Origin of the sequence: Streptomyces sp. E11-3 (assembly GCF_046540415.1) — a bacterium.
In the GTDB taxonomy this organism is placed as follows: Bacteria; Actinomycetota; Actinomycetes; order Streptomycetales; family Streptomycetaceae; genus Streptomyces.
This window is the reverse complement of record NZ_JAZGRL010000001.1, coordinates 3,548,074-3,589,684: the sequence shown is the minus strand read 5'-3', so window position 1 is coordinate 3,589,684 and position 41,611 is coordinate 3,548,074. Positions and strand designations below refer to the sequence as shown.

Here is a 41,611-nt window from a genome sequence, read left to right as displayed (position 1 = left end):
CCCCGGCCCCGCCTCCCGTCGTGCCGTCCCCCTGCGTCCCGTCTCCCTTCGCCCCGTCCCGCAGCCGTGCGATCCGGCGCAACACCTGCCGCATCCCCAGGGCCTCCGCGTCGCGCTCCACTTCGGCGAGGAGCGCGGCGGAGTCCTCGCCGAGCGCGGTCAGGGCCTGGGCGAGGCGGGTGCGGGACTCGATGGACCAGGCCTGGGCGCCGAGCAGGTCGGCCGAGCGGTAGGCCGCGGTGAAGCCTTCGGCCGCCTGGGCCCAGCGGCCGAGTGCGGCGTCGCACAGGGCCGCCCAGTGGGCCATCGGGCCGCTGATGTCCCAGCCGAACATGGACACCGCCCACTGCCCAGCCCCCGCGTACGGCTCCAGCGCCGCGCGGGCCCGCGCGCACAGCTCCGGGTCGCCGGAGGCCGCCGCGGCCTGTGCCTGGAACCGCAGCCGCAGGGGCAGGAAGCCGCGGTCGGACGACGCCCCGCCCGCCAGGAGGGTCCGGGCGTACTCGACGGCCGCCTCGACGTCGCCGCCCGCACGCGCCGCGCGATCCGCACCGCCCGCACGCGCCACGCGGTCCGCGCCGCCCCAGTCCGCGTCGGCCCGCTCGATCGCCGTGATCCCGGCGAGCAGCCGTGGGCACGGATGGTCCCGGCCCAGCGTGCTGACCAGGTCGTCCAGGCCCTCGTACCGGCCCTGGAGCAGGGCGAGCGTCCAGCGGTGGTGTTCGAGCAGCGCGACCATGGGGTCGTGCGGCAGGGACCGCTCCGCGTAGCCGAACGCCTCCGTGAGGAAGCTCTCGGCCTGGGCGAAGCGCCCGGCGAGCGCGATGACGATGGACTGGTCGATCGCGGCGCTGACGCCCATCCGCGGCAGCCCGTACCGCTCCGCCATCGCCACATACGCGTGGTACTCGTCCAGATAGCGCGGGTCGCCGAGCTCGATCAGCGCCACCCAGTGCAGGGCCCGCGCGAAGCACTCGCCCTCGATGTCGCTGGTGCGGCGGGCGATCGTCGCCAACTCCTCGACCAGCGCGACCCGTTCCGGCGCGGTGCCCGGACCCCAGATGGCGTGGTGCCTGGCCCAGAGGCTGAACCCCAGTGCCTCGTCGTCCTCCTGATGCCGGGCCAGGACGGTGGTTCTGATGCTGAGTTCCTGGGCGAGTTCCTCCGCCGTACGGTCGGCGGCGGCTCCCTCGGGCCCGACCATCCGGTCGTAGGCCTCGCGCAGCAGGTCGTCGCTGGGCCGCTGCCCGTGCGTCGACCCATAGGTGGTGTACGAGGCGAGGGCGACCCGTGCCAGCAGGCCGGGGTCGTCCAGGCTGCGGGCCAGCCGGAGCGTGTCGTCGATGATGCCGTTCGCCTCGGTCTGGTCCCCGTGGTACTGCAGGCCGTGCGCGAGGCCCAGCATCGCGATGACGCGGCGGCCCTGGTCCTTCAGGCCCACGGCGCGCTCCACCGCCCGCCGCTGGTGCGCCAGTTCCTCCTCCACGGCGAGCCGTGACCCGGCGTCCTGCGCGGCCTCCTGCAGCAGCCGCACCGCCGTCTCGGGCTCGATCGCGTCACCCGCGGCGTACGCGTGCCGGGCGCGGTCGGCGGGGAAGACCTTCTCGGCGAGCGCCGGCACGGCCTCCAGGGTGCGCACCACCTCCGCGTGCCGCTCCCCGGCGCCGTCGGCCAGCTCCTCGTACAGCGTCTCCCGTACGAGGTCGTGCACGAAGGCGTACCGGCCGCCTCCCAGGGGCTTGACGAGGCGGGCCACGGCCGCCTGGCCGAGCAGCCGGTCGACATGGGCCACCGGCTCGCCCTCGACCGCGGCGAGCACCTGCCGGTGGAACTCCCTGCCGAGCACCGCGCCCGTGGTCAGCAGTTGCGCCACCGGGTCCGGCAGCAGGGCGAGCCGCCGCCGCACGGCCTCGCGCACGCCGGGCGCGATCGCGTCCACGGAGGCGCCGGACGCCCACAGCCGGGCTGTCTGTTCCACGAAGAAGGGGTTGCCGCCGGTCCATCGGTGTACTTCCGCGGTGAGCTCGGGGGCGGGCGCGCGCCCCGCCGTCCGCGTGATCAGCGCCCCGGTCTCCGCGCGGCCGAGACCGGACAGGGTCAGTGTGGTCGCCTTCGTGGCCAGGGGCAGTATCTGCTCGCGCAGCGGATGGCCCTCGGACTCCACCTCGGCGTCCCGATACGCCCCCACCAGCAGCAGCCGCTCGAACCAAGCGTGCCCGGCGGCGAACTCCAGCAGCTTCAGCGAGGCGCCGTCGGCCCAGTGCAGGTCGTCCAGGACTACCACGACGGGCCGCTTCTGGGAGACCGTGACCAGCGCGGTCGTCACGGCGTCGTACAGCCGGAAGGCCTCCGCCGAGTCCTCGCCCGGCCCCGCGTTCGCCCGCGCCTCGCCGAGTAGCACGCCGAGCGCGCCGCCCGCCGCCTCCTCGGCCGCCGCCAGCTCTGCCTCGTCGACCGCCCGCCGCAGGCCCCGTACGACCTGCACCCACGGCCAGTACCCCGGCGCGCTGTCCGACGCCCAGCAGGCGCCGGTCAGCACCAGCGCGCCCAGCCGCCGCGCCTCGTCGGCGGCCTCGCTCATCAGCGTCGTCTTGCCGATGCCCGCCTCGCCCGTGACGAGCAGCAGACCGCCGTGGCTCTCGGCGGCCCGGGCGATCTCGGTGCGCAGCACGGTGACGGGATGGTCGCGCCCGATGAGTTCGGGGGTCATGCTTCGAACGATAGGCCCACCCACTGACAGGGGGCCTATCGTTTTCCACAGGCCGTCTCCACAGGCCGTCTCCACAGGCCGTCTCCGCAGGCCGTCTCCGCAGGCCGTCTCCGCAGGCTGTCTCCGCAGGCTGTCTCTGTAGGCCGTTTCCACAGGTCGTCTCCGCAGGCCGTCTCCACAGACCGTCTCCTCGGGCGCTCGGCCCTGTCCGGCCAACTCGGTCTCAGGGCCGCCTCAGGGATAGCCTGGCTGGTCATGGGAGCAGGACAGCCCCGAGTGACAGACGGGACCGCGGGCGGAACGAGCGGCGGCGGACTCGCCCCCGCACCCCGCCGACGCGCGTCCCCCTTGCGCGGCCAGGCCCCCGTCATCGCCGCCGTCGCCCTCGGCGGTGCGCTCGGCGCGGCCGCCCGCTATGGCGCGGCCCAACTCTGGCCGACCACGCCCGGCACCTTCCCCTGGACGACCCTGACGGTGAACGCTGTCGGGTGTGCGGTCATGGGCGTCTTCATGGTGGTGATCACCGAGGGTCGTCAGGTGCACCGTCTGGTGCGGCCTTTCTTCGGCACCGGGGTACTCGGCGGCTTCACCACCTTCTCGGCGTACGCGGCCGACATCGAGCACCTGATGGACGTACGCGAGGCGCGCACCGCCCTCGCGTATCTGGCCCTGACCCTGCTGACCGCCCTCGCGGCGGTCTGGCTCGCGGCGGCGGCGACCCGCCGCGTCGTGGGGCGGGCGCGATGAGTCGTCACGCGGGCGAGATGGGCCGTGACGCGGGCGAGATGGGCCGTGACGCGGGCGCGACGACTAGTGACGCGGGCACGACGAAGGGACGACGCATGACGCGGCTGACCGGCACCGCACTGCGGGTGACCATCCTGATCGGCGAGAGCGACACCTGGCACCACCGCCCGCTGTACGCGGAGATCGTGCACCGCGCCCGTGCGGCGGGCCTCGCGGGGGCCAGCGTCTTCAAGGGCATCGAGGGCTTCGGCGCCTCGTCCCTGGTGCACACCCAGCGGCTGCTCTCGATGAGTGAGGACCTGCCGGTGGCGATCCTGATCGTCGACAAGGAGGAGCGGGTACGCGCCTTCCTGCCGCAGCTCGACGAGCTGGTCTCCGAGGGCCTGGTGATCCTCGACGACTGCGAGGTCATCCGGTACGTGGGGCGGGAAGGCCGGGACGGGTGAACTGGCTCCTGGTCATGGTCGGCGGCGCGGTCGGCGCCCCGCTGCGCTACCTCACCGACCGCGCCGTGCAGTCCCGGCACGACACCGTCTTCCCCTGGGGCACCTTCGCCGCCAATGTCACCGGGTGCCTGGCGCTTGGCCTGATCACCGGCGCGGTGGCCGCGGGCGCCGCGTCCTCGCAGGTACTTCTGTTGCTCGGCACGGGCCTGTGCGGGGCTTTGACCACGTACTCCACGTTCTCGTACGAGACCCTCCGGCTCGCCGAGTCGGGCGCCCGGCTGTTCGCCGTACTGAACGTGGCCGCGAGCGTGGTGGCCGGACTCGGTGCGGCGTTCGTCGGGATCGCGGTCGCCGAGGCGCTCTGGCCGTAAGAGCCAGGTTAAGGCGGCACTGAGTGCCGCGCCCCAGGGTCGCAAAACCCCTGGTCAGGGCCGTACATCGACCCTTACGACCAAAAGAGCGACACCCCTGGTGGGCCATGTCACATTCACCGAACACACCGGTTTCCGACAGATGGCCGGGAAGTTTCGAAGGGATTCCTCATGGCAACCACGGAGACGCGGGCAGCCGAGAGCCAGGTGCGGCAATCCGCGGGGCCACGACCCGGCGCCGACGACCAGCACCTGCCGGTCAAGCGCATCTGGATCGGACGGCTGCTCGGCCCGGCCCTCGGCCTGCTGGTCTACTTCCTGATCCCGGCCGACCCCGGTCTGTCGACCCCGGCCCGCACCTCGCTCGCCGTGGCGATCCTGGTCGCCGTCTGGTGGATGACCGAGGCGCTGCCGCTGGCGGCGACCTCGCTGGTGCCGCTGGTCGCGCTGCCGCTGCTCGGCATCTTCCCGATCGGTGACGCCACGGCCGCGTACGGCCATCCGATCGTCTTCCTCTTCCTGGGCGGCTTCGTCATCGCGCTGGCCATGCAGAAGTGGAACCTGCACAAGCGCATCGCGCTGCTGACCATGCGGGCCATCGGCACCAAGCCGCGGCAGCTGCTGCTCGGCGTGATGACCGCGACCTGGTTCCTGTCGATGTGGGTGAGCAACACCGCCACCACCATGATGATGCTGCCCATCGGCGTCAGCGTGCTGGCGATGGTCGCCGCGGCCCGGCGCGCACACGCCGCTCCGCAAGGAGGCGCATCCGATGCGGACCCCGAGGAGGACCCGGTGGCGGCGCTGGCCGCCGACAAGGACACCAAGAACTTCTCCGTCAGCATGATGCTGGGCATCGCCTTCGCCGCCACCATCGGCGGTCTGGCCACCCTGATCGGCAGCCCGCCGAACCTGATCATGACCGGCATCATGGAGGAGACCTACAACGTCCAGATCAGCTTCGCCGACTGGATGAAGCTCGGCGTGCCGCTGTCCGCCGTCTTCCTGCTCATCACCTGGCTGTTCCTGACCCGCGTCGCCTACCCGACCCGGATCGGCGACGTGATGGGCGGCAAGCAGGTCATCCAGGACGAGCTGGACAAGCTCGGCCCGATGTCCCGCGGCGAGTGGACCGTCCTCACCGTCTTCGTCTCCACCGCGCTGCTGTGGGTCTTCAAGGACCAGCTCAGCGGCTGGGACGCGCTGACCTCGGTGCTGCCGTTCATGGCGCAGCTCAACGACACCACCATCGCCCTCGGCGCCGCGCTCGCCCTCTTCCTCATCCCCGTGTCGGCGAAGAAGGGCGTGTCGGCCATGGACTGGCGGACCGCGCAGAACGGCGTCCCCTGGGGTGTGCTGCTGCTCTTCGGCGGCGGTCTCTGCCTGGCCAAGGCGGTACAGGACACCGGGCTCTCCACCTGGATCGGCGGCACCATGGACGGTCTGGGCTCGCTGCCCGTACTGCTGCTGGTCGCCACCGTCTGCCTGATCATCCTGATGCTCACCGAACTCACCAGCAACACCGCGACGGCCACCACCTTCCTGCCGGTGCTCGCCGCTGTGGCCGTCGGCATCGGCGTCGACCCGATGCTGCTGATGGTGCCCGCCGCGATGGCCGCCACCTGCAGCTTCATGCTCCCGGTCGGCACTCCGCCGAACGCGATCGTGTTCGGCTCCGGCTATGTGACGATGCCGCAGATGATGCGGGCCGGGCTCTGGCTGAACCTGATCGGCGTCGTCCTGATCACCGGGATGACGATGCTGCTCGGCGGCTGGGCGCTGGGCCTGTCGTTCTGACGCATCCCGCCGCTTCCCCCTGCGCCTCCGTCCTGACCTGCGAGAATGACCCCATGCGCAAGCGAATGAGCCTGGCCCGTCAGCTCTTCGCACTGCAGCTTGCGGTGATCCTCGCGCTGGTCGGGACGGCGGCGCTGCTGGTGTTCCTGGAAGTACGCCGGGACACCCGCGCGCACGCCGAGCTGGAGGTACGCACCCTCGCCTCCGCGCTGGCCGAGCTGCCCGAGGTCCGCACCGCCCTGGAGAGCCCCGACCCGGCGGCCGTACTGCAGCCGCTCGCCACCTCCGTACGCGAGGCGACCGGCACCGACTTCATCGTGTTCATGGCTCCCGACCGGACCCGCTACACCCACCCCAACCCGGAGCGCGTCGGCGAACCGTTCGTCGGCACCATCGGGCCCGCGCTCGAAGGCCGCGCCTTCACCGAGAGCTACGAGGGGACACTCGGCCCCTCGGTCCGCGCCGTGGTGCCCATCCGCGATGCCGACGGCGAGGTGGACGCCCTGCTCTCGATCGGGATTCTCCAGGAGCAGATCGGCAGCGAGCTCCAGCGCCGCCTGTACCCGGTCGTCTACCTCTCCGCGGCCGCGCTGCTGGTCGCCGCCGCCGGCTCGTACGCGATCAGCCGCCGCCTGGACCGGCAGACCCTCGGCCTCGGCGCCGAGGAGATCACTCGGCTGTACGAGCACCACGACGCCGTACTGCGCACGGTTCGCGAAGGTCTGCTGATCGTCAGCCCGCGCGGCGAACTGGTGCTCGCCAACGACCAGGCGCGCGCCCTGCTCGGGCTCACCGGCCACCCCGAAGGCCGCCAGGTCCGCGACCTGGGCCTGCGGCCCCCGCTGGACGGACTGCTCGCCTCCGGGGAGCCCGCCGACGACCGGTTGTGCGTCTACGGTGACCGGGTGCTCGTCGCCCACCAGGAACGCATCGAGAAGGACGGCCGCCCGCTGGGTACCGTCACCACCCTGCGCGACCACACGGAACTGGAGGCGCTGGCGGGCGAGTTGGACTCGGTCCGTGGTTTCACCGACGCGCTGCGCGCGCAGGCGCACGAGTCCGCGAACCGGCTGCACACCGTGATCACCATGGTCGAACTCGGCCAGCCGGAGCGCGCCGTGGAGTTCGCCACCGTGGAACTGGCCTCGGCGCAGCAGCTCGCGGACCGGCTGACCGAGTCGGTGGAGGAGCCCGCGCTGGCCGCCCTGCTGCTCGGCAAGGCGGCCCAGGCCGCCGAGAAGGGCGTGGAGTTGGTGGTGACGGAGGACACCGCCGTGGCCGAGTCCGCCGTCACGGCCCGCGATCTGGTCACCCTGGTCGGCAACCTGGTGGACAACGCGATCGACGCGGCACTGACCGCCGAACCACCCCGCAAGGTCACGGTGACCGCGCGCAGCGAGCCCGACGGCGGGCTGCTGGTCCGCGTGTCCGACAGCGGCCGCGGCGTGGACGGCGCGCACCTGGACTCCATCTTCACGCGGGGCTGGACCACCAAGTCCGCGGCCGGGGGGCGGGGGCAGGGCCTGGGCCTCGCCCTGGTCAAGCAGGTGATCAGCAGGTACGGGGGTGAGGCGGAGGTGGGTACGGGCAACGGCGGGGTGTTCACCGTACGACTGCACCCGCGCGAAGGCTCAGAAGAGCCGGACGAGCGAGGAGATCAGCCAACGCGAGATCAGCCGGACGAGCCAGGAGAGGAAGCATGACCAGCGGTAGAACCATGATCAGAACACTGGTCGTCGAGGACGATCCACGCATCGCCGACGCGCACGCGCAGTACGTCGAGCGGGTGCCCGGCTTCACCGCCACCGGCGTGGTGCACCGGGGCGCCGAGGCGCTGGACTTCCTGGACCGGCACCCCGTCGACCTCGTCCTGCTGGACTTCTACCTCCCCGACATGACCGGCCTGGACGTCTGCCGCACCCTGCGGGCCCGCGGCCACCTCACCGACATCATCGCGATCACCTCCGCGCGCGATGTGGGCACCGTCCGCTCGGTGTTGGTGTACGGCGTGGTGCAGTACCTACTGAAGCCGTTCAGCTTCGCCGCCTTCCGCGACAAGCTGGAGCGCTACGCCGAGTACCGGGGCCATCTGCTCGACCACGGCCCGGCCACCGCCCAGCAGGACCTGGACCGGGCGTTCGGGGCGCTGCGCGGCAGCGTCGGCGGCCCGCTCCCGAAGGGGATGAGCAACCCGACGCTGTCGGCCGTGGTGGACCTGCTCCGCGAACTCGACCCGCGCGGCATCACGGCCACCGAGGCGGGCCGCCGCCTGGGCATGGCCCGCGTCACCACTCGCCGCTACCTGGAACACCTCGCCGACCAGGACCTCGTGGAACGCCGCCCGCGCTACGGCAGTCAGGGCCGCCCGGAGAACGTCTACCACTGGAACGGCCCGTCGGCCTCGCCCAGTAGCGGGTCCTGAAGGTCGTCTCGGAGGCCGTCCTGGAGACCCTCTGAGAGGTCTCAGAGGTCCTTCGCGGGCCAGTCCAGCAGACGTGCTCCGATCACCGACGTCTGCAGCGTGTACCGGTGCAGCGGGTCGGCGGGGTTGGAGCCGGTGAGCTGGTGGATGCGTTCCAGGCGGTAGGTCAAGGCGCGTACACTCAGGGCCAGTTGGCGGGCCGCCGCGGCCGAAACGCAGCCGGCGTCGAAGTAGGCGACCAGCGTGTCCAGGAGCGGCTCCGCGCCGCCGCGTGCCTGCTGGAGCGGGCCGAGCACGGTCCGTACGAGATCGGCCATCGCCTCGCGGTCCCGGGTCAGTACGGGGTAGACCAGCAGGTCGGCGGCGAGCAGTACCGGCTCGTCGAGGCCGAGGCGCTCGGCCAGGTCCAGTGAGCCGAGCGCCTCCTCGTAGCTGCGGACGACGCCGCCCGCCCCCTGGTGCGCGCGGCCGATCGCCACCTGGCCGCCGTCCGTGGCCGCGTGGGCCTGCTTGGCGAAGTAGTTGAGGACGTTGCCCTGGTCGCCGGGGGCGATGCAGATCAGCCGGCCGTCCTTCGTGGTGAGCAGGATGGCGCGGTCCCCGAAACGGGCGATCAGCGCGGCCTCCACGCCGCGGGCCACCGGGTCGGTCTCGGTGTACGCGTCCGGGCCCGTGGCGACCGCGACCGCGTGCGCGTGCGAGAGCCGCAGACCGAACCGCTCCGCGCGCTCGGCGAGGCGGCCCAGGTCGCTGCGGCCGTGCAGCAGGTCGTCGATGAACTCGCGGCGGGCCGCTTCCTCGCGCCGTACGGCGATCCGCTGGGCCCGCTCGTACCCCTCGGCGAAGGCGTCAACGGCCTGCTCCACGGCGGCCAGCACGCTGTCGGCCGAGCCGGGGGCGCCGGGCCAGGTGGTGCGGGTCGCGGACAGGTGTTTGAGCAGCAGGGTGCGCAGCCCGTGGCCGTCCTCGGCGGCCTGTTCGCCGAGCTGCCGCCGGGAGTCGAGCTCGTCGCGGGTCAGCCGTCTGCCGGTGGCGGAGGCCTCGGCGAGTATCTGGGCGTACCCGTCGAGATAGCCGTCAAGAGAACCGTCGCGAGAGGGGCCGCGGGAGCCGTCGCGGGAGCCGTCACGCGCGTGGTCGCGGGAGCCGTCGCGGGAGCCGTCACGCGCGTGGTCGCGGGAGCCGTCGCGGGAGCCGTCACGCGCGTGGTCGCGGTCGCTCTCGGGCATCTGGTGTCTTGTCACGCACTCCCCCTAGGCACACCGGTGGCCTTGACTCCCGGCGTCAGTAACGCGTCAAGACTGCCGGGCTTCGGCAGTGCGGGCAAGTGGCGGGCCGCGGTGGCCGCGATCGGGGTGGTGGCGGACCGGTGCCGGGAAACGGCAGCCGAGTCTGCCCAACGGGAGTCCCGGTGCCGACACCGTTGCCGGTAGTCGACACCGGGACCCTCCCCCGTGTTCCCCCGCTTCCCCCGTTTCCCCCCNGACCGCATTGCCGGAACCCGGCAATGTTTAACGCCTTCCTAATGCCGGATCTTCAGCATCTGTGACACGAGGGCCTGTTGGGAGTGCGGGCAGGCGTCGGGGGTGTCGGGGGTGTCGGGGGTGGCCCTCAGGGACAAGTCGGGGGTTTCCCCCATGTCAGGGTGCGGCGGCCGTCCCTAGGCTCGTAACCCTCGGAGGTAACCACTGCCATACGTGGAGGAATTCATGCGTCAGCGCCGTGTGCTCTCAGCTCTAGCGCTCGCCGGGGCGGGCGTGATCGGTCTCGGCGCCTGCGGTGCGATCACGGGCAAGAGCTTCGATGACGAGGCCACCGTGTCCAGGAAGGACACCGCGAAGATCACCTCTGTGCTCCTGGACAACGGCGACGGCAGCGTCGAACTGCGCGGCGGGGACGACACCGACGAGGTGTCCATCCGTCGGGATGTCGACTACCGCGGCGACAAGCCGAAGGGTGCGTCCCACAAGATCGAGGACGGGGTGCTGGTGCTCGGCGGCTGCGGCGACAAGTGCACGGTGCGCTACACCGTGGACCTGCCGGACGGGCTTCCGGTGCGGGGCAAGACGGCGAACGGCAAGGTCAGCCTGTCCCGTATGGGCGCGGTGGGCGTCTCCACCACCAACGGCGCCATCGACCTGAAGTCGATCACCGGCGCGGTCGATGTGAAGACCAGCAACGGCAGGGTCACCGGACGCGGCCTCGCGGGCGAGTACACCCGCGTGCACACCAGCAACGGCAAGGTCGACCTCACCGCGACCAAGACGCAGGACGTCCGCGTCAAGACGTCCAACGGCGCCATCTCGCTCAGGGTCCCGAACGAGACCTACCGGGTGACCACCAAGACCAGCAACGGCAGCAAGGAAGTCGGCGTCGCGACCGCCCCGGACGCCACCCACGCGCTGGACCTGTCCACCAGCAACGGCGCCATATCCGTCAAGCCCTCGGGCTCCTGAGCCGCTACGCGGTACGAGGCGAGACCTCGCCCATCTGTCCCCAGCCGTCCATCTCCGGGATCTCGGTGCTGACGATCCGCGGAGTCTCGGCGACGGCGTACGACATGGCCTCCGTACCCGCCTTGAAGTGGTCGGCCTCGACGTGCGCCTTGCCCGCATCGCCGTCGCGGAACGCCTCTACGAGGACGAACTCATGCGGGTTGTCGACACTCTTGGACCACTCGAAGAAGAGGTTGCCCGGCTCGGCGCGGGTGGCGCGGGTGAAGTCGTCGACCAGGTCGAGCCACTTGTCCGCGTACTCGGGGCGGACGGTGAATTTCACGGTGATGAAGATCATGAGAGGTCCTGTTCCTGGCTTTCCTGCCTGATGTCCTGCGTTTTGTCCGTCATGGAATCGTAAGGCCGTTCGCGGTGCCGCCCGCGCCCGGCTCGTCCTACGGTGCCAACGTGACGACGACACGATCCCGAGCAACCGCCGCCTGCGCCCTGTTGGCCTCCGCTGTGCTGGTCCTGACCGCGTGCGGTACGGAGAGCGACAGCGGTACGGAGGACGACAGCGGTACGTCCTCGAAGGCGTCCTCGAATGCGTCCCCGAAGGCGTCCGCGGAGAAGTCCGCCTCCTCGCCCGCCGTGACCGAGGGCGGGGCGACACAGAACGTCTCGGAGACACTGCGCTTCACCGGAACGACCGTCGACGGCAAGCCCTTCGACGCCGCGACCCTGGCCGGCCGGCCCACCGTGCTCTGGTTCTGGGCGCCTTGGTGCCCCACATGCAAGGGCCAGGCGGCGGAGACCGCCAAGGTCGCCGAGGACTTCGACGGCAAGGCGCATGTCGTGGGCGTGGCGGGCCTCGACAAGCAGAAGGCGATGGCGGACTTCGTCTCCGACACCAAGGTCGACGGCTTCCCGCAGCTGAACGACGAGCGTGGCGACATCTGGAGGAAGTTCAAGATCACCGAGCAGAGTGTCTATGTGATCCTCGACGAGGACGGCAAGGAGACCTTCACCGGCGTGCTCCCGGCCGGAAAGGGCCTCGCCGACAAGCTCGACCAACTCGTGGGCTGACGCCCCGGTGTCCGATCTGCCTCTCGCCCTGGCCCTCACCGCCGGGATGCTCGCCGCGGTGAACCCGTGCGGCTTCGCCCTCCTCCCCGCCTACCTCTCGCTGCTCGTACTCGGCGACGACTCGCCCACCAGGGCGGTGGCCGTCGGCCGCGCGCTGGCCGCGACCGCCGCGATGACCGCGGGATTCACCGCCGTCTTCGCCCTGTTCGGCCTCGCCATCGCCCCGGTCACGAGCCAGGTGCAGCAGCATCTGCCCTGGTTCACCGTGGTGTTCGGGCTGCTGCTCGCGCTGATTGGCGGCTGGCTGCTGGCCGGGCGCGCCCTGCCCGCGCTGCTGCCCAAGCTGCGCCGCGCGCCCGCCGTCACCCGCTCGGTGTGGTCGATGGGGCTGTTCGGCGCGGCGTATGCGATCGCCTCGCTGGGCTGCACCATCGCCCCGTTCCTGGCCATCGTGGTCACCGCGTTCCGCAGCGGCTCGCTCGGCGAGGGCGTGGTGCTCTTCGGCGCGTACGCGGGCGGGATGGGCGCGGTCGTCGGCGCGGCCGCGCTCACCGTGGCCCTCACCCGTACCGCCAGGGTCTCCGGCATCCGACGGCTCGGCGCGAGTGCGTCGCGCGTTGGCGGGGCGCTGTTGCTGCTGGTCGGCGCCTATGTGGCGTACTACGGCTGGTACGAGATCCGGGTGCAGCGCGGCGGCTTGGTCGAGGATCCGGTGATCGAGGGCGCGGCGGTGGTGCAACGCTGGCTCGCGGACGGGCTGGACACGGTCGGCGTCGGGGCGGTGGCGGGCGTGCTCGCCGTACTGGTGGCGATTGGGCTTGTACGGGTACGGGGGCGGAGGCGTCGCCGTACTGGCCACCAGGCTGGGCTCAAGTGACCAGGCGGGGCTCATAGGGGCCAGGCTGGGCTCAAGTGACCAGGAACGCGCCCGCGGTGGCCGCACCGGCCGTCGCGCCCGCGACCGTCTGCGCGACCGTGTGGTACCGCAGCGCGACCCGCGACCAGCACACGGCGACGGCCAGGGTGTAGGCCGGCAGCCACCAGGGCGAGTGAACCGCGGCGAGCAGCGCGACCACGGCCGAGGCGACCGCCGAGTCCACCGAGATCTTCCAGACGGTGTTGACGGCAAGGAGGACGACGGTCATCGCCCAGAGCGCGAGCATCGCCAGCAGGATGCCGCTCGGGGCGTTCCCGATGACCATGACGAGTGAACCGGCGCCCAGCGAACCGAGGATGACGAAGAAGATCGGCGCCCGTTTGGTGCGGTCGACGACATGCCGGTCGCCCCAGGTGCCGCGGCCCCGCTCCCACTCGATATAGCCCGCGGGTATCAGCCCGGCGCAGAGCGCGCCGAGCAGACCCCAGGGCAGGCCGGTCCAGTCGCCCGCGGCGGCCAGGCCGATGCCGAGCATGCCGATGATGAGGACGTTGCGGGGTTGCAGGATGTCGGTGACGCGGCGGGCTGTTTTCGTGGTCGCTGTCGTCGGTGGTGTTGGTGACGTTGGTGTTGTCGGCGTCAGGACACTGTCCCGTCGTTGTCCCGCGTGTCTCGCTCGGCCTTGGCCTCCGCCAACAGCGAGAGGGCGAACTGCAGCAGTTCCGGTGGGAGTTTGTCGTCGCCCAGGCCACGCGCGGCCAGGCCGCTGATCTCCCCCGTACGACGCTTCGCGAGGAATCGCAGCCCGGCGACCACGTCGTCGACGACCTCGGACTCCTCCTTGAAGAAGCGCCAGTCCACGTCGAAGCCGAGCCCGAGCGCCTTGAGGATCTCCTCGGACGGGTCGGTGACCTTCCCGGCGAGGATGTTGGAGAAGTAGCTGTGCGACAGGGAGCCCCCGCGTTCCCTGACGAGCTCCGCGAACTGGCGCCCCGAGACGCGCTGGCCGGGGAAGGTCTTCTCGACCATGTACTCGACCTTCTGCCGCAGCGTCCTCAGCTCGGGTGTGCGCTCGCCGCCCTTGTCCTCGTAGTCGTCCATCCCCGGTCCCCATGTTCATAAAACGGGCTTGCGTAGGCACTCTACGTCACTGTTAACTCGAAAAAACACGGGCAAGGGGCCACGAGGGGAGTCCCTTGCCCGCCTTACTTATAGGTGTAGCCCTTCGCGACGGGGGATGCACGAAGGGCTACACCTCGCATTATGACAGCTCGTCAAGAGCCTCGCTCGATGCCTGACGACTGAGTTACTCGGTGATTACTCGACGCTGAGCACCTCGCTCACCTGGCGGCGTGGCGTGCCGGGTCCGGTGGGCCCGTAGCCGAGTCGTAGCACCAACTGGACCTGGCCCATCGCCGTCCGCGGATCGCGGACGGCCCACCGCAGGTCATCCCATTCGAGTGCCTGCGAGGTGAGGGACGTGGCCAGGCCGCGGGCGGTGGCCAGGAGCAGTACGCGCTGCAGGGCCTGGCCCGCGCGCAGCCAGTCGGGGCGGTGGTCTTCGGTCGTGCCCAGCAGGGCGAGCTGGGGTATGGCCTCGAACGGCACGGCACCCCGTTCGGAGGCGGAGCGGCGGCGGCCCGCGAAATCCCGCACCGGGGCGCCACCGCTGCGCTTGCGCGGCCCGAAGGCGTACTCGGGGACACCGTCGTCGGCCGCGTCGGCGTCGGCGCCCATCCGGGTCCAGTGGGCCAGGTCCGCGAGGCGCTCCTCGTCTTCGGAGTCGCGCCACTCCGCGTCCTGGACGAGGTTCATCAGGTGCTGCACATGCCAGGGGGAGGGGAAGAGGAGTGCGGCCCCTTCCTGCGTGGCGGCGTCGCACAGCGCGTCCCGGATGTCCGGGGGGATGGGTTTGTCGTCGAAGGGGACGCGGCTGGTGTGGCGGCGCCCGATGGCTGGGTAGAGCGCGCTGATCGTGTCAGGTGCGTCTGCTGTGCTGGGGGCCAGCCGTACGTTCGCGAGCAGGGACTCGTCCTTGCCGGTGTCGGGCAGCAGCTCGACCTCGGTCGTCAGGCCCGCGTGCGCGGCGGCCACCCGCAGGGTGAACAGGGCCGCACCACAGCCGAGGTGGAGGGCGCGGCCCGCCGGGTCGACATGCGGGACCGCCCGCCGCTCGTCCGCGTACAGCTGGAGCGTCGCGGTCGCGCTCAGGTAGCGGAAGCGCCAGGGCTGGGCGTTGTGCAGGGACGGTGACCTCGTCGCGTCCTCTACGAGGGATGTCACGGTCGTCGTGTCGATACCGTCTGCGCTGGCTGGGCTGGCTGGGCTGGCTGCGCTGGCTGGGCTGGCTGCGCTGGCTGCGCTGGCTGGGCTGGCTGCGCTGGCTGGGCTGGCTGGGCTGGTTGGGCTGCCCGGGCTGGCTGGGCTGTCTGGCCCGTCTGGGCTGGCTGGCCTGTCCGGGCTTTCTGGCACTTCTGGTGTCTGCGGCATGGACGTCCCCTCTCGGGGCCCAGGGTCCTGCGTGCGCGGCGTCCGCGACAGCGGCCGACCGGCCTCTCGGGCGGGCCGGGTGTCCCGATCTGTCCCGCCCCCGGATTCCACGGTAGGCGCTCGCCAGGGCCGGGACCACTCGGTGATCTCGGGTCTGCGGGCTGCTAAACCTACCCTTACGTCAAGGTAAGTTTGGGTGGGTGGGGAGACCCCGGCGGATGATCAGCCATCATGAGGAGTCGGCGTGGTCGCGCGCCGGTGGTGCGGGTTGGACGGACAGGTCGACGAGGGACGGGTGGCGAAGGTGCGGGAGTACAGGGTGCGGGCCGAGCTGTTGGCGGTCCGGTGAACGCGGCGAGCGCGGCGGCGGCCACGGAGGCGGCGCGGCGGCGCACGTTCGCGGTGATCAGTCACCCTGACGCGGGTAAGTCGACGCTGACCGAGGCGCTCGCCCTGCACGCGCGGGCGATCACCGAGGCGGGCGCGGTGCACGGGAAGTCCGGTCGGCGCGGGGTCGCGTCGGACTGGATGGAGATGGAGAAGGCGCGCGGGATCTCGGTCACGTCCGCGGTGCTGCAGTTCGAGCACCAGGAGTGTGTACTGAACCTGCTGGACACCCCCGGTCACGCGGACTTCTCCGAGGACACGTATCGCGTGCTGGCCGCCGTGGACTGCGCGGTGATGCTGATCGACGCGGCCAAGGGTCTTGAGGAGCAGACCCGGAAGCTCTTCGATGTGTGCCGACACCGGGGCATCCCGGTCATCACGTTCATCAACAAGTGGGACCGGCCGGGGCGTGAGGCCCTGGAGCTGCTCGACGAGATCGAGAGCGAGTTCCGGCTCAAGCCGACGCCGGTCACCTGGCCGGTGGGTGAGGCGGGGTATCTGAGCGGGCTGATCGACGCGCGTCGGCCGGAGCGGATGCTGCGCTACACCCGTACGCCCGGTGGCGCCCAGGCCGCGACCGAGGAAGTGCTCTCGGCCGAGCAGGCGGCGCTCGACCAGGGTGTCGACTGGGAGCGGGCCACCGAGGAGCTGGAGCTGCTCCAGGCGGACGGCGCCGAGTACGACGAGGAGTCGTTCCTGGCGGGCAAGTCCACGCCGGTCTTCTTCGGCGCGGCCGTCTCCAACATCGGCGTACGGCTGCTGCTTGACGCGGTGGTCGAGCTGGCTCCGGCGCCTGGTGCGCGGGAGTTGGAGGGTGGGGGTGAGCGGGCGGTCGACGCGCCGTTCTCCGGCCTGGTCTTCAAGGTCCAGGCGAACATGGACCCCTCGCACCGTGACCGGACCGCGTTCCTGCGGGTCTGCTCGGGTGTCTTCGAGCGGGGCTCGACCGTCACCCGTGCCGTGAACGGCAAGCCGTTCGCCACCAAGTACGCCAACAGTGTCTTCGGCCAGGACCGTTCGTCGGTCGATATCGCTTACCCGGGTGATGTGGTGGGCTTGGGCAACGCGGGTGCGCTGCGGGTCGGCGACACGTTGTACGCCGGTACTCCGGCTGTCTTCCCGCCCATGCCGACCTTCGCGCCCGAGCACTTCGCGGTGGTGCGGCCGGCCGACATCGGCCGGTCCAAGCAGTTCCGGCGCGGTATCGCGCAGCTGGATGAGGAGGGCGTGGTCCAGGTTCTGGTCTCGGATCTGCGGGGTGACCAGGCGCCGGTGCTGGCGGCTGTCGGGCCGATGCAGTTCGACGTGGTCAGCCACCGGATGGAGAACGAGTTCTCGGCGCCGGTGCGGTTGGAGATGCTGCCCTATCACCTGGCCCGCGCCACCGACGCGGCCGGGGCGGAGGGGCTTGGCCGCTCCAGGATCATCCGTGGCGAGGTTCTGACCCGGGTCCGTGACAAGGAGCTGCTCGCGGTGTTCCCGGACCGCTGGCAAGCGGCATCCTTCGAACGAGCCTTCCCGGACGCCCGCCTCGACCCGCTGCTGGCCGCGCACGAGTAGGAGCGGGGCGCGGCGGGGGTGCGCGCTCCGTGCCGTGCGGGGTGCGTCGCGGGGTGGCGGGTGCGCTCTGTTTCGTTGTGGGGCGGGNTGGCCGCACCCGGGCCGAGTACGGGAGGGGCTCGCCTCAGCCGGTGAACTCCCCGCCCTTGACGGCGGTCACGAAGGACGACCAGGCGGTCGACTCGAAGACGAGCGCGGGGTGGTGGGGGTTCTTGCTGTCGCGGACGGGGACGAGGGCGGGGTGGTCGTCGGAGACCTCGACGCACTGGCCGCCGTCCGAGTTGCTGTAGCTGGACTTGCGCCAGGTGGCGGAGCTCAGGAAGTCGTCGGAGACCTCGACGCACGCCCCGCCGTCCGGGTTGCTGTAGGAGCTCTTGCGCCAGGTGACGGAAGTCAGGTCGATGGTGCGCACGGTGCTTCCTCCAGGATCTGCCCGATGAACTTCCGCGACTCGGCAGGAGACAACGCCAGGTCGCGCACCGCATCGTAGACACGTTGCAGTCGCTCAACCGAGCTGTTTTCCTCGACCAGTTCGCCACGGTGGGTGTTCTCGGTGTAGGCCACGGTCCGCCCGTCTAGAAGCCGCAAGAACATCACGTCGGTGCTTACCAGGCCGTACAGACCAGCGGCCTGGGGGAGCACATGGAGTGTCACCTCCGGACGTTCGGCCGCCTCGACGAGGTGCTCTAGCTGGTTCCGCCACGCCTGCGCATGCCGCAGTGGGGTGCGCAGCACGGCCTCGGACAGGATCGTACGGAAGTGCGGTGCATCCGCCCCGGTGAGCAGCACCTGACGTCCGATCCGAGCTTCAACCTGCCGGTTCAGCTCATCGCCCTTGGTTCCACCCACCGTGAGCAGTTCACGCGCGTACTCCCTCGTCTGGAGCAGCCCGTGAACGGTGCTCACTCCGTAGTGCCAGAGACTGACCGCCTCCGCCTCCAGCGTCATGTACCGCCGGTATTGCTCCCGGAACTGCGTCGGGTCGCCGACCGCTAACTCCCACAGAGTGAGGAGGAGTCCGGACGTCCCGTAGTGCTGGTCAAGCGCCTCGACGACCTCCGGGCCGCCCAGCGTCTCCCCGCTCTCCATCTTGCCGAAGAGCGACCAGTCCCAGCCCAGCACCTCGCCGAGCTTGCGCAGGCTGTCGCCGCTCTGCGAGCGGAGTAACCGCAACTCCTCGGCGAACCGTTGGCGTGGTTCCTGGCTTCGACCCGTGACCACCCGTCTCGGCGGCATGGCGTGCTCCTCCGTGGAAGGTGTGGAACTACCGCCAAGTGGCCAGGAAGTACAGCCCGCTGACGTGGTCCGTTCCCTGTTCCGGGTCCATGCTCGTAGTGCCCGGAATACACAGAGTAGTCACGGAAGGGGGCTGATGACGAGGATTCAGGAAGCCGAGGAGGCCCGCGACGCACTGGCCGTCGCCCTGCGGCGGGCGGGCATCCAGTTCCCGGCGATGGACGTACGTACGCCTCTCGCGCTCGGCGAGAACGGGTACGCGCTGGTGAACCTCGGTGAGTGCTCCGCGCCGGTGATCCGCGAGTTGGCGGAGGTCATTGAGAAGGGGGCGTGCGAGCACCGCCAGACGGAGATGCGCGACGGCAAGACCCATTGCCGTACCTGCAAGAGACAGTTGTACCTGTGACCGAACGAAGGGAGAGCCCCGCCTGGCTCCTGGGAGTGACGGGGCTGGTTGGTTCCGCGAGTCGGCTAGTGCTCTGACCGCATAGGTTCGCCGGGTTGGCGGTCGTAGCGGTTGGATGTGCGGTGACATCCGATCCGACCGCTGGAGGCGCGGTGGCCGAGCCCGTCCGTGTGCGCAGACTGACCGACCAGGAGGGTCAGAAGCTGCAGCAGATCGTGCGCCGGGGCAGCGCCAGTTCGGTTCGCTACCGGCGGGCGATGATGCTGCTGGCCTCGGCCGGTGGGAACCGAGTGCCGGTGATCGCCCAGCTGGTGCAGGCCGACGAGGACACCGTCAGGGATGTGATCCACGCGTTCAATGAGAAGGGCCTGGCCTGCCTGGACCCTCAGTGGGCGGGAGGCCGTCCCCGCCGACTCAGCGATGACGACGAGGACTTCGTCATCGCGACGGCCACTACCCGCCCGGTCAAGCTCGGCCAGCCGTTCACCCGCTGGTCGCTGCGCAAGCTGGTCGCCTACCTGCGCAAAGTGCACGGCCGGGTGATCCGCATCGGCCGTGAGGCGTTACGGTGCCTGCTCGCCCGCCGCGGCGTCACCTTCCAGCGCACCAAGACCTGGAAGGAGTCCCCGGACCCCGAACGGGAGGCGAAGCTGGACCGTATCGAGCACGTCCTGGACCGCTTCCCGGACCGGATCTTCGCCTTCGACGAGTACGGCCCACTCGGGATCCGGCCCACCGCGGGCTCGGGCTGGGCCGAACAACGGCGTCCCGACCGGCTGCCGGCCACCTACCACCGCACCCACGGAGTCCGGTACTTCCACGGCTGCTACTCGGTGGGCGACGACCGGCTGTGGGGCGTGAACCGGCGAAAGAAGGGAGCCGTGAACACGCTGGCCGCGCTGAGATCGATCCGTGCCGCCCGGCCCGACGGCGCACCGATCTACGTGATCCTGGACAACCTGTCCGCCCACAAGGGCGCCGACATCCGTCGCTGGGCGAAGAAGCACAAGGTCGAGCTGTGCTTCACCCCGACCTACGCCTCGTGGGCGAACCCGATCGAAGCACACTTCGGACCGCTGCGGCAGTTCACCATCGCCAACTCGAACCACCCCAACCACACCGTGCAGACCCGGGCCCTGCACGGCTACCTCCGCTGGCGCAATGCCAATGCCCGCCACCATGACGTCCTGGTCGCCGAACGCAAGGAACGCGCCCGTATCCGCAGCGAGAAAGGCATCCGCTGGGGCGGCCGACCCGCTCTCGCCGCATGATCAGGCGACCTGGCGAACGTTCCAGGTCACAGCACCCCCTCCGCCGCGAATCTGTCTGGGCTACTTGACCAGCCGGAAGGCGGGGTGCCCAACCCAGGCCCGCAGGAACTCCGCCGATCCCAGCGCCATCCAGTCGTCGCCCGCGATCCCCAACACCCCCGGAAGGCCAGCGACGACCGACGCATGTCCATCCAGCAGCTCGACATTGGCCACGCCCCCGATGACGTCCATGACAGCGGCGGTCAGCAGGGCCGTGGTCACGTGATCGATCTCGCGATTGCAGCAGGCGCTGACATTGACGGCATGGGTCGGTCTGAAGCCGAGGATGGCCTCCACCTCGGGCTCGTCCGCGTGCTCAGCCTCGAAGGTGCTCTCGTCGCCGACGCCCGGCCCCATCAAGTAGACCAGGAAGGGCCGACACCAGTCCTCGCGCTGCGGATTGAATCCCACCAGGGCCGTGAGCTCCTCGTCCGCGGAGGTGTTGCCGAGGAGTGGCAGCGGGAAGGGCTGATCGGCTCCGCGACCGCTCGCATTGTTCCCACACCGAGTCCAGCCGATCCGAGCACCGACGCCGCCAACCCGGCGAACCTATGCGGTCAGAGCACTAGACGGAAATCGGAACGGCGTGGATCTCGTTCGCCGGGTGACCGGCGCGCTCGTGAACGCGCTTCACGGCGTCTGCGGAGGGGGCTTCGGACAGGCAGTACACGACTCCCGCGTCGGGGTCGGCCCAGGCCCGTTCGAAGTGCACGCCCTCTTCCGACTCGATCGCCAGATCCGCCTTGTGTGCCGCCGAGAGCTGCTCGGCCGTGATGCCCTGCATGTCGTGGTGGACGTCCATGAACATGGTCATAGCCCCGCCACCTCCGGTCTGGTTTATCGAGGTCGTGGGAGTCTTGCTCTCACCATCGTCCGCCTGGCATCGTCCCGGTGCAACCGGTCGACGGATGGGCGGACTTCGTCAATCTTGCCACCCGGACAGCGGTACAGTAACCGCGTCATCACGCTTCGTATGCAACTACGGAGCGGCCCCCAGCGGTGTGCAACCACCGACTGAGGGCCTTCACCAACGAGTGGCAAGGACCCCACCCGCGATGCTCAAGCATGCTATCTCGCCCACCCGTTTCTTCTCCCAGACGCCGAACGACATCATTCGGCATCCCCGCCTGAACGGTACCGCCGTACGCCTCCTTCAGTGGGCGCTGTCCCTCCCCGATGGGTCGAGGGACACCATCCAGTCCATCGGCGAGAAGATGCCCGAAGGGAGGATGGCGGTCAGGAAGGCGCGGCAGCAGCTGGAGCAGGAGGGGTACCTGCACACCCGTCGCGCCCAGGCTCCGGAGACCGGGCGCTGGACCACCCAAGTGCTGGTCTCCAACGTGGCGTTGACGACCGAGGATGAGATCGCCGCAGCCTTCAGGGACGGGCGCCGGGGCGGGCAGCTGCCCCCGAGTGACCACACCCCGTCCGCCGGGCGGCAGGGCGGCCAGGCCGTCGGCGCATCCCCCAAGGGGGAGAACATGGAGGAGAACACCACCAACCCGCCCGCCTCGGAAGGCGCGTTGGTCCGCGCGACCGCGTTCCTCGGCCGCATGGGCGACCGCGCGCCCGCTCTGCGGCTCGGGGCGCCCGAGATCGTACGGCTCGCGCCGCTGGCCGCCCGGTGGTTGGAGTCGGGGGCGACGGAGGCGGACCTGTGTCAGGCGCTCACCACCGATCTGCCCCAGCCCGTGCGCTCCCCGGCAGCCCTGCTCTCGTACCGCCTGACCAGCCGGACTCCCGTGCCCCGAGAGCCAGTTCAGCCGCTGGCCGAGTGCGCGGACTGCTGCGGTCCGCTCCCGCGCGGCCAGCTCACCGGTCTCTGCGCCACCTGCGCGGGCGTGCCCCCGCAGGCGCCGCCTCCGGCGCACGCCACGACCGCCGCCGTGGGAGCTGCCCGCGTACGGGAGGTCCTGGCGGTAAGGCCACGGGGCGGTGCGGGGTGGTGGCTGCCGGGACGGGCGTGACCGGCGCGGCTCAGGAGGAGGGGCTGCGGCTGCATATGATCGGCCGGTGGATACATCCGTCGTACTGCATGCGGCCGCGACGCCGACCGCGCCCGCTCTCGTGCTTCGGCCATGGCGCGTGGCGGACATCGGCGCACTCGTCGAGGTGTGCCGGGATCCCGTACTGCGTCGCTGGACGAGTCATCGTGTGGACAGCGAGGCGGACGGGGTGCGCTGGGTCGAGGAGCAGGAGCGGGCCTGGGCTGCGGGGGGCCGGTTCTCCTTCGCGGTTCTTGAGGTGCGATCCAGGGCAGGGCAAGAGGAACTGGCGGGGCAGGTGGTCCTCAAGGACGTCGCCCCCGGTGAACCCGGCGCCGAGGTGGGCTACTGGACCGCGGCACACGCTCGCGGGCGGGGAGTGGCACCCCGAGCTCTGGAGGCGCTGACCGGCTGGGCCTTCGACACCTTCGAGGGCGCGGGCCTCAAGCGTCTCGACCTCCTGCACCAGGTGGACAACGAGGCGTCGTGCCGGGTCGCGCGGAAGAGCCGGTACGCGTTCGACCACGTGCTGCCCGCATCGCCGCCCGACTATCCCCTCGATGGCCATGTGCACGTCCGGCGCCTGGGCGGCTCCTGAGTCACCCGGATGGCCCGCCTCCGGTCGCCCGGGCCTGCGTACGGCCGCAGGCTCGGTGCTCTCTGACCGAGAGATGGAGAAGGGCGGCGCGGCCATGAGTGACAAGGCGAGCGACGGCGGCGACGGTGGGGCGGCCTGGGCGTCCGGTGGGACCTTGTTCGCTGGTGTGCTGATGCTGGTGAACGGGGTGCTTGGGGTGCTCCATGGCATCGCGGGCATTGCCAAGGACGACGTGTACGCACGGCTGGGTGACTACGTCTACAAGTTCAACCTGACTGCCTGGGGGTGGATTCACCTCGTTTTCGGCGTCTTGGTCGCTGTTGCCGGGTGGGGCATCCTGAAGGGAGCGGACTGGGCGAAGGGCGTCGGCGTCGCCGTCGCGAGTGCCGTGGTGATCGTCAACTTCGTCTGGCTGCCGTACCAGCCGGTCTGGGCGTTCATCTCGGTGGCCATCGGTGTCTTCGTCATCTGGGCGTTGTGCACTGACACTTCGGACCCGGCGGATCGTTCGGACCGCGCCGACGCCGGATCGTCGCCCTCTCGCTGAGCTGAGAGGGCGAACAGGCATGCGGAGGTGTGCGATGCGGGACGTACGGCGTGAGGTGGCGGCGGTCGCGTTGGCGGCGGTCGTCGTCGTAGGGGCGGTCGGTTGCTCGGAGGAGGACGGGAGCAGCCCGTCGGACCTGGCGAGCAGGGTGGCGTCGGCCGCTTCGGACGCCGCGTCCACCGCCCAGCGGAAGCTGGACGACATCAAGGGCGGCGTCAACGCCAAGGACGCGGTACGGCTGGGCAGTACGGGCACCGACGGCGACGGGCGTACGACGGTGCCGGTGACGGCCGAGAACACCGAGGGGTCCCAGAAGTCCTTCGCGGTGCAGGTCAACTTCCGTGACGAGGGCGGAAATCTGCTCGACGCGGTCGTCGTGACCGTCTCCGACGTGCCCGCGGGGCAGTCCGGCGAGGCCACGGCGCGCAGCTCGCGGAAGCTGTCCGGCGAGGTGAAGGCCGAGGTGGGGGCGGCTCTGCGGCACTGACCCCGTGCTGGTGGGGGCCGGGGGATAGCCCCACCACTGGACACCGGCTCGCCGGATGGGAAGCAGGCGGCCGCTCAACCACCCTTGTCTCATGCGTACTTACACCTCAAAGGCCCTCCTTGTCGCTCTGTCCACCTCGGCCGTCGCCGCGACCCTGACCGCCGCCGCCCCGGCGCCTCGTGCCGCCGAAGGCACCACCACCCCGTCCCTCGCCTGGCGGGCGTGCGCCCAGCCGGGCGGGCCGGACGGTCAGGAGTGCGCCGAGTTGTCCGTACCGCTCGACTACCGCGATCCGGGCGGCCCGCAGGTCACCCTCGCCGCGACTCGGCTGCTGAGCGACCGGCCCGAGGCGCGCCGCGGGACGCTGCTGTTGATCCCTGGTGGGCCCGGTGGGTCGGGGGTGCGGATGCTGGGTCAGGAGGGCGCCGCGCTCCAGACGGAGACGGCGGGCGCGTACGACGTCGTCAGCCTTGACCCGCGCGGGGTGAGCGGCAACGGCAGTACGACGGCGAGCTGTGAGCTGGACGCGGATGACCGGCGGCTGGTGAACCTGCGGTCCTGGCCGGGTGCGGACGGTGAGATCGGCGCGAACGTTGCCCGGTCGCGGCGGCTCGCCGAGGCCTGCGACCGCCACGGAGGCGCCGTGCTGCGCAGCATCTCCACCGCGAACCAGGTGCGCGACATCGACCGTTTCCGGCAGGCGCTGGGCGAGGAGAAGCTGTCGGCCTGGGGGGTGTCGTACGGGACCTATGTGGGTGCCGTGTACGCGCAGAAGTACCCTCAGCACACCGACCGTTGGGTGCTGGACAGCAGCGGCGACCCCGACCCGAAGCGAGTGGCGCGGGGCTGGCTGGCGAACATGTCGGCGGGGGCGGAGGAGCGGTTCCCCGACTTCGCCGCGTGGGCGGCGGACCCGGCGCGGGAGGGGNGCCCCGCAGAAGTAGCACACCGACACGACCGTGATCCTCGCTGCCTGTGGGCCCGCTCGGCCTTCAACCGGGACGCGACGCGCTGAGAGCCTGTCTTTGAACCCCCGCCTGCGCCCCGACGCCCGGCACGCACCCTCGCCGCACGGCGCCGCAGGACAGCTCCGCCACATGACCTGCAACGCCGCGGGCCCGGCCGGTCGGATGGCGGCCCGGCGGCGTGCCGTCAGGTCAGCGCCAGCGGGACGTACTCGGAGAGCTCGCCCTGGTGCCGGGCCGCGTTCTGGGCCAGCCGGTGGGCGCCCAGTACGCCGGTGGCGCCGTCCAGGCCCACCCGGTGCACGGGGACGTTGATGTGGTCGCGGATGCGGACCGCGAGGCCCGGCAGCAGGGCACCGCGACCGCCGAGCAGCACCCCACGGTCCAGGACGTCGTGGGCGAGCTCGGCCGGGCTGTCCTCCAGCGCGGACTGGACCAGCCGGGCCACCTCGTCGCACACGGGTCCGGTCACCTCGGCGACCTCGTCGAGCGGCAGCCGCTGGGAGCGCGGCGACCGGTCGGTCAGGTCCTTGCCTCGTACGAGGATGTGGTCGTCGGCGCTGGTGAGAGCGCAGAGCCGGAGTTTGGCGGCCTCCGCGGCCTCGTCACCGGCGGTGAGGCCGTGCACGGTGCGCAGATGGCGGATCAGCGCCTGGTTCACGGACCGGCCGCCGCAGTCGCCGGTCCGGGCCAGCGTGGCGTGTCCCATGCTCATCATGCACACCGAGGTCCGCTCGACCCCCACGTCGACCAGCAGCGCCCCCGTGGGTTCGTGCACCGGAAGTCCCAGGCCCACCAGGTCGGCCAGGGACTTGGGTATCAGCCGCACCCGGCCCAGCCCGGCCTCGTGGCAGACCTCGGCCAGGGCCCGCCGCTCCAGGGGCGTCGCCTCGTCCGGGACGCACACGGCGGCGTAGCAGTCCTTGAGGGCGCGGAGCGGGCCGCTGTCGCAGAGGCTGGCGTACAGCAGCCGGGTGGCTATCTGCTGGTGGATCACGGCCCCGCGGGCGACGGGCTGCACGATGTCCACATGGGTGGGGGCGCGGCCGCGCATCGACAGGGCCGTGGTGCCCCGGGCCACCACGGTCCCCGAGCTGTTCACGGCGGCGACCGACGGCACCGAGGTCACCTGCTCCTCGTCGTCGACGCACAGGCGCAGGGCAGAGCTGCCCAGATCGAGTGCGAAGATCCGCTGTATTCGGCGCATGGGTCGCTCCCTTTGCTGCCTGCTCCCGCTGGTCAGGTCCCCGCCCGGATCGATCCTGGCACCCCGTGCGCACCTCGGCGAGCGCTGAGGTGCTTTGGGGTGGGTCCGGCGAGGGGCGGTACCGGCGGCCCCGCACCGATCGGCCGTACTCAGTCAGCGGGTCCGCCCGGTCCCGCCGAAGCTGGCCGTATGCGCATGTTCCTGGGAGAGATCAAGGACGCGGTACGGCCGCGGGCGGCCCTGCTGATGCTGGGCGTGCTGGCACTCGGGGTGCTGTTCATCGCCTCGTACGCCGGGGCTTTCCACAAGCCGCAGCCCAAGGACATCGCGTTCGGCGTGGTCGCTCCCGAGCAGGTGCGCGCGCAGGCGGTCGCCCGGTTGAAGCAACTGCCGGGTTCACCGCTCGACCCGCGCGCACTCGACTCCGAGCAGGCCGCCCGTGAGCAGCTGGAGGACCGGAAGATCTACGGTGCGCTGGTGGTCGACCCGACCGCCGACACCGACCGGCTGCTGCTCGCGAGCGGTGGCGGCGCGGCGGCGGCCGACGCGCTCACGGAGATCGTCGGGGAGGCGGAGGCGGCACAGCAGCGGACCGCCACGCCCGAGGACGTGTTCCCCGCGGACAACGGCGACGCGCGCGGCCTCTCGGCGTTCTACCTGGTGGTCGGCTGGTCCGTGGGCGGCTATCTGTGTGCCGCGATCCTCGCGGTCAGCTTCGGCGCGCGGCCCGCCAACCGGACGCGGGCGACGATCCGGCTGCTCGCCCTCGGTGTGTTCTCCGCGGCACTCGGCCTGCTCGGGTCCGTCGTCATCGGCCCGATCCTGGGCGCGCTGCCCGGCAGCGTGCTGGGGTTGTGGGGCCTGGGCGCGCTGGTGGTGTTCGCGGCCGGGGCCACCACCTTCGCCTTCCAGGGCATGGCCGGGATCGTCGGCATCGGCCTGACCGTGCTGGTCATCGTGATCGCGGGCAACCCCAGCGCGGGCGGCGCCTACCAGTACCCGCTGCTGCCACCGTTCTGGCGGGAGATCGGGCCCGCCCTGCCGCCGGGCGCTGGCACCTGGGCGGCGCGCTCCATCGCGTACTTCGACGGGCACGCGATGACCGGCCCGCTGCTGGTCCTGGCGGCCTGGTGCGCGGGTGGCGCGCTGGTGACCCTGCTGTTCTCGTCGCTGGGGAAGGGCCGGGACGCGGTCGAGGCCAGCGAGGTACGCCAGTGACGGCGCCGGGACCCGACACGCGCTGATGCGCCCCGGCGCGCGCTGACCGGGTCGGCGCGCGCTGACCGGGTCGGCTAGGCGACAGCCGTGACCGCCGTCAGCAGTACGGCGGAGTCCTCCAGGGCCGTCAGACCGTTCCGCTCCCTCGGCACGGGGCAGAGCTGCCCTGCCGAGAGCTCCGCGCCGTCGCCGTCGGCCGAGGTCAGCCGTACCCGGCCGCGCAGCACCTGCAGGCTCGCGGCCAGCGGGGTGTTGTGCTCGTCGAGCACGGTGCCCGCGGTCAGCGCGATCACGCTCTGGCGCAGGGCGCCGTCGTGTACGAGCAGGTGCGCACTGCGGCCGTGCTCGGCGGTCCGGGCCGCGGCGAGGTGCTCGTCGACGACAGCGGTGAGGTGTGCGACGGGGTCTCCCATGTGCTCGCTCCCTTGAACGATGAGGCGGCCGACTTACGGAACCAAGCCTTCCGCGTGTGCCGCAAGCCGCAACTCAGAGTTTGTCGTACAGGAGCCGTCAAGGGCGGCCAAACCGTCGTATGGGAGGCGTCAACGGCGATCGGAACAGGCCAGAAGTGGAGGTTTCCTCGGGGTGGCGGGTTCGCGTACCGGGGACCCGCCGGCGTGATCCCATTCCTTCACTTCATTCAGGAGCTCACGATGGCCGATGTGGCCTTCGTCGTCGCCACGGTCGCGGCATTCGCCCTGGTGGCCCTTATCGCCAAGGGGGTGGCGAGGCTGTGACCGTCGAGAACATCGTGGGCCTGATCGTCGCCGCCGCCCTGCTGGGCTACCTGGTCCTCGCCCTCGTCAACCCCGAGAGGTTCTGAGCGCCGACCATGAGCCCCGTACTTGCAGACGTGCTCCAGGTAGCCGCGCTCATCGCGGCGTTGGCCCTGGTGCATCGCCCACTCGGCGACTACATGGCGCGCGTCTACGCCTCCCCGAAGCACCTGCGCGTAGAGAAGCTGATGTACCGCGCGGTGGGCGCCAACCCCGACGCCCAGATGCGCTGGCCCGCCTATCTGCGGGCCGTCCTGGCGTTCTCTGCGGTGAGCGTCCTGTTCCTGTATCTGCTGATGCGGGTCCAGGACAAGCTGCCGCTGTCGCTGGGCTTCAAGCCGATCAGCCCGGACCAGGCGTTCAACACCGCGGTCTCCTTCACCTCCAACACCAACTGGCAGTCCTATTCGGGTGAGTCGGCGATGAGCCACGTCACCCAGACCATGGGCCTGGCCGTACAGAACTTCGTCTCGGCGGCGGTGGGCATCGCCGTCGCGGTCGCCCTGATCCGCGGCTTCGCCCGCACCCGTACCGGCGAACTGGGCAACTTCTGGGCCGACTTGGTGCGCGGTGTCGTACGCATCCTGATCCCGGTCTCGGTGATCGCGGCGATTCTGCTGGTCGCGGCCGGTGCCGTACAGAACTTCGGCGACATCCACCAGGTCACCACGCTCACCGGCGAGCAGCAGGCGATCAGTCCGGGCGCGGTCGCGTCCCAGGAGGCCATCAAGGACCTGGGAACCAACGGCGGCGGCTACTTCAACGCGAACTCCTCGCACCCCTTCGAGAACCCGAACGGCTTCTCCAACCTCCTGACGATCTTCCTGCTGCTGCTGATCCCGTTCTCGCTGCCGCGCACCTTCGGCACGATGGTCGGCAGCGTCCGGCAGGGGTACGCGATCGTCGCGGCCATGGGCGTCATCTGGTTCGCCGGAGTCGTCGCCGTGACCTGGGTCGAGTTCGCCCACCCCGGCTCGGTGTCGCAGCTGGCGGGCGGCGCGATGGAGGGCAAGGAGCAGCGCTTCGGCGAGGGCGGCTCGTCACTGTTCGCGGTCTCCACGACGATGACGTCGACCGGTTCGGTCAACTCCTTCCACGACTCTTACAGCGGGCTGTCCGGCGGCGTACTGCTGCTTGGCATGATGCTCGGCGAGATCGCGCCTGGCGGTGTCGGCTCCGGCCTCTACGGCATGCTGATCATGGCGGTCATCGCGGTGTTCATCGCGGGCCTGATGGTCGGCCGTACGCCCGAGTACCTGGGCAAGAAGATCGGCACCCGCGAGATCAAGCTCGCCGCCTGCTACATCCTCGTCACACCGGCGCTGGTGCTGATCGGCACGGCGGTGGCGATGGCGCTCGGCAAGGGCGAGTCGTCCATGACCAACGTGGGCGCGCACGGCTTCTCCGAGGTGCTGTACGCCTTCACCTCGGCGTCCAACAACAACGGCTCGGCGTTCGCGGGATTCGGCGCGGACACACCGTTCTTCAACACGGCGCTCGGGCTGTGTATGGCCGTCGGGCGGTTCCTGCCGATGGTGTTCGTCCTCGCGCTCGCGGGCTCGCTGGCCGAGCAGCGGCCGATCCCGGCGACCGCCGGCACTCTGCGGACCGAGAAGCCGCTGTTCACCGGGCTGTTGGTGGGGGCGATCCTGATCATCACCGGCCTGACGTTCTTCCCGGCGCTGGCGCTGGGCCCGCTCGCTGAAGGACTCGCGGCATGAGCACTGAGGTAACCGACGTACAGGTACAGCAGCCGTCCGACGGCGAACGGCGGGTCGGCTCCGGCCTCTTCGACCCGGGGCAGCTGATCAGATCACTCCCGGACGCGTTCCGGAAGCTGGACCCGCGGATCATGGTCAAGTCCCCGGTCATGTTCGTGGTGTTGACCGGTTCGGTCGCCACCACCGTGCTGGCGGTCGGCGACCCGGGCGACTGGTTCGGCTGGGCCATCGCGGCCTGGCTGTGGCTGACCGTACTCTTCGCCAACCTGGCGGAGGCGGTCGCCGAAGGCCGCGGCAAGGCGCAGGCCGACACCCTGCGCAAGGCCAGGACCGACACGGTGGCGCGGCGCCTGGTGGACGGCCGCGAGGAGCAGGTGCCCGGCACGGACCTGCGCGTCGGTGACCTGGTGGTGTGCGAGGCGGGCGATCTCATCCCCGGCGACGGAGACGTCGTCGAGGGCGTGGCCTCCGTCGACGAGTCGGCGATCACCGGCGAATCGGCCCCGGTCATCCGGGAGTCAGGCGGCGACCGCTCGGCCGTCACCGGCGGCACGAAGGTGCTGTCCGACCGCGTCACCATCAAGATCACCACCAAGCCCGGCGAGACCTTCATCGACCGGATGATCAACCTGGTGGAGGGCGCGTCCCGGCAGAAGACCCCCAACGAGATCGCGCTGAACATCCTCCTGGCCTCGCTCAGCATCGTCTTCCTCCTCGCGGTCGTCACCCTCAAGCCGTTCGCCGACTACGCGGGCGCGGGCGACCAGACGACCCTGGTCGTGCTGACCGCGCTGCTGGTCTGCCTGATCCCGACCACGATCGGCGCGCTGCTGTCCGCGATCGGTATCGCGGGCATGGACCGCCTGGTGCAGCGCAACGTCCTGGCCATGTCCGGCAGGGCGGTCGAGGCCGCCGGTGACGTCTCGACGCTCCTGCTCGACAAGACCGGCACCATCACCCTGGGCAACCGGCAGGCCGCCGAGTTCGTCCCGGTCAAGGGCACCACCGAGGCCGAACTCGCGGACGCCGCGCAGCTCTCCTCGCTGGCCGACGAGACGCCCGAGGGCCGCTCGATCGTCGTACTGGCGAAGGAGAAGTACGGCCTGCGCGAGCGCCACCAGGGCGAGTTGGCGCATGCGGAGTGGGTGCCCTTCACGGCCCAGACCCGTATGTCAGGGGTGGATGTGGACGGGCGCAAGGTCCGCAAGGGCGCGAGCGGTTCGGTCCTGGCCTGGGTGCGGGCGCGCGGCGGCACGGTCGCCGCCGACGCCGATGCGCTCGCCGACTCCATCGCCGAAGCGGGCGGTACGCCGCTGCTGGTCGCCGTCGACGACCACGAGGGCGCCCGCGTCCTGGGCGTCATCCACCTCAAGGACGTGGTGAAGCCGGGGATGCGCGAGCGGTTCGACGAACTGCGCCGGATGGGCATCAAGACCATCATGATCACCGGCGACAACCCGCTGACCGCCAAGGCGATCGCGCACGAGGCGGGGGTCGACGACTATCTGGCCGAGGCCACGCCCGAGGACAAGATGGCCCTGATCAAGCGTGAGCAGGCCGGGGGCAGGCTGGTCGCGATGACCGGCGACGGCACCAACGACGCCCCCGCGCTGGCCCAGGCGGACGTGGGTGTGGCCATGAACACCGGCACCTCGGCCGCCAAGGAGGCCGGGAACCTCGTGGACCTGGACTCCGACCCGACCAAGCTCATCGAGATCGTCGAGATCGGCAAACAACTCCTCATCACCCGAGGGGCGTTGACGACCTTCTCGATCGCCAACGACGTGGCGAAGTACTTCGCGATCATCCCGGCGATGTTCGCGGTGGCCTACCCGTCGCTGGACAAGCTCAACATCATGGGCCTTAGCTCGCCGGAGTCGGCGATCCTCTCCGCCGTCGTCTTCAACGCGCTGATCATCATCGCCCTGGTGCCGCTCGCCCTGAAGGGCGTCAGGTACCGGCCGATGAGCGCCGACCGGATGCTCCGGCGCAACCTCGCGGTCTACGGCCTGGGCGGCCTGATCGCCCCGTTCATCGGCATCAAGCTCATCGACCTGCTCATCTCCCTCTTCCCCGGGATCGGTTGACCCCCATGGCCCACTCCGCCGCATCGAACACCGGCCGACTCCTGCTGGCCGCGTTCCGAGCCCTGCTCGTCCTGACCGTGGTCACCGGCCTCGCCTACCCCCTGGCGGTGACCGGCATCGCCCAGGCGGCCTTCCCCGACCAGGCAGGCGGCTCGCTGGTCAAGGCCGACGGCAGGGAGGTCGGCTCCACGCTCGTCGGCCAGACCTTCAACCTCAAGGGCACGGACCGGCCGGACCCCAAGTGGTTCCAGCCGCGCCCGTCCGCGAGCGCCTACGACCCGCTGTCCACGGGTTCCAGCCAGCTCGGCGCCTCGGACCCGACCCTCCTCAAGACGGTCGCCAAGGCCAAGCGCCAGGTCGCGGCCTTCAACCAGGTGCCGGAGTCCGAGGTCCCCAAGGACGCGGTGACCGGCTCCGCGTCGGCCATCGACCCGCATATCTCACCGGAGTACGCGGCCATCCAGGTCAAGCGGGTAGCCCGCGAGAACGGCCTGACCGTGCCGCGGGTACGGAAGCTGGTCGACGCGCACACCGGCGGCCGTACGGCGGGCTTCCTGGGCGAGCCCCACGTGAACGTCCTGGAACTCAACATCGCCCTCCAGCGAGTGGCGGCGGCGGACTAGATCCCGGGCCTGGATCCCTGGACCAGGTCCCGGGACTGGATCCCGGGACCGGGTCCCCGGACTAGACCCCCCGGACCACCGCCACCGTGAACGGAGTCTCGGGCGTCCCCGGCCCCATCGGCCCACCCTTGTCGAACTGCGACCGTACGACGAGGGTGCGGCCGCGGTGCCGGACCAGGGTGGTCGGGATCTGCAGCGCCTCGTCGCCGACCCGGCGCTCCTGACGGGCCCGGGTCCCGTCGTACGAGAGCCGCCAACGGCTGATCTCCTGCGAGGCGTTGTGCGCCGCCCAGAGCCTGCCGTGCCGCAGTTCGAGGCCGTCGCCGTGGACCAGGTCGCCGCCGCTGAGGGCGACCCGGCGCACCTCGCGCGAGCGGAGATCGACACGTACGAGATCCCCGCCGGTCATGTCGACGGCCAGCAGGAAGCGCCCCGCGGGGTCGGCCACGATGCCGTTGAGCGTGAACGTGCCGACGGGCCGCGGATCGAGGTCGCCGCCGACGTCGACGTACGGGCGGAGCACGGAGCGCCCGCCACGGGCCAGCTGGTCAGGCGTGACGCGGTAGATCACCGCCCGGATCGAGTCGGTCAGATACGCGCTGCCGTCCGGCGCGATAGCGAGATCGTTGACGAAGAACGGCCGCTCCTGCTCCGCCCCCTCCGTCTCACCCTCCCCATCCTCCACATCAAAGCGAGCGAGCAGCCTGCGCGTGCGTACGTCGTACACCGCGACCCCCGCGGTGGAGTCGGTCACCCACAGCCGCCCCGCCCGGTCCACCTTCAGCCCGTTGGCGGTGTCCCGCCCGTCCGTGCCCGCGGGCAGGAACACGGTGGCGGTGCGCTGACCTGGGGTGATCCGGTAGACGGCGCCGGTGGTGTACGAGCCCACATAGAGGTCACCGGTCCGCTGATCGGCGGCGATGCCCTCGGGGTAGACGCGGTCGCCCGGCAGTTCGTGGGCGGTGGCGACGCGGTGGTGCGGTAATCCGGCTGGTTCTGCCACGGCGGGCGTCGCGGGCAGGGCGAGCCCGAGGGCCAGCAGGACCGCGGCCGGGCGGAGACGGAGGTGTGAGGCGAGCTGGGACACAGGTGCCTACCTTCTCTATAGCATGAGTCCTAACAATGAATCGACAACGAACACTAATTAGAACCCTAACTATCGTCAAGACCCTCACCTCCGTCATCGCCGTTACGATGCGCAGATGACGTCCATGCCCGCGTCCGAACGCCTCGGTGCCCATGTGAAGCGCGCCGAGCAGGCGCTCAACGCGACCAAGAACGCCGTGCTCAAGCCGGCGGGCGTGACCGTCGCCCAGTACGCGGCCCTGCTCTGCCTCGCCGAGAGCCCGGGCATCTCGGCCGCCGCACTGGCCCGCGCCTGCGGGGTCACCCCACCGACCATGAACACGGTCCTGAAGAACCTCCAGGAGCGCGGCCTGATCGCCCGCACCCCGCACGCCTGGCACAAGAACGTGCTGGAGACCCGGCTGACCGAAGAGGGCAAGGCCGTACTGTCCGACGCGGACGCCCGAGCGGTACGCGTCGAGCGCGCCTTGGCAGCCGAATTCACCGACGAGGAACGCGAGTCCCTGGTCGCCCTCCTGGGCCGCTGCACCACCCTGCTGGACGCCGTCCGCCCGGTCTAGCTCAAGCGTATTCTGGAGGACAACCCTCGCAATTCGACCTCCGGCGAGTGCTCGTACGGCAGGCGTGAGTTCGAGGGACGACCCCCGAGGGGCAGCGGGGATGCTGGCGGCCGCGCTCCGTCTGTGGCGCGGCCCCCCTGCTGTCGGATCTCGGCGACGCCGCCGTCCCGCCCCCGGCGACGGGGTACCCACTCACCAGGGTCAAGCGTCTGATCCGCCAACTCGCCACGGCACCCGCGAACCTTCATGTCGAGACACTCGTCGAAGGCCAAGGAGGAGGACCGCGAGGTACGTTGGAGCGGCTGCGGCCTGAACCGGCCGACATCCGGAAGGGGACGCATGTTCAACCCGCTCAAGGGTGGCCCGCCCCGGACCGCGCTGCGGCGCGTCGTGCTGCGGGCGCCCATCAGCCTCTACCGGATCGGACTCGGCGGCCTGCTGGGCCACCGGCTGGTGCTGCTCACGCACATCGGGCGCGTCAGTGGCCAGCCACGCAAGGTCGTACTGGAAGTGGTCGCCCAGGACGAACAACCCGGCAGCTATCTGATCGCCTCCGGATACGGCGAGCGCTCGCAGTGGCTCCGCAACGTCCTGGCGCAGCCCAGGGTTTGCTACCAGGTCGGCTGGCGGAAGTACGAGGGCACGGCGGTGCCGCTCCCGCCCGAGGAGTCGGGGCGCCGACTGGCCGAGTACGCCGAGCGGCACCCCCGGCTGGCCGCGAAACTGATGGACTCCCTCGGGCATGCGCCGCGGAGCAGCGCCGACTTCGCGGCCCTGGGCGCGGACCGGCGCGAGGGCGTACCGCTGATCAGGCTGAGCCCGCGCGGGCAGGCGCCCGACATGCCCTAGGCACGTATGCGGATGCCGCAGGTCAGCCGACCCGCCACAGGTCGCCAGCGGTCGCCTCGCCAGCGGTCGCAGAGGAGCGCGGAGCCTCCTAGGCTGGTTAGAGGGACCATCTGATCGGCGAGGCTGAGAGGAAGTGGTCGCACATGACTGGCCGAAGCCGCGGCGAAGTCGAGGCCGAGATCAAGGAAACCCTGGGTCTTGTGCCGCACTTCATGGCGGGCATCCCCGATGAACTGCTGGACGCCGAGTGGGAGATCTTCAAGAGGCTCGAACTCGGCGAGACGCTGATCCCGAACAAGTACAAGGAACTGATCGGGATCGCCCTGCATTCCGAGACGAAGTGCCGGTACTGCACGCTCTTCCACACCGAGGCGGCGAAGCTGTTCGGGGCCACGGACGAGGAGATCCAGGAAGCGGTCCACTACGCGAAGAACAGCCTCGGCTGGAGCGGCTATCTGAACGGCATGCGGGAGGACTACGACGGGTTCGCCCGGGAGCTGGAACAGATCAAGCAGTACCTGTCGTCAAAGGGTTGATGTCGAAGGGTTGAACATGCACCTGGAGTGGGCCCGGCCCGGTGTCCTGCGCGCCACCGCACACGCCTACGAGTTCGCCTCACTCGTCGCCGCCGGCCGCTACGTGGTCGAGTCCGCTCCCCCGGACATGCCCGAGGAGGCGCTGGCAGACCTGCGGCGGATTCTGGACGACTACGACGTACAGACGACGCGCCTGCAGAACGAGCACAAAGACCAGAACGACGTGGGTTGATGGCCTGCCCTACTCAGCGATGCGGATGAGCGCGAGCGTGATGTTGTCGGGGCCTCCGGCCTCGATGGCGGCGTGCCACAGTTCGAAGGCGGCTCGGCCGCCGTCGTGTACCCGCAGCAGACCGTCGATCGCCTCGTCGGGCACCGGGTCGGTCAGGCCGTCGCTGCACACCAGGTAGCGGTCGCCCGCGGACAGCTCGAAGGCCGCTATATGGGGGGTGACGGCGCTGAACAGGCGACTGCCGCCGAGCGTCTGCGTGACGAGGGACGTGGTGCGGTGTCCCGGCGCCGGCGGTGGGCTGTCGTCCACGCTCACCTGGCGCAACCCGTCCTGAGCCTCGTCCTGAGTCCCGTCCTGAGCCACGTAGAACACCTTGCTGTCACCGACGTTGAACACCAGCAGCGACTCCTCCCGCACGACGGCGCCCGCGACGGTGGTGCCCATCGAGGTCAGCTCCGGACGGCCGTCGGCGACCGAATACAGCGCGCGATTGCACAGGTCCAGAGCGTCGCCGAGGGCCTCCGTGTCACTCAGTGAGGGGCCGAGCGAGGCGAGCTGGCGTACGACCAGCGCACTGGCCACCTCGCCGGCCGGCTGCCCGCCGAGCCCGTCGGCGACCGCGACGACGAGCGGTCTGCCGAGGGGGAACAACAGCGTCTGGGGGTTCTCGGTCTCGGTCCCGCACATCGTCCATGGCCCGACGACCAGGCTGTCCTCGTTGTGCTCACGAACCAGCCCGACATGGCTCAGGGCAGTCACCGCTAGGTACGGCACCTCGATCTCCCGCCTCTCCGTGACGACAGGCGTGCCCCCTTGCCACCATTGTCGCGCGCCGGGGGCGAGGTCACCCTGGAGTAGGCGCGGGGCGGAACACACCGTCCGGGTCGTACCGGTGCCGTAGGCCGGTGAGGAGCGTGCGGGTGGCGGCGTCGTGCGCCTCGGGGAGCCGGTCGAGTGGGTGGAGGCGTTCCTGGGGGCCGCACCCCTCCCGGAGATCGCCGAGCCCGACCGGGAGCGGATCGCCTCAGAGGTCTCCGAGGAACTGACCCCCTGCGCGGCCAACGGGCTGGCGTTCCCCATCGCGGCGAATGTCGCGCTGGCCGCGGCGCGTTAGTCGTTGGCCGGTAGTCGCAGCCCCGTGCAGTTCCCGCGCCGCACCTGGTCCTTCGCGAACGCGGTCACGTACTCGCGCAGCAGCACGCGCCGCTCAGCGCGTTCGGCCGCCGTCGGGGGCTCGTACTTCTCGTGCTTCTCCCGGTGGGGGTAGTCGTAGCCCCAGTGCGCGGCGAATCCGGCCTTCTCGCCGTCGCACCGGGCGACGGCCCACGCCCTGTCCTCGGACAGCGCGGGCTTCCAGGCGGTGTCGCCCATCGGCAGCGGGTCGGGGCCCGAGCCCATCTCGCGCAGGTTCGTGCCCCAGTCACCCCGCCAGCTGGTGAGTTCGACGAGCAGTCTGCCCCGTCGCTTGCCGTCGACCCGGTACGCGTCTTCGCCGGACTCCCGCGGCGCGCGCAGGGTGCACCGTCCGACCACGCCGCCGTCGGCGATGGCGACGCGGACCTCCCCGTCGCGTGCTTCCGCCGGGACGCGGGCGGTGGCGAGAGCGTCGCAGGCGGTGCCCTTCGCCCGCGCGCGAGGCAGATACTCGCCCCTGTCGGGTACCGCCCCGTCCTTCGGCGCGGGCAGCGGCTCGCCACCGCAGCCGAGCTTCTCGGTCACCACGTTCGTCATGCGCACCGCGAGCCGCAGCATGGCCGCCTTCTCCTCGCGGCTCCTGGCCAAGTACGTCCAGGTGCCCACCAGCAGCCTGCGGTGTTCCGCAGCGGGTCCCTTGCCGCCGCGCGGGCACTTGGGCATGAGGAAGACGCGGCTGTTGTCGTCCTCGAAGCCGGGTAGCCCGCCCGGCAGCACGGCGCGCGGCGGATGGGACATGCCGACGAAGCGCAGCTCCTCGTCCCGGTCCGGCCCGTCCAGATAGGCGTCGACGGCGACCACGACCTTGCCCCGGTCGCTCGTCAGCACGCAGTGGTACTGGCCGAGGTCCTCGTCGAAGGACTCCCGCTCCTCGCCGAGCCGCGCGTCCGTCCGTACGGTCTCCAGATCGCCACCGGGCAGCTCGCCCCCGCACGCCTCACGCGCCAGCCACCAGTCCTTCACCGGCGCCCGGACCGAGAACCCGACAACGGCCAGCACCAGCACCGTACAGACGGAGCTCCACAGCAGCTTGCGATGCCGCCGCGCCCAGTCCTCCACCGGATCCCCCGCTCCCCCGTATGCCTCTTCATGTTCCTGCTTCTTCATGGCTGCCTAGCCCGCCCGCCAGACCGTCATCTCCCCGGTGACGAAGCTGATCCCGGCCTTCGGCAGCGCGGTCGACTTCACCTGGATCACGAACAGCGCGATGTCCCCGGAGGGGTGCTTGACGCAGATCTCGCTGCCGGCCGCCGCCGCGGCCAGCGGGAGGCGGCGGCTGTCGGCGCCGGTGAGGGCGAGACGGCACGAATCGAGGGTGGCCCCCGGCTTGCTGTACAGCAGGGTGATCACGCTGGTGTCGCTCTCCAGCGCGCAGCTGTGCTCCCCGCAGACGAAGCGGATGTCCCCCTTACGGTCCTTGCGTCTGACCGGCTCCTTGATGCTCAGCGAGTTCTTCTCGTCCAGCCACAGGACGGGGTACGGGGTCGCCTGAGGAGCCGTGGGCGCGGTCGCGGAGGGCCGTGACGCCTCCGGTGTCCGGCCACCGGACCCCGACTTCGGCGTGGATGCCGACGGGGATTCGGGTCCCGACCCCGACGACCGTGCGGACTCCGACGACCGTGTGGACCCCGACGACGGTGTGGGCGTCGCCGGACCAGGCGTCGACGACGCGTCCGCGGCCCAGTCGCTGAACCGGTCCGCCGCGTTCCTGACGCTCCACGTCAAGCCCGTCAGCAGCAGCGCCCCCGTCGTCACGACCGCGGCCGTGACCAGTGCGGTACGCCGCCTGCGCGCCCGCCGCTCGTCCGGCCCCGCGGGCAGCGGCCGTACGGGCGGCGACCATGCGGACCGCGGCCGTGCGACCAACGGCAGCGTGTGTACGGGGGTGGGGTCGGGGACCGGCGACGGGACCGTCACCTGCGGCCCCATGACCTCCCGCCAGACGGCCGGCCCCGCGCCCGCGTCGGCGTCCCCGCCCAGCCGCTGCCGACACCACGCGACGATCTCCGACAGGGTGGCCCGCTCCTCCGGGTCAGCGGCCAGGCACCGGGAGAGCAGCGGACGGAGCTGCTCGGGCAGCAGGGACAGGTCAGGGGCGGAGTGCACGATCCGGTAGAGCACGCTGACCGAGGGCCCGTCCCCGTACAGCGGCCTGCCCAGCGCCGCGAACGCCGCCGTCTGGCCCAGCGCGAAGACATCGGTCGCCGCGGTGATCTCACCCGCGGACGCCTGCTCGGGAGCCATGAACGAGGGCGTGCCGACGGCACTGCCGGTGGCGGTGTGCGAGGTGGCGTCAGAGGCCAGCGAGATGCCGAAGTCGATCACTCGCGGTCCGTCGGCGGCCAGCAGCACGTTCGACGGCTTCAGGTCCCGGTGCACGATTCCCGCACCGTGGATCGCCTGCAGCGCCTCGGCCACGCCCGCCACCAGCCACAGCACCGCGGGCACCGGCAGCGGTCCGCGCCGGGCGACGGCCTCCGCCAGGGACGGCCCGGGCACGTACAGCGTGGCCAGCCAGGGCGGTACGCCGTCCGCGTCGGCGTCGATCAGCTCGGCGGTGTACGCGCCCCTGACCCGCCGGGCCGCCTCCACCTCCCGGCGGAACCGCCGCCGGAAGTCCGGGTCGTCGGCCAGCTCCGGCCGTACCACCTTGATCGCCACAGGCCGGCCGCCCTGCGTGTGCGAGAGGTAGACCCGGCCCATGCCGCCCGCGCCGAGTCGCGCGGCGAGGCGGTATCCGCCCACCAGGAGCGGATCGTCCGCCTGCAGCGGCTGGAACACCTCAGTCGCGTGGTTCATCGGCCCGTTTCCCCCTGTTTTGCCGTCCCCCTGATCCCCTGGTCGACTGATGCGCTGACCAGCGGGAGCAGCAGCAGCCTAAGTGGCCGGGTCTGGGCGCCAGTCGGAGGGGGACGCGAGCAGCCGGGTGCGAGGATCCGGCGCGCGGACCCCGGGCGGCCGCTGCCGCGCTGGCACCGGCACCTGCCCGGTGGGAGGCTTGAAGGAGAGGTCGCCTGGGCGAGGAGTGACCTGTGAACGCAGCCGCCGCAGCCGTACCACTGGACGGGACAGCCTTCCAGGAGCTGGAGCGTTCCTTCTCCGGTCGGCTGGTCCGCTCCGGCGACCTGGCCTACGACGAGGCCCGGAAGATCTGGAACGGCTCGATCAGCAAGTTTCCCGCCCTCATCGCGTACTGCACCGGTGTCGCCGACGTCGTCGCGGCCTTGCGGTGTGCGGCGAACACTGGGCTGCCTGTCGCCGTGCGGAGCGGGGGCCACAGTTTCCCCGGGCAGTCGCTGTGTGAGGGCGGGCTCGTCATCGACCTGTCGGAGATGAACGGCATCCGCGTGGATCCGGAGAACCGCACGGTCAGGGCCCAGGCCGGGGTGCTGCTCGGGGCGCTCGACCGGGAGACGCAGCACTTCGGCATGGCCGTACCCTCCGGGATCGTGACGCACACCGGCCTCGCCGGGCTGACACTCGGCGGCGGTATCGGCTGGCTGATGCGCAAGTACGGGCTCACGGTCGACCAGCTGCTGTCGGTCGACATGGTCACCGCGGACGGCACCTTCGTCACGGCGAGCGAGGCCCGCGAACCCGAACTGTTCTGGGCCGTGCGCGGCGCGGGAAGTAACTTCGGCGTGGTCACGGAGTTCGAGTTCCGGCTCAACCCGGTAGGTCCCACGGTGGTCGCCGGACCGATCCTGTGGCCCATGGAGGAGGCGCCGAGCGTCCTGCGCTTCTACCGGGACTGGATCACCGACGTGCCGGACGAGCTGACGACGGTCGTCGTCCACCGCAAGGCCCCGCCACTCGCGGCCATCCCGCCGGAGCTGCACGGCACGCCCGTCGTCGCCGTGATCTGCTGCTACGCCGGGGACGTCGAGGCCGGTGAGGAGGTCCTACGGCCGCTGCGGGCCTTCGGGAAGCCGCTTCTCGACCTGTGTGCGCCCAAGCCCTTCGTACAGCATCAGTCCATGTTCGATCCGTCCTTCCGGCCCGGGTGGTGGTACTACTTCCGGGCCTGCGACATCGACCGGCTCACCGACGAGGTCATCGACATCACCGCAGAGCGCTCCCTGCGGATCGCCTCGCCGCTCTCGACCTGCGTGATCTTCCAGCTGGGCGGTGCCGTCGCCCGAGTCGGCGAGGACGAGACCGCGGTCGGTGGCCGCGGCACCGGCCACACCTTCAACATCAACGGCAACCGCGAGACCGCCGGCGGCTTTGCCGAGGAGCGCCAGTGGGTGCGCGACACCTGGTCCGCGCTGGAGCCCTACCACGCCGGTGTCTACGTCAACTTCCTCATGGACGAGGGCGCGGAGCGCGTCCAGCAGGCGTACGGGGCTGGCAAGCTCCGCCGGCTGCGCGAGCTCAAGCGGCGCTACGACCCCGCCAATGTCTTCCGCTCCAACCAGAACATCGCTCCGGCGGGCTGAAGGTCACCAGGTCATGCAGGTGGGCGGTTGCCGAGGGCGGCGGCGAGGAGGGCGCCCAGGTGGTCGGCTTCCGGCAGCAGCGTGGCTTCGATCTGGTCGTCGGTGCGGCCGGCCAGCGTGAGTTCCTGGATACGCCGGAACAGCAGACGGTCGGCCGCGGCGATCAGGGCGGCGTCGGCCCGCGGCGCGATGGCCAGGGCGGGGGCTGGGGCGGTGTCCGG

General features: G+C 70.9%; 44 protein-coding genes and 1 pseudogene. 28 read left to right on the top strand and 17 right to left on the bottom strand.

The genetic code is table 11. The features are described 5' to 3' along the window. The coding region (locus U9R90_RS16495) for an ATP-binding protein (RefSeq protein ID WP_411057200.1) at positions 1–2,710 on the bottom strand (2,710 nt) is incomplete at its 3' end. A 255-nt stretch (positions 2,711–2,965) separates the two neighbouring features. Here U9R90_RS16495 and crcB (U9R90_RS16490) point away from each other — a divergent pair. From crcB (U9R90_RS16490) to U9R90_RS16465, 6 genes are all read left to right on the top strand, one after another. Continuing rightward, entirely contained in the window at positions 2,966–3,457 is a 492-nt protein-coding gene (gene crcB / locus U9R90_RS16490) for a fluoride efflux transporter CrcB (RefSeq protein WP_411057199.1), read from the top strand. A 95-nt stretch (positions 3,458–3,552) separates the two neighbouring features. Next, positions 3,553–3,903, top strand: a complete 351-nt coding sequence (locus U9R90_RS16485; RefSeq protein ID WP_411057761.1) for a DUF190 domain-containing protein — start codon at positions 3,553–3,555, stop codon at positions 3,901–3,903. Beyond that, positions 3,900–4,274 carry a fluoride efflux transporter CrcB gene (gene crcB / locus U9R90_RS16480; RefSeq protein ID WP_411057198.1) on the top strand — a complete coding sequence of 125 codons (375 nt, stop codon included), beginning with the start codon at positions 3,900–3,902 and terminating at the stop codon, positions 4,272–4,274. Before U9R90_RS16485 ends, crcB (U9R90_RS16480) begins: the two co-directional genes overlap by 4 nt. Before the next feature lie 171 nt (positions 4,275–4,445). Then, a complete protein-coding gene (locus U9R90_RS16475) occupies positions 4,446–6,071 on the top strand; it encodes an SLC13 family permease (RefSeq protein ID WP_411057197.1) in 1,626 nt (541 codons plus the stop codon). A gap of 53 nt (positions 6,072–6,124) precedes the next feature. Next, positions 6,125–7,774 (top strand): ATP-binding protein, encoded by a 1,650-nt coding sequence (locus tag U9R90_RS16470; RefSeq protein WP_411057196.1) that lies wholly within the window; start codon positions 6,125–6,127, stop codon positions 7,772–7,774. Positions 7,775–7,788: 14 nt separating this feature from the next. After that, on the top strand, positions 7,789–8,493 hold the full coding sequence (locus U9R90_RS16465; RefSeq protein ID WP_411057760.1) for a response regulator: 705 nt from the start codon (positions 7,789–7,791) through the stop codon (positions 8,491–8,493). A 41-nt stretch (positions 8,494–8,534) separates the two neighbouring features. Here the strand turns inward: U9R90_RS16465 and U9R90_RS16460 are convergent, their stop codons facing one another. Continuing rightward, positions 8,535–9,737, bottom strand: coding sequence for a helix-turn-helix domain-containing protein (locus tag U9R90_RS16460; RefSeq protein WP_411057195.1), 1,203 nt, complete (start codon positions 9,735–9,737; stop codon positions 8,535–8,537). A gap of 465 nt (positions 9,738–10,202) precedes the next feature. Here U9R90_RS16460 and U9R90_RS16455 point away from each other — a divergent pair, with 465 nt between their 5' ends. Continuing rightward, positions 10,203–10,949 carry a DUF4097 family beta strand repeat-containing protein gene (locus U9R90_RS16455; RefSeq protein ID WP_411057194.1) on the top strand — a complete coding sequence of 249 codons (747 nt, stop codon included), beginning with the start codon at positions 10,203–10,205 and terminating at the stop codon, positions 10,947–10,949. A 4-nt stretch (positions 10,950–10,953) separates the two neighbouring features. On the opposite strand, the gene U9R90_RS16450 is transcribed toward U9R90_RS16455, so the two are convergent. Then, positions 10,954–11,286, bottom strand: a complete 333-nt coding sequence (locus tag U9R90_RS16450; protein ID WP_411057193.1) for a putative quinol monooxygenase — start codon at positions 11,284–11,286, stop codon at positions 10,954–10,956. 110 nt (positions 11,287–11,396) lie between these two features. Between U9R90_RS16450 and U9R90_RS16445 the strand changes: the two genes are divergently transcribed. Both U9R90_RS16445 and U9R90_RS16440 read left to right on the top strand, forming a co-directional pair. After that, positions 11,397–12,014 carry a redoxin domain-containing protein gene (locus U9R90_RS16445; protein WP_411057192.1) on the top strand — a complete coding sequence of 206 codons (618 nt, stop codon included), beginning with the start codon at positions 11,397–11,399 and terminating at the stop codon, positions 12,012–12,014. Between the two features lie 7 nt (positions 12,015–12,021). Further along, positions 12,022–12,891, top strand: coding sequence for a cytochrome c biogenesis CcdA family protein (locus U9R90_RS16440; RefSeq protein ID WP_411057191.1), 870 nt, complete (start codon positions 12,022–12,024; stop codon positions 12,889–12,891). A gap of 31 nt (positions 12,892–12,922) precedes the next feature. Here U9R90_RS16440 and U9R90_RS16435 read toward each other — a convergent pair whose 3' ends face one another. From U9R90_RS16435 to U9R90_RS16425, 3 genes are all read right to left on the bottom strand, one after another. Then, a complete protein-coding gene (locus U9R90_RS16435; RefSeq protein WP_411057759.1) occupies positions 12,923–13,534 on the bottom strand; it encodes a hypothetical protein in 612 nt (203 codons plus the stop codon). Beyond that, positions 13,531–13,992, bottom strand: coding sequence for a hypothetical protein (locus U9R90_RS16430; protein ID WP_411057190.1), 462 nt, complete (start codon positions 13,990–13,992; stop codon positions 13,531–13,533). The genes U9R90_RS16435 and U9R90_RS16430 overlap by 4 nt, the downstream gene beginning before the upstream one ends. A gap of 216 nt (positions 13,993–14,208) precedes the next feature. Beyond that, on the bottom strand, positions 14,209–15,174 hold the full coding sequence (locus U9R90_RS16425; RefSeq protein WP_411057188.1) for an Acg family FMN-binding oxidoreductase: 966 nt from the start codon (positions 15,172–15,174) through the stop codon (positions 14,209–14,211). Between the two features lie 552 nt (positions 15,175–15,726). Between U9R90_RS16425 and U9R90_RS16420 the strand changes: the two genes are divergently transcribed. Next, the gene (locus U9R90_RS16420) at positions 15,727–17,328 is read left to right on the top strand and encodes a peptide chain release factor 3 (protein ID WP_411057187.1); all 1,602 of its coding nucleotides are present in this window, start codon (positions 15,727–15,729) and stop codon (positions 17,326–17,328) included. Positions 17,329–17,452: 124 nt separating this feature from the next. Here the strand turns inward: U9R90_RS16420 and U9R90_RS16415 are convergent, their stop codons facing one another. Together U9R90_RS16415 and U9R90_RS16410 are read right to left on the bottom strand one after the other, a co-directional pair. Next, a complete protein-coding gene (locus tag U9R90_RS16415) occupies positions 17,453–17,740 on the bottom strand; it encodes a DUF397 domain-containing protein (RefSeq protein WP_411057186.1) in 288 nt (95 codons plus the stop codon). After that, positions 17,722–18,564, bottom strand: a complete 843-nt coding sequence (locus tag U9R90_RS16410; protein ID WP_411057185.1) for a helix-turn-helix domain-containing protein — start codon at positions 18,562–18,564, stop codon at positions 17,722–17,724. The genes U9R90_RS16415 and U9R90_RS16410 overlap by 19 nt, the downstream gene beginning before the upstream one ends. Before the next feature lie 136 nt (positions 18,565–18,700). Here U9R90_RS16410 and U9R90_RS16405 point away from each other — a divergent pair, with 136 nt between their 5' ends. After that, positions 18,701–18,970: a hypothetical protein gene (locus U9R90_RS16405; protein ID WP_411057184.1), complete on the top strand. Its 270-nt coding sequence runs from the start codon at positions 18,701–18,703 to the stop codon at positions 18,968–18,970. Positions 18,971–19,122: 152 nt separating this feature from the next. Beyond that, positions 19,123–20,241 (top strand): IS630 family transposase, encoded by a 1,119-nt coding sequence (locus tag U9R90_RS16400; protein WP_411057183.1) that lies wholly within the window; start codon positions 19,123–19,125, stop codon positions 20,239–20,241. 60 nt (positions 20,242–20,301) lie between these two features. On the opposite strand, the gene U9R90_RS16395 is transcribed toward U9R90_RS16400, so the two are convergent. Next, entirely contained in the window at positions 20,302–20,691 is a 390-nt protein-coding gene (locus tag U9R90_RS16395) for a DUF6368 family protein (protein WP_411057182.1), read from the bottom strand. A 154-nt stretch (positions 20,692–20,845) separates the two neighbouring features. Next, the gene (locus U9R90_RS16390) at positions 20,846–21,094 is read right to left on the bottom strand and encodes an SCO4226 family nickel-binding protein (protein ID WP_411057181.1); all 249 of its coding nucleotides are present in this window, start codon (positions 21,092–21,094) and stop codon (positions 20,846–20,848) included. Between the two features lie 241 nt (positions 21,095–21,335). On the opposite strand from U9R90_RS16390, the gene U9R90_RS16385 reads away from it, so the two are divergent. The 5 genes from U9R90_RS16385 to U9R90_RS16365 all read left to right on the top strand — a co-directional run bounded on the left by U9R90_RS16385 (position 21,336) and on the right by U9R90_RS16365 (position 24,912). After that, a complete protein-coding gene (locus U9R90_RS16385) occupies positions 21,336–22,247 on the top strand; it encodes a hypothetical protein (protein WP_411057180.1) in 912 nt (303 codons plus the stop codon). 46 nt (positions 22,248–22,293) lie between these two features. Next, positions 22,294–22,863 carry a GNAT family N-acetyltransferase gene (locus tag U9R90_RS16380; RefSeq protein WP_411057179.1) on the top strand — a complete coding sequence of 190 codons (570 nt, stop codon included), beginning with the start codon at positions 22,294–22,296 and terminating at the stop codon, positions 22,861–22,863. Between the two features lie 73 nt (positions 22,864–22,936). Further along, positions 22,937–23,410, top strand: a complete 474-nt coding sequence (locus U9R90_RS16375; protein WP_411057178.1) for a hypothetical protein — start codon at positions 22,937–22,939, stop codon at positions 23,408–23,410. Between the two features lie 34 nt (positions 23,411–23,444). After that, positions 23,445–23,897, top strand: coding sequence for an FxLYD domain-containing protein (locus tag U9R90_RS16370; protein WP_411057177.1), 453 nt, complete (start codon positions 23,445–23,447; stop codon positions 23,895–23,897). Positions 23,898–23,988: 91 nt separating this feature from the next. Then, a complete protein-coding gene (locus U9R90_RS16365) occupies positions 23,989–24,912 on the top strand; it encodes an alpha/beta fold hydrolase (protein ID WP_411057176.1) in 924 nt (307 codons plus the stop codon). Between the two features lie 137 nt (positions 24,913–25,049). On the opposite strand, the gene U9R90_RS16360 is transcribed toward U9R90_RS16365, so the two are convergent. Then, positions 25,050–26,069: a rod shape-determining protein gene (locus U9R90_RS16360; protein WP_411057175.1), complete on the bottom strand. Its 1,020-nt coding sequence runs from the start codon at positions 26,067–26,069 to the stop codon at positions 25,050–25,052. 189 nt (positions 26,070–26,258) lie between these two features. Here U9R90_RS16360 and U9R90_RS16355 point away from each other — a divergent pair, with 189 nt between their 5' ends. Continuing rightward, on the top strand, positions 26,259–27,287 hold the full coding sequence (locus U9R90_RS16355; RefSeq protein ID WP_411057174.1) for a DUF3533 domain-containing protein: 1,029 nt from the start codon (positions 26,259–26,261) through the stop codon (positions 27,285–27,287). Positions 27,288–27,361: 74 nt separating this feature from the next. Here U9R90_RS16355 and U9R90_RS16350 read toward each other — a convergent pair whose 3' ends face one another. Next, positions 27,362–27,700, bottom strand: a complete 339-nt coding sequence (locus U9R90_RS16350) for a cupin (RefSeq protein WP_411057173.1) — start codon at positions 27,698–27,700, stop codon at positions 27,362–27,364. A 320-nt stretch (positions 27,701–28,020) separates the two neighbouring features. On the opposite strand from U9R90_RS16350, the gene kdpF reads away from it, so the two are divergent. From kdpF to kdpC, 4 genes are read left to right on the top strand one after another with little or no spacing between them, the layout of a single operon-like run. Further along, on the top strand, positions 28,021–28,110 hold the full coding sequence (gene kdpF, locus U9R90_RS16345; protein ID WP_411057172.1) for a K(+)-transporting ATPase subunit F: 90 nt from the start codon (positions 28,021–28,023) through the stop codon (positions 28,108–28,110). Positions 28,111–28,119: 9 nt separating this feature from the next. Continuing rightward, a complete protein-coding gene (kdpA, locus tag U9R90_RS16340) occupies positions 28,120–29,784 on the top strand; it encodes a potassium-transporting ATPase subunit KdpA (RefSeq protein WP_411057171.1) in 1,665 nt (554 codons plus the stop codon). After that, positions 29,781–31,871 carry a potassium-transporting ATPase subunit KdpB gene (gene kdpB / locus U9R90_RS16335; RefSeq protein WP_411057170.1) on the top strand — a complete coding sequence of 697 codons (2,091 nt, stop codon included), beginning with the start codon at positions 29,781–29,783 and terminating at the stop codon, positions 31,869–31,871. Before kdpA ends, kdpB begins: the two co-directional genes overlap by 4 nt. Before the next feature lie 5 nt (positions 31,872–31,876). Then, positions 31,877–32,494: a potassium-transporting ATPase subunit KdpC gene (gene kdpC, locus U9R90_RS16330; protein ID WP_411057169.1), complete on the top strand. Its 618-nt coding sequence runs from the start codon at positions 31,877–31,879 to the stop codon at positions 32,492–32,494. Positions 32,495–32,555: 61 nt separating this feature from the next. On the opposite strand, the gene U9R90_RS16325 is transcribed toward kdpC, so the two are convergent. Further along, positions 32,556–33,581: an SMP-30/gluconolactonase/LRE family protein gene (locus tag U9R90_RS16325; RefSeq protein WP_411057168.1), complete on the bottom strand. Its 1,026-nt coding sequence runs from the start codon at positions 33,579–33,581 to the stop codon at positions 32,556–32,558. A 115-nt stretch (positions 33,582–33,696) separates the two neighbouring features. Between U9R90_RS16325 and U9R90_RS16320 the strand changes: the two genes are divergently transcribed. The 4 genes from U9R90_RS16320 (at position 33,697) to U9R90_RS16305 (ending at position 35,757) form a co-directional block, all read left to right on the top strand. Continuing rightward, complete coding sequence (locus tag U9R90_RS16320) at positions 33,697–34,140, top strand: MarR family winged helix-turn-helix transcriptional regulator (RefSeq protein WP_411057167.1); 444 nt, start codon at positions 33,697–33,699, stop codon at positions 34,138–34,140. A gap of 339 nt (positions 34,141–34,479) precedes the next feature. Further along, positions 34,480–34,989, top strand: coding sequence for a nitroreductase family deazaflavin-dependent oxidoreductase (locus tag U9R90_RS16315; protein ID WP_411057166.1), 510 nt, complete (start codon positions 34,480–34,482; stop codon positions 34,987–34,989). A gap of 143 nt (positions 34,990–35,132) precedes the next feature. Continuing rightward, positions 35,133–35,525 carry a carboxymuconolactone decarboxylase family protein gene (locus U9R90_RS16310; RefSeq protein WP_411057165.1) on the top strand — a complete coding sequence of 131 codons (393 nt, stop codon included), beginning with the start codon at positions 35,133–35,135 and terminating at the stop codon, positions 35,523–35,525. A gap of 16 nt (positions 35,526–35,541) precedes the next feature. Further along, positions 35,542–35,757 carry a hypothetical protein gene (locus U9R90_RS16305; RefSeq protein ID WP_411057164.1) on the top strand — a complete coding sequence of 72 codons (216 nt, stop codon included), beginning with the start codon at positions 35,542–35,544 and terminating at the stop codon, positions 35,755–35,757. A 9-nt stretch (positions 35,758–35,766) separates the two neighbouring features. Here U9R90_RS16305 and U9R90_RS16300 read toward each other — a convergent pair whose 3' ends face one another. Further along, on the bottom strand, positions 35,767–36,531 hold the full coding sequence (locus U9R90_RS16300) for a PP2C family protein-serine/threonine phosphatase (RefSeq protein WP_411057163.1): 765 nt from the start codon (positions 36,529–36,531) through the stop codon (positions 35,767–35,769). A gap of 157 nt (positions 36,532–36,688) precedes the next feature. Here U9R90_RS16300 and U9R90_RS16295 point away from each other — a divergent pair, with 157 nt between their 5' ends. After that, on the top strand, positions 36,689–36,871 hold the full coding sequence (locus U9R90_RS16295) for a hypothetical protein (RefSeq protein ID WP_411057162.1): 183 nt from the start codon (positions 36,689–36,691) through the stop codon (positions 36,869–36,871). Here the strand turns inward: U9R90_RS16295 and U9R90_RS16290 are convergent. Both U9R90_RS16290 and U9R90_RS16285 read right to left on the bottom strand, forming a co-directional pair. Then, complete coding sequence (locus tag U9R90_RS16290; RefSeq protein ID WP_411057161.1) at positions 36,868–38,058, bottom strand: hypothetical protein; 1,191 nt, start codon at positions 38,056–38,058, stop codon at positions 36,868–36,870. The two genes, U9R90_RS16295 and U9R90_RS16290, sit on opposite strands and share 4 nt — an antisense overlap. 6 nt (positions 38,059–38,064) lie before the next feature. Beyond that, on the bottom strand, positions 38,065–39,750 hold the full coding sequence (locus tag U9R90_RS16285) for a serine/threonine-protein kinase (RefSeq protein ID WP_411057160.1): 1,686 nt from the start codon (positions 39,748–39,750) through the stop codon (positions 38,065–38,067). A 233-nt stretch (positions 39,751–39,983) separates the two neighbouring features. Here U9R90_RS16285 and U9R90_RS16280 point away from each other — a divergent pair, with 233 nt between their 5' ends. Then, positions 39,984–41,390 carry an FAD-binding oxidoreductase gene (locus U9R90_RS16280; RefSeq protein ID WP_411057159.1) on the top strand — a complete coding sequence of 469 codons (1,407 nt, stop codon included), beginning with the start codon at positions 39,984–39,986 and terminating at the stop codon, positions 41,388–41,390. Between the two features lie 11 nt (positions 41,391–41,401). On the opposite strand, the pseudogene U9R90_RS16275 reads toward U9R90_RS16280, so the two are convergent. Further along, a pseudogene (locus U9R90_RS16275) lies at positions 41,402–41,611 on the bottom strand (TetR family transcriptional regulator); the annotation flags it as partial.

Coding starts and splice junctions, on each gene's coding strand:
- crcB (WP_411057199.1), top strand. CDS start 2,966: ATGGGAGCAGGACAGCCCCGAGTGACAGACGGGACCGCGGGCGGAACG.
- U9R90_RS16485 (WP_411057761.1), top strand. CDS start 3,553: ATGACGCGGCTGACCGGCACCGCACTGCGGGTGACCATCCTGATCGGC.
- U9R90_RS16475 (WP_411057197.1), top strand. CDS start 4,446: ATGGCAACCACGGAGACGCGGGCAGCCGAGAGCCAGGTGCGGCAATCC.
- U9R90_RS16470 (WP_411057196.1), top strand. CDS start 6,125: ATGCGCAAGCGAATGAGCCTGGCCCGTCAGCTCTTCGCACTGCAGCTT.
- U9R90_RS16465 (WP_411057760.1), top strand. CDS start 7,789: ATGATCAGAACACTGGTCGTCGAGGACGATCCACGCATCGCCGACGCG.
- U9R90_RS16455 (WP_411057194.1), top strand. CDS start 10,203: ATGCGTCAGCGCCGTGTGCTCTCAGCTCTAGCGCTCGCCGGGGCGGGC.
- U9R90_RS16450 (WP_411057193.1), bottom strand. CDS start 11,286: ATGATCTTCATCACCGTGAAATTCACCGTCCGCCCCGAGTACGCGGAC.
- U9R90_RS16430 (WP_411057190.1), bottom strand. CDS start 13,992: ATGGACGACTACGAGGACAAGGGCGGCGAGCGCACACCCGAGCTGAGG.
- U9R90_RS16410 (WP_411057185.1), bottom strand. CDS start 18,564: ATGCCGCCGAGACGGGTGGTCACGGGTCGAAGCCAGGAACCACGCCAA.
- U9R90_RS16405 (WP_411057184.1), top strand. CDS start 18,701: ATGACGAGGATTCAGGAAGCCGAGGAGGCCCGCGACGCACTGGCCGTC.
- U9R90_RS16390 (WP_411057181.1), bottom strand. CDS start 21,094: ATGACCATGTTCATGGACGTCCACCACGACATGCAGGGCATCACGGCC.
- U9R90_RS16385 (WP_411057180.1), top strand. CDS start 21,336: ATGCTCAAGCATGCTATCTCGCCCACCCGTTTCTTCTCCCAGACGCCG.
- U9R90_RS16375 (WP_411057178.1), top strand. CDS start 22,937: ATGGAGAAGGGCGGCGCGGCCATGAGTGACAAGGCGAGCGACGGCGGC.
- U9R90_RS16370 (WP_411057177.1), top strand. CDS start 23,445: ATGCGGGACGTACGGCGTGAGGTGGCGGCGGTCGCGTTGGCGGCGGTC.
- U9R90_RS16360 (WP_411057175.1), bottom strand. CDS start 26,069: ATGCGCCGAATACAGCGGATCTTCGCACTCGATCTGGGCAGCTCTGCC.
- U9R90_RS16355 (WP_411057174.1), top strand. CDS start 26,259: ATGCGCATGTTCCTGGGAGAGATCAAGGACGCGGTACGGCCGCGGGCG.
- U9R90_RS16350 (WP_411057173.1), bottom strand. CDS start 27,700: ATGGGAGACCCCGTCGCACACCTCACCGCTGTCGTCGACGAGCACCTC.
- kdpA (WP_411057171.1), top strand. CDS start 28,120: ATGAGCCCCGTACTTGCAGACGTGCTCCAGGTAGCCGCGCTCATCGCG.
- kdpB (WP_411057170.1), top strand. CDS start 29,781: ATGAGCACTGAGGTAACCGACGTACAGGTACAGCAGCCGTCCGACGGC.
- kdpC (WP_411057169.1), top strand. CDS start 31,877: ATGGCCCACTCCGCCGCATCGAACACCGGCCGACTCCTGCTGGCCGCG.
- U9R90_RS16320 (WP_411057167.1), top strand. CDS start 33,697: ATGACGTCCATGCCCGCGTCCGAACGCCTCGGTGCCCATGTGAAGCGC.
- U9R90_RS16315 (WP_411057166.1), top strand. CDS start 34,480: ATGTTCAACCCGCTCAAGGGTGGCCCGCCCCGGACCGCGCTGCGGCGC.
- U9R90_RS16310 (WP_411057165.1), top strand. CDS start 35,133: ATGACTGGCCGAAGCCGCGGCGAAGTCGAGGCCGAGATCAAGGAAACC.
- U9R90_RS16305 (WP_411057164.1), top strand. CDS start 35,542: ATGCACCTGGAGTGGGCCCGGCCCGGTGTCCTGCGCGCCACCGCACAC.
- U9R90_RS16290 (WP_411057161.1), bottom strand. CDS start 38,058: ATGAAGAAGCAGGAACATGAAGAGGCATACGGGGGAGCGGGGGATCCG.
- U9R90_RS16285 (WP_411057160.1), bottom strand. CDS start 39,750: ATGAACCACGCGACTGAGGTGTTCCAGCCGCTGCAGGCGGACGATCCG.